The sequence below is a fragment of the Marinitenerispora sediminis genome, from assembly GCF_003336425.1.
In the GTDB taxonomy this organism is placed as follows: Bacteria; Actinomycetota; Actinomycetes; order Streptosporangiales; family Streptosporangiaceae; genus Marinitenerispora; species Marinitenerispora sediminis.
Genome location: NZ_QEIO01000005.1, coordinates 1 through 57,161 on the forward strand (window position 1 = coordinate 1; position 57,161 = coordinate 57,161).

Below are 57,161 nucleotides of genomic sequence, written 5' to 3' on the forward strand. Positions count from 1 at the left end.
TCGGTGCTCATCCTGGACGGACTGGAGGAGGTCAGCACGCTGGCCCCGGTGTCACGGACCGACCTGCTCGCCGGCCTGGCCGGCTTCCAGCGCGAGCGCCGACTTGCCGGACCCGGTCGGGCCCAGGACGACGAGCGGGACCGAGAGCGCGCGCGGCGAGGTGAAGTGCCCGAGCAGGAACTCCGAGACGTCGTCGCGGACGGGGGCGGCCGCCTCCCACCAGGCGGGGTCGTGCGGCAGTGCACCCGGCCCGATCTCGGCGGCGCGGAACCGCGGGTCGATGTAGGCCACGCCGAGCGGCGGCAGGTGCGCGCCCGTGCCCGACCCGCCCAGTCGGGCCAGCGGCGCGGCCAGCCGCTCCCGGTGCGCGCGGGCCAGCGCGGCCTGGGCGACACTGGGCACGGTGCCGGTGCTGATCGACTGCAACTGGTGGCGCAGCCGGGTGAGGCCGCTCGTCGCTTCCGGAACGCCGGTGTAGCGGCTGCGGTCGGCGTGCAGGTTGGCCCACGCCCCGAACTCGGGGAAGCTGGCCGCGAGCTTGTCGCGCAGCTCCTCGTAGCGGCGCAGGCACCGGTCGGTGAGCGCCGGCCCGAGTCGGTCGGTGATGGCGCTGCGGTGCGCCTCGCCCAGCTCGCCCCACAGCCGCATCCGGCGCAGCACCGGCGGCAGCTGCTTGCACCGCCGCGCGTAGAAGCGCCGCACCCGCGCGCGGGCGTCGGCGGCCGGGCGCTGCGGCCGGGGGAGCGGGGGAGCGGAGCCGACCAGCAGCGCGACGAACTCGCCGAGGTGCTTGGGGCTGGAGGCGTCGGTGGTCGCCGCGTCCAGGTTCGCCGAGCGGCCGTCCAGCTCGAAGGGGAGCTCGGTGTCGTCCAGCGACTCGAAGAAGGCGGTGACGACGATCATGCTGTGCGCCGCCGCGATCCGCCGGGTCCGCTCCAGCCGGCTGAGCCGGTGCGCCTCCCGGTCCAGCCGGTTCAGCACCCGGTGCGCGAACCGCACGAGGTCCGTGCGCGCCCCGAGCAGGTCGAGCGCGGAGTCGTCGCCGAGGCGGTCGACCAGCTCGACCACCCGTTCCTCGTCGGAGCCGAGGAAGCGGATCGCGTCGGAATAGCGGACAGGCTCGCGCATGGCACCACCGCAGGGGTCACCGGGAACGTGGGCGGGACGATCGCCGGGGACCATCCTGGCGGGTGGATGGCCAGTTCGTCAGGGGGTTTGCGTGTTTTGGGGGATGGTGGGGATTTCCGGGTAGGCGAGGAATTGGCCGGCGCTGATGCCGTAATCGGGGCGTTGACGCTGGTCAGCGGTGAGGAGCGGGTATTGCGTCGGCGATTCGGTGGAAATATCCGGGTGATTATCGGACGGGAGATCGTTAATGCGGTCCAGCGTTTCGGGTGACTCGATATACGGGCGAAGAGCAGCCAGAACGGGGGTGACCAGGCGTTCGGAGGAAATCGCGGTTGCCCGCACCCGGGTCAGGTAGGTGAGCAGGAGCTCCCGCAGGGCCGTTCCGTAGGAGCTGTCGGCCTCCATGGACGCCAGGTCCTCGGCGGCCTGCCGAAGGGCGAGGAGCTGCGGCCGATCGAGCGTACTGCTGTGCAGGAGCACGCGGCGGAACCGGAGCAGCCGCTCGTGCGGGTCGGCGAAGGGATTCGCCAGCCGCAGTTCAAGGACCTCGTGCGACAGCGCCCAGGCGCGCGGCGGCTGTGAGTCGGTCCGCCAACTCATCAGGTCCGCGCTCACGTGCCGGAGATAGGGGCCGAGCATCATCACGGTCCGTGCCACCGCCCCGTGTGCGCGCAGCGCCATGGAGCGCAGGAGGCCGGAGGTGACGCCCTTGGGCGGCACGGTGATGCTGTAGGGGTTGGTGATGGAGAGTTCGCCGCGGACTCCGGAGTAGCCGGAGTAGAGCTCGAATCCGACGCACTCCCCGACGTTGAGCGGGTCGTGCCTCTCCCGGGTGATGACGCTGCGCCCGGGCCCGTCCCAGAACCCCTGGTGCCGGACACGTACGGTGCTCAGGAAGCCGTGCCAGTCATCGCCGTGCATCGCCCGCCACAGGCCGGCGGTCCCGCGCCACCTCTCCCAGGAGCGCGACGAGCCCGGGTACAGCTCGGCGATGTCGATCTCCTCCGGTCCGACCAGCACCAGGAGCGTGACCAGGTTGGCGGTATGGACGGCGAGGCGCTGCGTGATCGGTATGCGGACCGGCTCGTAGCCGCTGTGCGAGCGCTCCGGGCTGGGGTACAGCGCGTTCTGGTACAGCTCGACCAGGAGGGCGCGGTACTCCGGGCGGTCCTCGGGGCGCTGGGCGAAGTGCTGGGCCAGGAGGTCCTCCGCGAACTCCACGACGGCGCTCCGGCCGGCCAGCGCCGCGAACGAGGTCAGGGCGTAGAACAGGCCGTCGTCGGGCGGTGACGAGTACTGCCGGCGTTCGGCACGCCGGCGGTCGTCCACCAGGTCGTCCAGCACCCGCGTCACCATGCGGGCCGTCAGGTACTCGCCGAAGGTCGCGTGCAGGAACTCGTACGTGCTGCGCTGGCGGGTCCCCTGCACGGCCTGGGATTCGTGGACGAAGAAGAACCGGGCGAGGAGCTGGTCCGCGTCGCTGATCGCGCCGTGCAGGTCGGCGTGCCGCGCCCGGACACCGCTGTTCGGAAGGAGCTTCTCCAGGTCCGCCCCGAGCTCCTCCGAACTGACGGTCTGCTGGTGGCGGGCGAACATCGCCATCGCCACGACCTGCAGGCGGCGCAGTTCGTCGGCGACGGCCCGGTCCAGCGCGGCGGGGGAGAGGTGGGGATCGTGCTTGCGCACCTCGCGCTCGGCGAACCCGGCGAGCAGCCGCTCGTAGAGCTCCGGGCGGCCGAGATCCGCGCCCAGGCGCTGCAGGGCGTTGTCGTCCGCGTCGAAGATCAGCAGCATGACCAGCAGCAGGGGCTGCTCGGCGAGTTCCCGGTAGCGCAGTACGTGGTCGCGGGTGAGCGGGGTGAGGCCGCGCGCCAGCAGCGTGCCGGTGTTGTGCCTGTTCCAGATGTCGAGCAGCTGCCCGATCTGCCGCTCGCTCAGCGGCTCCAGCCGGACAACGGGCGTCTCCTCCGGAAAACGCGCCCGGTCGGCGACAACGGTGCGGCTGGTGACGAGGACGGCGACGGGACGGCCGAGCTCTGCCTCCCGCTCCTGGAACTCACGGACCTGCTCCAGGTAGTTGGACCGCTCCACCCCCGTGGCCTGCAGCAGCTCGTCGAACCCGTCCAGCATGACGACCGGCAGCGCGCCGGCGGCCGAGCGGGCCAGCTCCGGCCAGGACACCGAGTCGCCGATGGCGGCGCGGATGCCGCGCTCGACCTGGTCCTGGATGGGGGCGTCCGCGGGCACGGAGCGCAGCTCGACCCGGATCGGCAGGAAGTCCTCGGCGGGCAGCCGGGCGGCCAGTACCTGGGTCAGGATGGATTTTCCGGCGCCCGGGTGGCCGAGCACCACGATGGGGAGCTGCGTCGCCTGCGGCGAGGTCAGCAGACCGACGAGCGTGGGCTGCAGGTCGTCGAGCACGGGATGCCGTTCCCACCACTCGTCGGTGGCGACCGCGGTGTTCGCCCCTGCCGCGCCCACCCGGCCGCAGGGGTTCAGGTAGGCCTCACCCAGCGACGGAAGCGTGAAACCGGGCGGTACCTCGGCCGTGGCCAGGAGCCGGCGCCCCAGAGCGGCTTGATGCCGGGCGGCGAGGTCCGCCCGCCGCTGGTCGACGGGGCTTCCGCTGGAGAGCGCCCGGAGCTGCTCGCCCAGGTCCGCGAGGCCGGTCGTCAGCTCTCCCCACTGCCGCTGGCGGGCGGCGGCTTCGTCCCGGACTTCTGCCAGGACGCTGTTCTGGGTGTGCAGCGACACCCACGACGCGAATTCGGGAACGTCGGCCATGAGCGAGTGGAAATGCGCCCCGTATTTCTTGAGGGCGGCGTTCGCCAGCCGCCACTCGATCACCCCGTTGTTGTCCGCCTGCTCCGGCCACCGCGGCGGATCGGCCAGACCTGCCAAGAACTCGCGCGTCATATTGGCGAGCAGCCGGAAAGTGATGGAGACGTTCACCGAGCCGTCCGAACTCGGCGCCGGCGCGGGGACCGGGAATTCGGCGAGCGAGGAGATGACCCCGGCGTAGCCGTTGCGCACCGGTCCCCCGCCGGCCAGCGCCACCTGCTCCTCGCGGGTGAACCCCAGGTCGCGGAACCGGAACCCGGGGTTGGCCTTCTCCAGCTCCTCCTCCAGGGCTTCGAAGAAGCTCACGATCACGATGACCGCGTGCGCGGCCTGGATCCGCTGCGTGCGGTCCAGCCGGCTGACACCGCTGATCCGCTCCCGGATCCCGCGGACCGCGTCCGTCCCCTGCGAGACCACCTGCTCGCCGAGCGCCCCGATCCCTGGCAGTCCGCTGAGGTCGCCCGCCGCGCCCGCGAGCGCCTCCGCCCACCCGGTGAACCTGCCGCCGTCCTTCCCGAGGATCCGCAGGGCGTCGGCGTAGCTCAGCGGTTTCGCCATGGGGGAGGAGGGCCTTTCCAAGCGCCGGACGGGGCGGGGCGCGGCGGCACCGGCCTCGCAGCGGTGCCGCCGCCGCGTCCCCGAAGGTACACCCCGCGCGGTCCGGAGATCACGCGCGGCCGCGGCGGTGCGATGGCCGGAATGTGCCAACCCCGAGGTGATGGGCGTGGCGCGGGCGCACAATTGCCGTACCAACGGGAGGCGGCGATGTGGCGGAGGCGCGGACGCGCCGCATACGGACGCGTACCGGATGCGGGCGCCTATCGGCGGTTGCGATCAAGGCGGCGCCGGGTGCGGAACGCGGTGGGGAGCGTGCTCGGTCTGGCGCTGGCTGCCGCGCCCGTACTCGCGTTCGGTGAGAGCAACGGCGACCCGTGGGTCGGGCGCGTCCTGGCAGCGATCACCGTCGTGGGCCTCACCGTGTGGTTCCTGGAGACGGACCCCGTCATCGACTCCGTTGTGCTGAGCCGCCTGTGCAAAGGCTTCTGCAGTGGGGTGGGGGCCCTCATGATCCTGTCTCTCATCGACGGCGCCACCGCGCCAGTGAGCGGGGTTGTGATCGACCGCGACTACTCACCGGAACACACCAGCTCCTCCACCAGCTGCACCACGACCGCCACCGGGCAGACGTCGTGCTTCCCCTCCACCACCCACCACCCCGAGAGCTGGTCGCTGCTGCTGCGGGACCCGAGCGACAACGGCTGGTGGCGGGACGAGACCGGCTGGCGCACCGTCTCCGAGGCGCAGCACGACCGGTGCCGGGTGGGTGACCGCTACCCCGCCTGCGCCGAGGGCGCCGCGGACGCTGACTGAGCCGGTCCGCCGCTCCTTCCGGGGGCGGCCGCCGGCCGGGCCGCGCGGCACTCGGGGTCCTCCTCGGCCGCGCGCTCCAGGCGCTCGGCGAGCACGTCGGCGGCCTCGGCCAGGCGGTCCAGCAGGTCGGGGCCGAGCGTGTCCAGCACGATCCGCCGGACGGACGCCTCCCGGACCCGGCGGGCGCGTTCGGCGGCGTCGCGGCCCGCGGTGGTGAGCGTGACGTCCCAGCCCCGGGCGTCGGTGGCGCAGACCTCGCGCTCCAGGAGGCCGCGGGCGCACATCCGGGCGAGGTGGTGGGACAGCCGGCTCTTCTCCCACTGCAGTTCCCACCGCAGGTCGAGCACCCGCATGCGCGTCTCGGGGGCGTCGAGCAGCGCGTCGAGGATCTGGAAGTCGGCCTCGGAGAGACCGGTCGCCCGCGACAGTTCGCGGGAGAGGTGGCCGGCGAGCCTGGCGTGGACGCCGGAGTACGTCCGCCAGACGGCGATTCCGTCGTCGGCCCTCTCCTGGCGCCGGTCGGCAGGTGGCTGCGCGGTCATGGCCCCACGCTACAAGGCGCAGGTTGACATGTCATCCAGTCGTCGTATGGTTGACCTGTCAACCTGGAACGCCGGAGGTAATGATGGCCGACTACGGGCACGACCTGAGATTCGGGTCCTTCCTCACCCCGCAGCACAGCTCGCCCGAGACCGTGGTCGACCTCGCCCTGCTCTCCGAGCGGGCTGGACTGGACCTCGTGACCTTCCAGGACCACCCGTACCAGAACGCGTTCCTCGACACCTGGACGCTGCTGAGCTGGGTGGCGGCCCGCACCGAGCGCGTCCACCTGTCCGGCAACGTGCTGAACCTGCCGCTGCGGCCCCCGGCGGTGCTGGCGCGCTCCGTGGCCAGTCTGGACCTGCTCTCCGGCGGGCGGGTCGACCTCGCGCTCGGCGCCGGCGCCTTCTGGGACGGCATCGAGGCCATGGGCGGCCGGCGCCTCACCCCCGGTCAGGCCATCGAGGCGCTGAGCGAGGGCATCGACGTCATCCGCGGCATCTGGGCCGCCGGTGAGCGCCGGGCGCTGCGCGTCGAGGGCGCCCACCACTCGGTCCGAGGCGCCAAGCGCGGCCCCGCCCCCGCGCACGACGTGCCCATCTGGCTCGGCGCCTACAAGCCGCGCATGCTGCGCCTGGTGGGGCGCAAGGCCGACGGCTGGCTGCCCAGCCTCGGCTACCTGCGGCCGGCGGACCTGGCCGAGGGCAACAAGGTCATCGACGAGGCGGCCGCGGCCGCCGGCCGCGACCCGCGGGAGATCCGGCGCCTGCTCAACATCATGGGGGAGGTCCCGGGCGGCCCCGGGGCGCTTCTGGGCGCGCCGGCGGACTGGGCCGAGTGGCTGCTGCCCCTGGTCCTGGAGGACGGCGTCAGCACCTTCATCCTCGGCTCCGACGACCCCGCGGAGATCCAGGTCTTCGCCCAGGAGGTCGCTCCCGCACTGCGCGACGCGGTCGCCGCCGAACGGGCCTCCGCCGGCACGCCCACTGGCGCCGTCCGTCCGGCCGCCGCGCTCGCCCGCCGCCGGGACGGCATCGACTACGACGCCGTCCCCGCCTCCCTCGCCGGCCGTGCCGTCGAACCCGGCGACCACGAGTACGAGGGCGTGCGCCACACCTACGTGTGGTCCGGCAGCCCCGGCCTCGTCCTGCGCCCGGCCACCGCGCCGCAGGCCGCCGACGCCCTCGCGTTCGCCCGCGCCCAGGGCGTACCCCTGGCCGTACGCAGCGGCGGCCACGGCATCAGCGGCCGCTCCACCAACGACGGCGGGATCGTGCTCGACCTCGGCGGGATGGACCGGGTGGAGCTCCTGGACCGCGGACGCCGCCTGGTGCGGCTCGGCGCCGGCGCCCGATGGGGCGAGGTCGCCCAGGCGCTCGCCCCGCACGGCCTGGCCGTCAGCTCCGGCGACTACGGCGGCGTCGGCGTCGGCGGGCTCGCCACCGCCGGCGGGCAGGGCTTCCTCGCCCGCAGCTACGGGCTGACGCTGGACCACGTGGTGGGGGCCGAGGTCGTCCTCGCCGACGGCCGGATCGTGCGGGCCGACGCCGAGCGGCACCCGGACCTGTTCTGGGCGCTGCGCGGAGCGGGCGCCAACATGGGCGTCGTCACCTCGCTGGACATCGAGGCGGCCGAGGTCTCCGACGTCGTCTTCGCGGTCCTCCTGCACGACGCCTCCGACACCGCGGGCTTCATGCGTGCCTGGGGCCGGCTGGTGGAGGACAGCCCCCGCGAGCTGACCGCCTTCCTCACGGTCGTGCGCCAACGGGGCGACGTCCTCGCGCAGACCTACGCGGTGTGGGCGGGCGACGACACCGACGCCGCCACGGCCGCGCTCGCGCCGTTCCTCGACCTCGCCCCGGTCCTCGGGCAGCAGGCCCGGCTCGCCCCCTATGCCGCGATCATGGCCCCCGCGCCCAACCGGCACCACGGCCAGGCCCGGATGCGCAGCCGCTCCGCCCTCGTCGCGCACCTCGACGAGCGCGCCGCGGACACGGCCGCCCGCCTACTCGCCGACGGCGACGCCACCCTGTTCCAGGTCCGCTCCGTCGGCGGCGCCGTCAACGACGTCCCCGCCGAGGCCACCGCCTACGCGCACCGCACGCAGAACTTCTCGCTGGCGGCCATCATCCGGGAGAGCCGCCGGGAGCACGCAGAAGAGACCTGGGCGCGCCTCGACGTTGACGCCCTCTACCTGAGCTTCGAGTCGCACGGTGACGCGGCGGCCCTCGCCCGGGCGTTCCCGCCGCCCACGCTGGAGCGGCTGCGCCGCGTCAAGGCGGCCTACGACCCCGGCAACGTCTTCCGCAGCAACTTCCCCATCCCGCCCGCCCGGGGCTGAGCCGGCGTCCCGGCCGGCCCCGAGGGCACGGTGGGTGCCGGTGATGTCCACGTACCGTGACGGTTACCCCGAGTCCGGTCCGGGCAGAGACTCCTCGGTCGTCCGTCCACCCCTCGGCCGGCTTCCCACCCGACCCGCACAGGAGGAGACCGGGGATGCCCTCGCCCATTCGCAACATCACCATCGACTGCGCCGACCCCTACGCGCTCGCGGAGTTCTGGGCCGAGGTGGTCGGCGCGGCCCTGCACCCCGGCAGCAAGCCCGGCGACGACGAGGCGCTGGTCGAGACGCCGGAGGGGCAGCCGGGGCTGCTGTTCCTGCGGGTGCCGGAGAACAAGGTGGTGAAGAACCGCATCCACTTCGACCTCGGTCCGCAGGGGGCGGCGCTGCGCGACGAGGAGTACGAGCGGCTGCTCGGGCTCGGCGCGACCTTCCTGTCCGACTTCCGCGCCCCGGACGGCCGCGGCTGGGTCGTGCTGGCCGACCCCGAGGGCAACGAGTTCTGCGTCGAGCGCGGCGACGACGAGCTCGCGAGGGCGGGCGACGACCGGGACTGACCGCGACCGGGCGGGGCGCCCCGTCCGGGGCCGCACCGCCGCCCGAGGCGCTCCGGGGCGGACGGCGGTCCGCTCCGGAGCACCCGGCGGAACTACGGAAGCTTCCAGTCGACCGGCGCGGCGCCCTGCTCCTCCAGCATGGCATTGGCGCGGCTGAACGGCCGGGAGCCGAAGAAGCCGTTGTGCGCCGACATCGGGCTCGGGTGCGTGGACTCCACGCAGGGGACACCGGGCATCAGCGGGCGCAGGTTGCGGGCGTCGCGGCCCCACAGGATCGCGACCATGGGCTTGCCGCGCTCGGCCAGCGCGCGGATGGCCTGCTCGGTGACCTCCTCCCAGCCCTTGCCGCGGTGGGCGCCCGGCTTGCGCGGCAGCACGGTCAGGACCCTGTTGAGCAGCAGCACGCCGCGCTCCGTCCAGGGGGTGAGGTCGCCGCTGCTCGGCATGGGGAGGCCGAGGTCCTCGGTGTACTCGCGGTAGATGTTGCGCAGGCTGCCCGGAAGCTTGACGTCGGGGGCCACGGAGAAGCTCAGCCCCACCGCGTGCCCCGGAGTGGGGTAGGGGTCCTGGCCGACCAGCAGCACCCGCACGTCGTCGAACGGCTGCTGGAAGGCGCGCAGCACGTTCTCTCCCGCCGGGAGGTAGGTCCGGCCCGCCGCCACCTCGGCGCGCAGGAAGTCCCCCATCTCGCTGATCCGCCCGGCCACCGGCTCCAGCGCCTTGGCCCAGCCGTCATCCATGATCTCGTTCAACGGTCGTCCTGACATGGCTCAGAACACTATCGGCGGACGGCGACATATATGACCGGATTCGCCGAGGCGGCAGGGGCTTCCGGACGGTTCTGCCACCGGCGCATCCGGCGGACGAGCCCGGCGCCACGACCGGGCGGCCGGGCGCGCGGTGGTCAGGCGCCGTCCGGCCACGGCCGCGGGTCCACGTTCCACGTCGCGGGAAGCGCGCCGCCGCAGAAGACGCAGCTGAAGTCGCCGTCGCGGACGATGCCGCGCTCCCCGCACTCCTCGCAGCGCCGGAAGACCACCTCGTGCGTGAACCCGGGGGGAGCAGTGAGCCCGGCCCGCTCCAGGGCCCCGGCGACGGCCGGCCACGAGCCGGGGTCCGGGCAGTAGCCGGTGGACTGGTTGCTGACCTCGGCGGCCACCCAGCGTCCGGGCGCACCGGTGAAGCCGATCTCGCCGGCGCTCAGCACCCGGCCGCCGCCGGCGCACGCGACGTGCTCGCTGCGGCGCGCCCCCAACCGCAGCGTGCCCTCGGCGTCGACGACGAAGGTGAACGGTTCGGCGAGCTCCTCCGCCCCCCGCTCGGCGACCCACGCGTCGAGGTCGGCGGCGCTGCGGACCGCGCGGCCCGCCGTTCCCGGCCGGACCGCGGCACGCAGCTCCTCCGGTCCCACGTAGCGGTAGCCGTGCCGCCCGTGCGTGCTCACCGCGGCCGCTCCCGCGCTAGTCGCCGGCGCAGGCACGGCTGGTCTCGCCGTCGGCGCGGATGCGGTCGAGCAGGCGCTGCAGGGCGGCGACCTCGGCGGCATCGAGGTCGGCGAAGAGGGACCCCTCGACGGCGGCGATGGCTCCGTGCACGTCGTCGGCCAGGCGGCGGCCCGCCGCGGAGATCTCGACGATGTGCCGGCGCCGGTCCGCCGGGTCGCGGCGGCGCTCGGCCAGTCCGTCCCTCTCCAGGTCGTTGAGGATCGCCACGAGCACGCTGGGGTCCACGCCGACGGCCTCGGCGAGGTGCGCCTGACCCGTGGGCCCCTGATCGGCCAGCAGCAGGAGCGCGTGGCCGTGGCCCGGGCGCAGGCCGTGGGCCGCCAGGGCCTTCCTGATCCGCGTGCTGGCGATCTGACCGGAGAAGGCGAGCGCCAGTCCGGGACGGTGAGCGATCACCGAACAATCCTAGCAGTCGGTGAACGACTGGTATCGATTGATAGTTGAAATGATTCAATCGTCTGCTAGTCTCCGCGATGCCCCTCCAGTGATCACCGGGAGCCCCCATGCCCATCGCCTCCGCCGCCACCACCGTGCTGCTCGCCCTCGTGCTGCTCGGCTCCAGCGCCGCCAAACTCACTCGCGCGAAGGCCATCGTCGAGGGCATGACCGCCGCCGGCGTACCGCTCGGGATGCTGCCGTTCCTCGCCGCCTGCGAGATCGCCGGGGCGCTCGGCCTGCTCGCCGGCCTGGTCTACGGCCCGCTCGGCGTTGCCGCCGCCGGCGGTGTCGTCCTCTACTTCGTCGGCGCGGTGGGCGCCCACCTGCGGGTGCGCGACTTCAAGGGCCTTCCGCCCGCGCTGGCGCTGCTGCTCTTCGCGGCCGCGGTGCTCACCCTGCGCGTCCTGTCCCTCTGACCAGCGGGCACGGGACGGGCACGCCCGCTCCCCGCACGGTCAGCGGGCGCACTCCCGCCAGTGGTCGCGCCGGGCGCGCAGCCGGGCGGTGCGCGGATGGTCGGTGCCCCGGGCGCGCACGTGGTCGGCCAGCAGTTCGTCGTAGAGCCGGACCGCCGCGGCGCAGTCGCCCGCGCGCCCGGCGTAGGCGGCGCGGTAGTGCCGCGCGGTGAACGTGTCGGCCGCGTCCGGACCCACGGCCCGTTCCAGGAGGGGGACGAGGTCGTCCAGCAGGCCGGCCGCCCGGGCGAAGTCCCCGGACTCCCCGACGGCCACCGCCTCGTGCAACCGGCTGATCAGCACCCGCGCTGAGTCGGCGCCGTGCACCGCGGCCAGGTCGGGGATCAGCTCGCCGTGGATACGGGCGGCGCGCTCGTAGTGGCCGGCGCGGCCGGTGTTGGTGGCCAGGTAGTGCCGTGCGGTGAGGGTCTCGGGGTGCCGGGGCCCGTAGGCGCGCTCCAGGTCGGCGACGACCCGGGTGAACGCGTCGACCGCCGCGGCGGGGCTGCCCGACTTGCCCGACAGGTAGGCGCGCCGGCTCCGCGCCCGCAGCGTCGCCAGGTGGTCGGCGCCGAACGAGTGCTCCAGGTCCGGGATGAGCGCGTCGAGCTCCCGCGCGGCCGTCCCCGGGTCGCCGGCGGTACCGTGCCGGTCGACGTCGGCCAGCCGGCGCCGCAGCTCCGCCCGGGCGGCGCGCGCGGCGGTGCGGCGCCGCACACCCGCCGCGGACCCTGCGGGCTCCGGCTCCGCGCCGGCGGCGGCGAGCAGCCGGTCCCGCACCTCCTCGGCGCTGCCGGGCCGTTGGTCGGGGGACTTGGCCAGGAGCTCCGCGACGAGCGCCGACAGCTCCGGGGGGATGCCGGCGCGCAGCCGCTCAGGCGGACGCGGCGGCTCGACCAGGTGCATGCGCATGACCGGCAGCGGCTCCGGAGCCCGGAACGGCGCCCGGCCGGTGAGCATCTCGTACAGGATCGCGCCGAACGAGTAGAGGTCGCCGGCCACCCCGGCCGGCTGGCCCTGGATCTGCTCCGGGGACATGTACAGCGGCGTCCCGATGAGGTCGGTCCGCGCGCGGGGCCGGCTGTGCACGGCGGCCTCCCGGAAACCCGCGATCCCGAAGTCGAGCATCTTCAGGGTGTCCTCCGCAGGCCCCCCGGCGCTGCGCTCCACCACCATGAGGTTGCCGGGCTTGACGTCGCGGTGCACCACCCCGGCCGCGTGCGCCGCCGCCAGGCCGGCGCAGATCTGGGCGCCCCAGGCGGCGGCGAGCGGGATCGGCAGCGGACCGCGCTCGGCCAGCACGGCGGTGAGTGTGCGGCCGGCCACCAGCTCCATGACGGCGTAGACCCAGTCCCCCTCGGTGCCGTAGTCGTAGAGGACGACGATATTGGGATGGCCCGCCAGCAGGGCGGTGACGCGCGCCTCGCGCTGGAACCGCGCGACGGTGTCGGCGCCGTCCGCGAGGTCGGGGCGGACCAGCTTCACCGCGACCGGCCGCTCCAGCCGCTCGTCGATCCCCTTCCAGACCTCGCCCATGCCGCCGGCGCCCAGCGTCTCCAGCAACCGGTAGCGCCCGCCGAACACGCGCTCCGCCACGTCGCCTCCTCCCGGCCCACGCCCGCCCTCGCCGCAGCGTAGCCGGTCGGAGCGCTCCGGATTCCGGCCGGTTTCGGACAAACGGGCGGACCTCGGGACACGGGACGGGTGCGGAGGTCGCCCGCTCCCTGGGGGCGACCGCGGACCGCCGGCCCTTGGGGCAGCGGCCCTCAGCCGTCGTCCTCGCCCACGTGGACCCGGAGCACGCCCTCGGCCTCCGCCAGTCCCATGGCGAGTTCGTTGATGTCGCCGCTGCCGCGTATGTGCAGCGAGAGTTCGACGACGGCCCGCTCCGGCGGCTCGGCCCGCCCCGGCTCCCGGCTGGTGTGCACCTCGTCCACCGCGAAGCCCTGCCGGGTGGCCAGCGCGAGCACCCTGCGCAGCACGCCCCGGCCGTCCAGGTAGGTGAGGCGCAGCTGCGCGGCGGTGGGCACCCGGCGGGTCAGCAGCCGCAGCACGCGCGGGTAACCGAAGACCACCAGGAAGTGCGCGGCGGTGACGGCCGCGCCCAGTAGCCACAGGCCGGCCCCGCAGGCGGTGCCGACGGCCGCCGAGACCCACACCACCGCGGCCGTGGTGATCCCCCGGACGGTGCTGCGGTGCACGAAGATCAGTCCGCCGCCGATGAAGCCGACGCCGGAGACGATCTGCGCCGCGACCCGTGACGGGTCGAGCACCACGCCCGCGCCGTCGACCACGTCGCCGAACCCGTACTTGCTGACGAGCATGAACAGCGCGGCGCCGAGCCCGACGAGCGTGTGGGTGCGCAGCCCCGCCGACTTCTGCCGGAGCTCGCGCTCCAGCCCGATGAGCGTGCACAGCGCCAGGGCGATGAGGAGCGAGACGATCTGCGGCCAGTTCTGGTGGCTGAGATCGGTCAGGTTCGTCTCGACGGTGAAGGACGTCATCAGCCGCGACCGCCTATCGACACGACGAGGTACCGCCCAGTCTCGCCGCGGAGTCGTCCCTGGTCAACAACCCGGATCGCCCGTGCCGCCGACGGCGGCACGGGCGATGGGAGCGGTCCGGGGAACCTCGCGGGTCCGGAAGTCCGGAAGGGGGCGGGGGGGTCCGGGGGTGAGCGGGGTCAGGCGCCCTCGCCGCGGCGGTGGCCGTCGTGGCGGGAGAGGTTGAGGGCGGTCGTCACGAGGGGGACGTGGCTGAATGCCTGGGGGAAGTTGCCCACCTGGCGGCCGGTCCGGGGGTCGTACTCCTCGGCCAGCAGCCCGAGGTCGTTGCGCAGGGCGAGCAGCCGCTCGAACAGGTCGCGCGCCTCCTTCTCCCGGCCGATCGACAGCAGAGCGTTGGCCATCCAGAAGCTGCACGCGAGGAAGGCGCCCTCGTCGCCGGGCAGCTTGTCGGCGACGTCCTCGCGGTCGGTGCGGTAGCGCAGCACGAACCCGTCGACCATGAGGTCGTCGCGGATGGCCTCGATGGTGCCGACCACCCGGGGGTCGTCGTAGGGGAGGAAGCCGACCTCGGGGATGAGCAGCAAGGCGGCGTCGAGCTCCTGGCTGCCGTAGTACTGCGTGAACGTGTTGCGGCGGGCGTCGTAGCCGTACTCGCACACCTCGGCGTGGATGGTGTCGCGCAGCGAGCGCCAGCGCTCCAGCGGCCCCTCCTTGCCGAACTCCTCGATCATGCGGACCGCGCGGTCGGCGGCCACCCAGGCCATGACCTTGGAGTGCACGAAGTGCTGCCGGGGGCCGCGCACCTCCCACAGGCCCTCATCGGGCTCGTCCCAGCACCATTCGAGGTAGTTGACCAGGGACCGCTGCAGGCCCCACACGTGCTCGCCGCTGTGCAGGCCGGAGCGGCGGGCGAGGTCGAGGGCGTCCATGACCTCGCCGTAGACGTCCAGCTGGTACTGGCCGACCGCGGCGTTGCCGATGCGCACCGGGCGGGAGCTCTCGTACCCGGGCAGCCAGTCGGCCTCCCACTCGGAGAGCCGGCGCTCGCCGCGCACCCCGTACATGATCTGCATGTGCTGCGGCTCGCCCGCCACGGCGCGCACCAGCCACTCGCGCCAGGCGTGCGCCTCGTCCGTGTAGCCGCTGCGCATCAGGGCCTCCAGCGTGATGGTGGCGTCGCGCAGCCAGCAGTACCGGTAGTCCCAGTTGCGCACCCCGCCGATGTCCTCGGGCAGCGAGGTGGTGGGCGCGGCGACGATGCCGCCGGTGGGGCGGTAGGTGAGCGCCTTGAGGGTGATGAGGGAGCGCACCACGGCGTCGCGGTAGTCGCCCTCGTAGGCGCACTTCTCGACCCACTCGCGCCAGAAGCGCTCGGTGCGCGACAGCGCCTTCTCGGCGTCGAGGTGGTCCGACTCCTCGGTGTGGGAGGGGTGCCACGTCATGACGAACGGGATCCGCTGCCCGGCGCTCACCGTGAAGGTGGAGTCGTGCATGAAGTTGTGGCCCTCCATGGGCACCGGCGAGCTCAGCCACACGGAGTCGGGGCCGGCCACGGCCACCACCTCGGTGCCGCTGCGGTGGATCCAGGGGACCACGTTTCCGTAGTCGAAGCGCAGCCGCAGCGCGGTGCTCATCCGCACCGAGCCGCTGACCCCCTCGACGATGCGCACCAGGTGCGGGACGCCGGTGCGCGGCGGCATGAAGTCGATCACCCGCACGGTGCCCTCGGGGGTGTCCCACTCGCACTCCAGGATCAGCGTCTCCGGGCGGTAGCGCCGCCGGGTCGCCCTGATGGAGCCCGCGGCCGGCCGGATCCACCAGTGGCCGTTCTGCTCGTCGCCGAGCAGCGCGGCGAAGGCGGCGGGGGAGTCGAAGTGGGGTAGGCACATCCAGTCGATCGAGCCGTCGCGCGCCACGAGAGCGGCGGTCTGCATGTCGCCGATCAGCGCGTAGTCCTCAAGCCAGGTAGACACGCGGCTCACACCCCCAATAACCAAGATCACGTTGCTCGCGGACGTACCGTACCCAATTCCCGAGCGCTGTTCGGACATGGCTGGACCGCCGCCGGATCGCGCTTTCCCCTGCAGGTCAGACTCGTCGCCGGCGTGGCTGCCGTGCCTCCGTCCACCGAGGCACGACATCCTCGGCGCGGTTTCTGCGCCCACGCTACCGGCAGCCCGGAACCTACCGTCGGGTGTCCCTCGAATTGTGAACCACGGGACAACCCGCGCAGCGGCCGCCCGCCCGGCCGCGACCGCCCTCCCGGCGGCGGGCCGGTCCCGGGCGGTCCCGGGCGGCGGCTTCCCGGGCGCCTTCCGGGAGCCGTGGGGGTTTTCGGACAGCTGCCGGCCGCCGGCCGTGGGACGGGCGGCCGGCGGACGCGCGGCTAGCCGGCGGCGGGCACGGCGGCGCGGATGCGCAGCAGCGGGAGGAACACGTGCGCGAGCTGCCCGATGGCGAGCGCGAAGAGCAGCGTGCCGACCCCGACGGTGCCGCCGAGCAGGAAGCCGGCGACCACCACCGCCACCTCGATGCCGGTACGCACCACCCGCAGGGAGTACCCGCGGGCGACCAGGCCGGTCATCAGCCCGTCGCGAGGCCCGGGACCCAGTTCGGCGCCGATGTAGCAGCCGGTGGCGAACCCGGTGACCACGATGCCCAGCAGCAGGCAGACCCAGCGTGCGGCCAGGCCGTCGACCTCGGGCAGCCACCACAGGGAGACGTCGAAGGAGACCCCCACCAGCAGCACGTTGCAGACCGTGCCGAGCCCCGCGCGCTGCCGTAGCGGGATCCACAGCAGCATGACGAACGCGCCGATCAGGATGTTCCACGTTCCGATGGAGAGCCCGGTCTGGCGGGCCAGCCCCTGGTGCAGTACGTCCCACCCCGCGGCACCGAGGTCGGACGCCACCTGCAGCGCCAGTCCCAGGCCGTAGAGGTACAGCCCCACGAGGAGCTGGGCGACGCGGCGCGGGCGCGGATCGGGGAGGACGGGCGTGAGGAACGACCGGCGCAGGGCGCCGGACGCCCGGGAGGGCAGGCGGGCGAACCCGGCGAGCACGGCGGACACAGTGGACACGGGCAACGCATTTCTGTCGGACGGAGACTCGGCCATGATGGGTAGTATTGGCCCGCTCCAGAGCAACCCAACAGAGCCAATTCGAGGAAGTGGCACCCATGGTGGTCGGCGAACGGCGGATCAACGGCCATCTCCTGGCCCGGCTGGTCGAGGTCGGCGCGGACGAGCGGCCCTACTACCACGCGCTCGGCCGCGCCATCAGCGGGCTCGTCCTGGACGGCCGCATCCCCACCCACACCCGGCTGCCGGCCGAACGCGACCTCGCCGCGGCGCTGGGGGTGAGCCGCAACACCGTGACGGCGGCCTACACCTGGCTGCGCGAGCACGGCTACCTGGACAGCCGCCAGGGGGCCGGGAGCTGGACCGCGCTCCCGCGGGTCGGGAGCGGGCGGGCGGCGTTCGTGCCCGACACCGAGCGGATCGACCTCGGCGTCGCCGCGCCGCCCGCCATCGGCGGACTGGAGGAGGCCGCCCGCGCCGCGGTGGAGCGGCTCCCCGCGCACGTCGGCGGGCAGGGGTACACCCTCTACGGCCTGCCCGAACTGCGGCACCTCATCGCCCGGCGCTTCACCGAGCGCGGGCTGCCCACCACCCCCGACCAGATCATGGTCACCAACGGCGCCCAGCAGTCGATCTCGCTGCTCATGGAGCTCCTCGTGGAGCCGGGCGACGGAGTGCTGGTGGAGTCGCCGACCTACCCGCACGCCCTGGACACCGCCCGCCACCTCGACGCGCGGCTGCGCATCACCGGTGTGGGGCCGGAGGGCTGGAACATGGAGTGCGTCGTCGACGGCTTCCGCCAGTGGCGGCCGCGCGTGGCCTACCTCGTCCCCGACTTCCACAACCCCACCGCCGCCCTCATGGCAGAGCGGGACCGGGCCACCGTCGTGGCGGAGGCCCGGCGGGCCGGGACCACGCTCATCGTGGACGAGTCGGTGACCGAGCTCGCCATCGACGGCGCCGAGCCGCCGCCTCCCATGGCCGTGCACGACACCGACGGCCGGGTGTTCACGATCGGCTCCACGGCCAAGCTCCTGTGGGGCGGCCTGCGCATCGGCTGGATCCGGGGGACCCCGCCCATGCTGGACCGGCTCATGGTGCTGCGGCAGCGCTTCGACCTCGCCAGCCCGATCGTGGAGCAGCTCACCGTCGCCGAACTGCTCTCGGACGTGCCGGGCGTGCGCGCCGAGCGCTCCCGCGACCTGCGCCGGCAGCGGGACGCCCTGGCGACCGCGCTCCGCGACCGGCTGCCCGACTGGAGGTTCGTCACTCCGGGCGGCGGGCTCGTCCTGTGGGCGAAGCTGCCGCAGCCCGTGGCGAGCAGGCTGGCGGAAGCGGCGAGCCGACACGGCGTCCGGGTGGCGCCGGGGCCGATCTTCGGCGCGGAGGGCACCCTGGAGCACTTCGTGCGGCTGGCCTACACGATGCGGCCCGAGGTGCTGGCCGACGCCGTCCGCCGGCTCGCGCACGCACACGCCGACGTCGCGGCCCGGCCGACCTCGGCGCCGGCGCCCGGGGAGCTGTACGTGTGAGGGCGGAGGCGGACCGGTGCGCCGGCCTCCGCGGCCCTCAGCTCCGGCCGATCCAGTGGTAGCGGCGCTCCGGGCGCCCGGCCGCGCCGTAGCGGAGCCGTACCTCCGCCTCCCCGGTCTCCACCAGGTGCTCCAGGTAGCGGCGGGCGCTGACCCTGGACAGGCCGACCAGATCGCCGCACTCGGTGGCCGACAGGTCACCCGCCGCGCGCAGCGCCCGGCCCACCAGCTCGCGGGTCTGCGGGGTGAGCCCCTTGGGCAGGTCCTCGGCGCGCCCGCCGCCGAACATCCGGTCCACCTCGGCCTGGCCGATCTCCGGGCCGGCTGACAGCCGCTGGTCGATGCGGCGGTAGCGGTCCAGCCGCTCCCACAGCGCCTCGCGGGTGAACGGCTTGATGAGGTAGTGCACCACGCCGCCGCGCATGGCCGCGCGGATGGTGGCCACGTCGCGCGCGGCGGTGACCGCCAGGACGTCGACCTCCGGACCAGGTGCCTCCCGCAGCCGCCGGAGCACCTCCAGGCCGGACATGTCCGGGAGGTAGATGTCGAGCAGCACCAGGTCGGGGCGCAGCCGCGCGGCCGCCGTCAGCGCCGCCGCGCCGGTGTGCGCCTCGCCGACCACCGTGAAGCCCGCGACGCGCTGCACCAGACCGCGGTTGACCCGCGCCACCATGAAGTCGTCGTCGACGACGAGGACCCGGACGTCGGTCGCGGCGGGCGCGCCGGGCTCGGTGCTTCGGGGCATGGTCATCTCGCAGTCGCTCCTGTGCCCGCGGCGCCGGAGACCGCCGGCAGCCCCTCCGCCGCGTCCCCTATCGGCAGCCGGGCGGTGAACACGGCCCCGCCCGCGTTGCGGACGCTCACCGTGCCGCCGCGGCGCCGGCAGATCAGCCGGATGATGGCCAGCCCCAGGCCGCGGGGGTCGGAGCCGGCCGACTCCTTCGTGCTGAAGCCCTGCCGGAAGATCTCCTCCGCCAGCTCCTCGGCGACGCCCGGACCGGTGTCGCGCACGGAGACGACCAGGAACCCGCCGCCGTCCGCGTCCGCGCCCGCGGGGTCGCGGCAGGCCTCCACCCGCACCGTCCCGGACCCCTCGCCCCGCAGCGCGTCCAGCGCGTTGTCGACCAGGTTGCCGACCACCGTGACCAGGTCGGCGGACAGCGCGGGGTCCAGCGGCGGCACCCGGGTGCCGCCGGCGAGTTCGAAGCGCACGCCCCGCTCGGCGGCCATGGCGGCCTTGGCGATCAGCAGCGCGGCCAGGGACGGGTCGGCCACGCGGTCGGTGACGTCGGCCGTCAGCCGCTCCTGGTTGTGGACCGTGCGCATGACGAACCGGGTGACCTCGTCGTACTCCTCCAGCGCGATGAGGCCGCTGATGGTGTGCAGCCGGTTGGAGAAGTCGTGCGCCTGGGCGCGCAGGGCGTCGGTGGTGTGCCGGGTGACGTCGAGCTCCCGGCGCAGCTCCACCAGCTCGGTGCGGTCCCGCAGCGTGGTGACCGATCCGATCCGCTCGCCCCGGGAGGTCATCGGCATCCGGTTCAACGTGATGACCCGGTCCTCCAGGAGCACCACCTGCTCGACCCCCTCACCGCCGCCGGCCAGCACCTCGTGCAGCCGCTCCGGCAGACCGAGGTCGGCCAGCGTCCGCCCCAGGCAGTCGGCGGGCAGGCCGAGCAGGTCGATCGCCTGCCGGTTGGCGAGCGTGACCCGGTCGACCAGGTCCAGCCCGAGCACGCCTTCCTTGACACCGTGCAGCATGGCCTCGCGCTGCTCCACCGTCGCGGCGATCTCGCCGGGCTCCATGCCGAGGGTCTGGCGCTTGATCCGGGCGGCCAGCAGCAGCGATCCGGCGGCGCCGAGCCCGCCGGCCACCCCGAGGTAGATGCCCAGGTACGGCGCGGCGGTGATGGCGTGCTGCCACCAGCTGGGGGAGGTCTGCCCGATCGCGACCAGGCCGGTCAGCCGCCCGCGGTCGTTGAACACCGGGACGTGCGCGACGAGGGTCGGCCGGAACTCGTGCGGCTCCCACGGCTCGGGGACGGCCGGGCCGATCCAGGAGCGTCCGGACAGCACGGTGCTCTCGCCCAGGGCGATGGTCCGCCCGATGTCGTCGGGGTCGTGGGAGGTGAGGATCGTGCCGTGCTCGTCGGCCACCACGATCGAGGTGAGGCCGGTGACGCCGCTGGTGTTCTCCGCCGTGCTGGCCAGCGGGGAGGGCAGCTCCTGGTCCAGCGCGAGACGCACGGCCGGCATGGCCGCCATGCTCTCGGCGGTGGACTGCAGCCGCCGGCCCTGCAGCGACTCGTACCGGGAGAACGACTGGCCCAGCGACAGGGCCGCGACGGCGGTCAGCACCCCGACCATGATCGCCAACTGGAAGGCGAGGAACTGGCGGGCCAGTGACCAGCGCCGATGGGTGGCTCGCACGGTGCCCCTCCCCGAAAAAGCGGCGTGGCGTGGCATTCGTCACAAAGATCACACGGGTTCGGGGTTTACGCGACCGTTTCCCATGGATCGGGCGGAAACGCCGTCGATATCGTTATAACCACCGACGTCACGGGTCCGCTGGGTCACCGCCGCGGGACGTCGCGTCACGGTTCCCCCGCCCGGGCCGCATGAGGCGCCGAAGGGACACCGGGCCGTCCGTCCGGACCGGCGGGCGGGCGAACCGGCCCCGCACGCCAAGGCGTGGGCGCTCAGGCCGGACGGCGAGCGTCCGCACCGCCGGTGCCGTCGACGGTGGTCTCCGGTGAGGTGGGCGAAGACTCCGCGTCAAGCGTCCGTGGACGCAAGATCATGGACACGTCGCGGGACGAACGATGACCATGGAGCGCCCGACGGACCGAATACGGAGGGGCCCTGACGTGCCGATGTCCTCCCGCGTTGCCGCTGTGGCCGCTGCCGCGACCCTCGCCTTCGCCACCGTTGGTCTCTCCGCCCCCACCGCAAGGGCGGCCACCACCGCCGGGACGGGCGGCGCGCTGAGCAGTGCCGCGACGATCTGCCCTTATGAGACCACCAGATCCACCCCGCGCTGCACGATGAAGGAGGACAGCACCGCCGTCGGCAGCTGGTCGTCGGGGGCCAGGGTCAACATCTATCAGGGCTCTCTCCGCAACGGCGGACTGCGCACCACGGCCACCTACCAGGACGGGCTGTCCTACTGGGTGACCGCGTCGCATGTCCGGTCGACGGGCGCGTCCTGCCGGTCCTAGCACGCCACCGCCGTCCGGACGGCCGGCCCGCCGCGCCCCCGTCCGCCGACGGGGGCGCGGCGGTCTTCTCACTGCGGGAGCCGCGGACCTTCGGCGATCGGGCGGCACCACCGGCCCGTCCGCCGGCCGCGACGAGGAGCGGGTACGCCCAGCGCCCACCGCGGTGGCGAGGCTCGCCGCTGACATGACCACAAAGAACACAACCAACTTTGCCTCCGTAAAGGTGACCCGGGACACACTCCCGGGTCAGGATCGGCGGCATCCCGATCCGCCTGGTGGACCGGACCGCCCGTCCGACTCCTCCCCAAGGCCGGCGGGCGCGCGGCTCCGCGCGCTCCCGGCCCTCCCCGAACGGGCCCGCGTGCCGTCCCCTCCCCTTCGGAGGCACGCCGCGTCCGGTCCACCAGGCCCCCTGGAGGAGAAGACCGTGTTTGCGTTTGCGTCTGGACCCCAGCGACCGCGCGCCCTCGTGGCCGCCGTTCTCACCGCCGCGCTCGCCGGCACCGCGCTCACCGGCTGCGGGGCGCAGGCCGGGCAGGCCGACGGCGCACCCGTCACCGGGCTGCGCATCATGGTGCCCAACGCGCCCGGCGGCGGGTACGACGTCACCGCGCGCAGCGCCGCCAAGGCGATGGAGGACGGCGGGCTCGCCCGCAACGTCGAGGTGTTCAACCTCCCCGGCGCCGGCGGCACCGTCGGGCTCGCCCGGGTGGTCAGCGAGGAGGGCAACGGCTCGCTGCTCATGAGCATGGGCCTGGGGGTAGTGGGCGCCTCGTTCACCAACGAGTCCGCCGCCACGCTCGCCGACACCACGCCGATCGCCCGGCTGACCGAGGAACCCGATGTCATCGTGGTGCCCGCCGACTCCGAGTACGGCGACTTCGAGCAGCTGCTGGACGCGTGGCGCGAGGACCCGGGCGGCGTCCCGGTCGGCGGAGGCTCCTCACCCGGCGGTCCCGACCACCTCGCGCCCATGCTCACCGCCGCGGCCGCCGGGATCGAGCCCCAGGACGTGAACTACATCCCCTACGACGGCGGCGGCGAGCTGCTCGCGGCGGTGCTCGGCGGCCAGGTCGAGTTCGGCGTCTCCGGAGCGGCGGAGTACGCCGACCAGATCGAGGCCGGCGAACTGCGCGTCCTCGCGGTCACCAGCGCCGAGCCGGTCCCCGGCCTCGACGCGCTCACGCTCAGGGACCACGGACTGGACGTCGACTTCACCAACTGGCGCGGCCTCGTGGCGCCGCCCGGGCTCTCGGAAGAGGACGAGCAGGCGCTGCGCGACCTCGTCGACCGGTTCCACGAGAGCGAGGAGTGGCAGCAGACCCTGGAGACCAACGGCTGGACCGACGCCTACCTGACCGGCGACGAGTTCGGCACCTTCCTCCAGGAGGAGACCGACCGCGTGGAGAGCGTGCTCGGCAGTCTGGGGCTCGTGTGAGCGCCCCGCCCTCCGCGGCGCCGCCGCGCGACGCACGCGCCCCGTGGTGGGGCCGCGCCGAGCTCGGCGTCGCCGCCTTCCTCTACCTCGTCGCCGCGCTGGTCCTCGTGGACGCCGCCGGACTGGACGCCGGCGTCACCCAGCGCGGCCCGGTGGGCCCGGCCGCCGTGCCGGTCGGGGTGGGGCTGCTCCTCATCGTGGTCGCCACCGTGCTCGCCGTCGACGTGCTGCGCGGCGGGCGCGGCGCCGCCGAGGACGGCGAGGACGTCGACCCGGAGGCCACCAGCGACTGGCGCACCGTGGCCCTGCTGGCCGGCGCGTTCCTCACCAACGCCGCGCTGATCGACATCGCCGGCTGGATCATCTCCGGGGCCCTGCTCTTCTGGGGATCGGCCTTCGCGCTCGGCAGCCGGCACTGGATCCGCGACCCGCTGATCTCGGTGGGCCTGTCGGCCGGCACCCACCTGCTGTTCGGCTCGCTGGGCATCTGGCTGCCGGCCGGCCCGTTCACCGGGGTGATCTGATGCTGGAGACGATCGACAACCTGCTCCAGGGGTTCGCCACCGCGCTCACGCCCGTCAACCTGCTGTACGCGCTGCTCGGCGTGGCGGTGGGGACCGCGATCGGCGTGCTGCCGGGCATCGGTCCAGCCATGGCGGTCGCCCTGCTGCTGCCCATCACCTACGGGCTGGACCCCGTCGGCGCGTTCATCATGTTCGCCGGCATCTACTACGGCGGCATGTACGGCGGGTCCACCACCGCGATCCTGATCAACACGCCGGGCGAGGCGGCGTCGGTCATCACGGCGGTCGAGGGCAACAAGATGGCCAAGCGCGGCCGCGCCGCCCAGGCGCTGGCCACCGCCGCCATCGGCTCCTTCGTGGCCGGGACCATCGGCACCCTGATGCTGGTGTTCCTCGCGCCGGTCATGGTCGGGCTCGCGCTGACCTTCGGCGCCGCCGAGTACTTCGCGGTGATGCTGCTGGCCTTCGTCGCCGCCTGCTCGGTGCTCGGCTCCTCCCGGGTCCGGGGCTTCGCCTCCCTCGGGATCGGCCTCGCCATCGGACTCATCGGACTGGACCCCACCACCGGCCAGTCCCGGCTGAGCTACGGCATCCCGCAGCTGGCCGACGGCATCGACGTGGTGATCGTCGCGGTCGGCATCTTCGCGGTCGGCGAGGCGCTGTGGGTGGCGTCCCGGCTGCGCCGCACCCCGGCCGAGGTGATCCCGGTCGGGCGGGTGTGGATGGGGCGCGAGGACTGGAAGCGCTCGTGGAAGCCGTGGCTGCGCGGCAGCTTCATCGGCTTTCCCTTCGGGGCGCTGCCGGCCGGGGGCTCGGAACTGCCCACCTTCCTCTCCTACATGCTGGAGCGGCGGCTCTCCAAGCACCGGGCCGAGTTCGGATCGGGCGCGATCGAGGGCGTGGCCGGCCCCGAGGCCACCAACAACTCCTCGGCGGCGGGCGTGCTGGTGCCGATGCTCACCCTCGGGCTGCCCACCACGGCGGTGTCCGCGGTCATGCTCACGGCCTTCCAGCAGTACGGCCTGCAGCCCGGTCCGCTGCTGTTCGAACGCGAGCCCGAACTGGTCTGGGGGCTTATCGCGAGCCTGTTCATCGGCAACACCATGCTGCTGGCCCTCAACCTGCCGCTGGCGCCGATGTGGGCCCGCCTGCTGCACATCCCCCGGCCCTACCTGTACGCGGGCATCCTGTTCTTCGCGAGCCTGGGCATGTACGCGGTGAACGCGTCCCCGCTGGACCTGGTGCTGCTGCTCCTCCTCGGCGGCCTCGGGTTCATGATGCGCAGGTTCGGGCTGCCGGTCATCCCGGTGATCATCGGAACGATCCTCGGGCCCATGGCTGAGCTCCAGCTGCGCCGCGCCCTGCAGATCTCGGACGGCGACCTCGCCGGCCTGGTGACCTCGCCGCTCACCATCGGGGTGTACGCGATCGTCGCGGTGCTGCTGCTGTGGCCGATGGTCCGATTCCTGCGGGGGCGGCGCCGTCCCGCCGCTCCCGTCTCCGCGGGCGAGAGAACCGGAGAAGAGGCCGCGGGGTGACGCGGCTGACCGGCTGACTCGCCACCCTCGCGCGTCCGTGCCGCCATGTGCGGGCGGGCGCGCGGGGCGTTCGCAACGGCAGGTCAACGGGGATGCGTGGCGACGGTTCCGAAGGGCGGCCCTCCTCGGCGCCGCGACCGCCCGTTCGTCCGGTGGCGCGGCGGATCAATCGAGGCGGAGGTCCCAGGGTTCCCACACGATCAGGATCCTCGCGGCGTCCCACCGATGGACACTACCGATGTAGGGGACGCGCCGACCGATGTCGTACGTCATGCGCAACGCGCCCGCGTGCGGGAACCAGCGGCCGTCCCGCACCTCCTCGTCAGGCGGGCCGCCGATGTAGGAGTCCGTGCTGCCCACGGCGCGCAACGCCAACTGCTCGGCCGCCGTCTCGATGTCGAGGATCCAGTGCTCCAGGCCGCCGCAGAACCACTGCGTCCGGTGCAGAACCACGTCCTCCAGGCGGGCGGTCCCCGGTTCCTGCCCGGGCCGCGGGGGCAGCAGCGACGGCACCGCGTGGTCGGTCACCGGATCCGGCTCCGCGTCCGGGGCGGCCGGTGCGTTGCGCGGAGCGCGCTGGAGCCACCGCAGGTAGTCGCGCCGCTTCTCCTCGAACCGCCGCCGGTCCTCGGCGCGGCGCCAGCGCCGAGCCGCCGGCTCCAGATCGAGGTGCCGCCGCCAGCACGCCCCGCAGACCCGGTGCTCGACCCGGATCCGCTCGGTGACGGTCGTGTTCACATCGACGAAGAACGGAAACCTCGTCGCCCCCCGGGTCCACCTTCGGCAGACCCCGCAGCGCCGGGGCAGGAGGCCCCGCCCCCGGGGCCGGACCTGGCCGTTCCACGTCAGCCCGTGCCGCAGGCAGGACAGCCCGTCCAGGACGTCCCGGAGCCGGTCGGCGAACCTCACCGGCGGCTCCCCTCACGGACGGATCGCGGGGGACGGGCGGGGCAACGGCAGCGGCCGCCGTCCAGCGGCCGAAGCGCCTGCGCGGTCATGGTGCCTCCCACCGGTGTGCGGGGCTCTGGCGGTCCGGTCCTGGCCGGGCGCGGTGACCCCGGGCGGCGTCGCCGGTGACGGGTCAGTGCGGCCGGGAACCGGAGGCGGCCGTCACCCGCTCGGCGAACCGGACGACCTCGGCCAGCACCTCGGCGCGGTCGGTCTCGTTGAACACCTCGTGCCGCGCGCCGGGGAAGATCCGCGCCGCGGCGTCGGAGCCGGCCAGCCGGGCGACGCCGGCCGCGGAGTCGGCGAGCGGCACCAGCCGGTCGTCGGAGCCGTGCAGCCACAGCAGCGGGAGCGTGCCCAGGCTCCCGGCCTCGGTGATCCTGGCCAGCTCGGTGGTGATCGCCCGCAGCGTCGTCCGGCGGAACGGGCCGTGCCAGACGAGCTCGTCCGCGACGTAGGACTCGCCCACCGCGGGGTCGCGCGACAGCGTGGCCGGATCGATCGGGGTGTCCGGGATCTCCGCGTGGGACAGCAGCTCCTCGGCGGAGCGCCAGCGCCCCAGCACCGGGCCGGACAGTACGAGCCCCGCGAGACCGTCCGGGTGCAGCTGGGCGTAGCGCGCGGCGATCAGGCCGCCCATCGAATGGCCCACGAGCACGAGCGGGATCGTCCGGTAGGCGGTGCGCGCCTGGGTGACGAGCCGGTGGACGTCGGTCACGACGTCCGTGAAGTCCTCGATCAGCACCCGTTCCCCGTCCGAACGGCCGTGCCCCTGGTGGTCCAGGCCGTAGACCACCGCGCCGCGCCCGCACAGGTACTCCGCGACGTGGCCGTAGCGCCCGATGTGCTCCCCGTAGCCGTGCACCAGCACGGCCAGCCAGCCCGGCTCGCCGGACTCGGCCGCCCACGCCCGTGCCGCCAGCCGCCGCGAGCCGTTCGGGCCGCCCGGCAGACTCCACTCCCGCATCCGCACCATGCGCCACCCCCTCGTCGCCGACCGCAGCGTACACCGGGCGGTGCGCGGGCGGCGAGGACGAGAACGGGGCCCGGCGGTACCTGGCCCCGGGCCGCCCCGGCGGTGTCTTCTAGGCTGGAGGAGTGGCCGGGGACGCCTCCGGCGACACCGCGACCGCGGCCGCGCCGCGACCTTGGAGGTGACGCCCGTGCTGGCCGATTCACACGGCAGAGTGGCCACGGACCTGAGGGTCTCGCTCACCGACCGCTGCAACCTGCGCTGTTCCTACTGCATGCCCCCCGAGGGGCTGGAATGGCTTCCCAAGCCCGAGCTGCTCACCGATGACGAGGTCGGCCGGCTGATCCGGATCGGCGTCGAGCTCCTGGGGATCCGCGAGGTGCGCTTCACGGGCGGCGAGCCGCTGCTGCGGCGCGGCCTCACCCGCATCGTCGCCGCGGCGAACGCCCTCACGCCCCGGCCGCGCACCGCGGTGACCACCAACGGCATCGGCCTGGGCCGCGTCGCCCCCGCCCTGGCGGAGGCCGGACTGGACCGGGTCAACGTCTCACTCGACACGCTGCGGCCCGAGGTGTTCGAGCGGCTGGCCCGCCGCCGCCGGCTCCCCGACGTCCTGGACGGGCTGGCCGGCGCCGCCGCGGCCGGGCTCACACCGGTCAAGGTGAACGCCGTACTCATGCGCGGCGTCAACGACGATGAAGCGCCCGACCTGCTGCGCTACTGCCTGGAGCGCGGCTACGAGCTGCGCTTCATCGAGCAGATGCCGCTGGACGCCCAGCACGGCTGGCGCCGAGAGAACATGGTCACGGCCGACGAGATCCTGGAGCGGCTGAGCGCGGCGTTCGACCTCGCCCCGGCCGACGCCGCCGAGCGCGGCAGCGCGCCGGCCGAGCTGTTCCTGGTCGACGGCGGCCCGGCGCGAGTGGGGGTCATCGGCTCGGTGACCCGGCCGTTCTGCGGAGCCTGCGACCGGGTACGCCTCACCGCCGACGGCCAGATCCGCAACTGCCTGTTCGCCCGGGAGGAGTCCGACCTGCGGGCGCCGCTGCGCGACGGCGCCTCCGACGAGGAGATCGCGCAGCGGTGGCGGGCCGCGGTCGCCGCCAAGCTGCCCGGGCACGGTATCGACGACCCCAGCTTCCTGCAGCCGTCCCGCCCGATGTCGGCCATCGGCGGCTGAACCGCCCACCGGAGGCCCGCCCCGGCCGCCGGGCGCGGCCCGCACCGGGAGCGGGCGCACGGGGGTAAATCAGTTGCGACCGTCCGCGGCTGTCTGGCGTCATATACGAGCGCGGTGCCCCCACCGCGCCGTCGACTCGGAGGCGGCCCGCCCGGGCCGCCGTGCCGGTGCATCCTCCCGTGCCGCGGTTCCGCCGCGTCGTGGGCGGGCTCCGGTTCCCGCGCGTTCCATGCCGTCCAGCCCGGGCAGTGGCTGTGAAAGGGAGGTGGCCCGATGCCGTACACCGAGGCCCCCGGTATCCGTGTTCCGATCCGGATGTGGGCCGACCCGAGCAGTGTGGAGCGGGCGGCCATGGACCAGCTCCGCAACGTCACCATGCTGCCCTGGGTGCACGGACTCGCCGTGATGCCGGACGTGCACTACGGGAAGGGCGCCACGGTCGGCTCGGTCATCGCCATGCGCGACGCCGTGTCCCCGGCGGCCGTCGGGGTGGACATCGGATGCGGCATGACCGCGGTGCGCAGCACGCTGACCGCCGAGGACCTGCCCGACGACCTCGGCCGGCTGCGCTCCCGGCTGGAAGGCGCCATCCCCGTGGGCTTCCACGCCCACGAGACGCCGGTCGACCCGCGGAAGGTGCACGGCCTCAAGACGGCGGGCTGGGCGGAGTTCTGGGACCGCTTCACGGGGCTGGCCCCGAAGGTCCGCCAGCTCCGCGAGCGCGCCGGACGCCAGATGGGTACGCTGGGCGGCGGCAACCACTTCCTGGAGGTCTGCCTCGACGACGCGGGCGCCGTCTGGATGGTGCTGCACTCCGGTTCGCGCAACATCGGCAAGGAGCTCGCCGAGTACCACATCGAGCGCGCCCGCCGGCTGCCGCACAACCAGGACCTCCCCGACCGCGACCTGGCGGTGTTCGTCGCCGGCACACCCGAGATGGACGCCTACCGCCGGGACCTCTTCTGGGCGCAGGAGTACGCGCGCCGCAACCGCGAGATCATGATGGGGCTCGCCTGCGACGTGCTGCGCCGCGAGTTCCCGCGGGTCGGCTTCGAGGAGTGGATCTCCTGCCACCACAACTACGTGGCGGAGGAGCGCTACGACGACGTCGACGTCCTGGTCACCCGCAAGGGGGCCATCCGGGCCGGCCGGGGGGACCTCGGGATCATCCCGGGCTCCATGGCCACCGGCACCTACATCGTGCGCGGCCTGGGCAACCCGGCCTCCTTCAACTCGGCCTCGCACGGCGCCGGCCGCCGGATGAGCCGCAACAAGGCCCGCAAGACGTTCACGCAGGCCGACCTGGTCGAGCAGACCCGCGGCGTGGAGTGCCGCAAGGACCCCGGCGTGATCGACGAGATCCCGGCCGCCTACAAGGACCTGTCCCAGGTCATCGCGGCGCAGACCGACCTCGTGGAGGTGGTGGCGCACCTGCGCCAGGTGGTGTGCGTGAAGGGCTGACGGGCCGCCGCCGCGGCCGGGGAGCCCGGCCGCAGCGGGGGCGCGGCGGGGCTCCCCGGCCGTGGTCCCGCGCCAGGCGGACGGGAGGCGGCGGGGCCGCGGAGGGAGCGGGACGGTGCTGCGGGTCACCGTGAACGGGGTCGAGGTGGAGGTGCGGGCGTGGGCTGAGGAGCCCGCGGGCGGACCGGTGGCCGCGCTCGCGGACACGGAACTGCGCGCCCGCTGCCTGCCCGCGCTCGTCCGGTGGCGCGGCCGGTCGTTCCGCTGCGTCGCCCTCTGGCCGGAGCCCCTGCCTCCGGCCGGCCCGCCGGACCCCGCACCGGCCGACCTGGCCGGCGCCGTGCTGGCCCAGCTGGTACACGGCTGGCGGTGCCGGGTCTGCGGCGGACGGGTCGCCGCCCTCGTGGCGGAGGCGGGCCTCCCCTTCGCCGACACGAACCGGCGCCGCCACCGCTGGGCGACGAACTGCCCGCACTGCGGCGCCCACGTCGGCCGTGCGCGGCTGCACGCCCTGGTCCTGCTGCCGGATCCCCTCGGGAGCTGAACCCACGGCCCCGACCGGCGCGGGCGAGCCCGCCGCGAGGGGGCGCGTGCCGTGCTCGCCCCAGGGGCCGATCCGGCGTGCGGGGCTGGACCAGCCCGGCCCCGAGACCGGCGATCGGGCGCCTCCGCTGCCTGGGCGAGAACGCGGGGCGCGGCCAACTTCACCGATGGCCGACGCAATTCCGATGGGCGTGGTGGAGGACGTCCTCCGGGACCGATGGCAGACGGCCGCACCCTCGCGCCGACCACCGGCGACATCGCGGACCAGGGCGAGGGGTGTGCGCGGGCCTTCCCGGATGCCATTCGAAGGGGCCACTCCGCGTGCGGGGCCCAGAGCCATGAGGGCGTCGGGGAGGCGTACACGTGCGGTCCTTTAGTGCTGCACATGTGGCCTTTGTGTGTTTTGTGAGAATTCCAGGAAGTGGTCGAAACAGGGGCTGCGGCTTGATAACGTCCCAGGTCAATGAGACTGCGCCCCGCGCACGCGGGGATGAGCCCAGAGATAGGTGCAACCACAGTGAGGTGGGACGCTGTGCCCCGCGCACGCGGGGGTGAGCCCGCGATGAGCTTCGCGCAGATCTAAGTGCTGGCCTGCCCCCCGCACGCAGGAATGAGTCCACGAGACATTCGGGTGTCGGGCACCTCGACCTGCCCGCGCGCATGGGGGATCCGCTACTCGGAGTCGGGCGTTACTCGCTCGTCCGCATGCGTGAATGCCCAGCCCTGGCAGGGCCGCCGTGCTGACACCTTCCCCGTGAGTACGAGTAGCCCCTGCGGGACCTGGATCCGCCGGTGCCGGGTGCGTGTGCCGATCCGGCCGTCACGACGACCCGGCGGCCCCGTGTGGGCCACTTCGGCGAGGCAGCGGCGGCCCGGTCGGCCAGGTGTAGCGGGCGGGCCGCGCGATCATCGCGCTGGGCGCGTCCAGCTCCCGGAAGTGATGACGGTAAACCGGTCCCGGACACGCCGGACCGGCTGGGGGACGGTTCCAAGCGCTGGCCCAGACCGGAGACCGGGCTTCAGCGACCGAGACCTACGCCTCCCATAACGACTCGGGAAGGGGAGTGCGGCGGGCTGCGGCTGACCGTGCTGGTCGAGTGGTTCCCCCAGTCCGGGGCCACCCGCTGCGGGGACGCGCACACCCACCGCCCGCCTTCGGTGGGCGGCCGCTGCTCGTCGGCCCCGGCGTGGTGTCTACCAGGGGAGTCCGGCGACGTCTTCGGCCAGGAGGCGCCGCCGCGCGCAGTGCTCCGCCGTGCCGGACGACTCCGGCTGGTGCGACGGGCGGGCGCGGATCCGCCGGAAACCACCGCCGCGCCATCCAGCCGGGGACGCCGACCGCGGATTTCGGATATCCCGCCGCGCGCATTATGCCGTGCTGTGTTTACCAGCAAATCCGCATTCCCGGTGGATCCCACACTAATTCATCGGCTTCTGAACTGCAATTTCGCCAGCGTGCCACGAAACCCGGGATTAACGGGTTTCGCGGCTATTCAGCCGGGCAGCCTTGTCATGGGCCCCGAACGCCGTGCGGCGTGCGGCGGTCCCGCTCCGAAGCCCCCAGGAGACGTCCATGAACCCGGCTCTGACGATCGGCGTACTCGTCGCCCTCGCCATCCTGCTCATCGCCGGCGCGGTCGCGCTCGTGCTCACCCCCGCGCGGCGTAGCCGGCACCTCCGCCGGAAATTCGGTGCGGAATACGACTGGGAGGTCGAGCACGCCCGCGATCGGCGTGCCGCCGAGCGGGAACTCGCCCGGAGGGAGAAACGGTACGCGAAACTGAACCTGCGTCCGCTTTCCGACGCGGCCCGGCAGGAATACACGGGGAAGTGGGCGGCAATTCAGGAACGGTTCGTCGACGCTCCCGCCGACGCGGTCCGCGAAGCCGACCGGCTGCTGACCCGGCTGATGTCCGACCGCGGGTACCCGACCGGCGGCCCCGAGCAGACGGCGGCCGCGCTGTCCGTCGAACGGCCGCACGCCGTGGCCGGGTACCGGGCCGCATGCGCCGTCCTGGCCCCCCGCGGCTCCGACCCGCCCGGTACCGAGGAACTGCGCGTCGCGCTCGTGCACTACCGGGATCTCCTCACCGAGATCCTGGCGAGCGCGGCCCCGCCGGACGACCGGGCCGGAACTCCGCAACCGGTGGGCTCCCGCGACCCCTCGGCGCGGCCGGACCCGCCACCGGCGCACTGAGCGAGCCGCCACGCGAGCGCGCCGACCCGATCCCCGCCCAGGAGGCACCTGTGAACCTGCCCGCCGACGCCTCGCGTGCGTCCCACGAACCCCAGCGCCCCGACGAGGCCGGCCCCGGCGCGGTCCGCGACCCGCGCGGGCGCTCGGTGCCGTCCGCGCGCACCGCCCGCCCCGCGCCCGACGACCTGCTGGCGAGTCGGCGCGAGGCGCGCTGGAACTTCCGCCACTCCGAGAAGCTGCGGGCCGAGGCCGCCCGCGGCCAGCGCCCGCCCGCGGGCGACGCCCTGGTGGACGAGGAGGAGGCGGCGCTCCCGCCGCGCCCCGCGGACCCGGTCCCACCGCCGCCGCGCGACCGCGAGGAGACCGGGACCGACCCCGGTCGGTCCCAGACCCGCGACTCGTCCCGGCCGCCGGCGGACGAGCCGGCGCCGGCCCCCTTCCCCGCCGAGGAGGTCGACCGGCTGCGGCGGCGCTGGCGGGAACTCCAGAGTGACTTCGTCGACGATCCGCCCGGCTCCGTGCAGGACGCCGACCGCCTCGTCGGCGACGTGCTCAACATCCTCACGGCCGCGCTCGCCGACCAGCGGCGCGCCCTCGCCGAACGCGGCGACGACGCCGGTCGGGACACCGAGGAGCTGCGCCTGACCCTGCGCGCCTACCGCTCCTTCCTCGACCGGCTACTGCGCGCCGGAGGCTGACCGGGGTCCGGCGGGCGCTCGCGGCGCCGCGTCGGCCGGCTCTGCTCCGCCCCCGCATCGGCCGCTTCCGAGCGGCCGCAGCCCCGGCACCGCTATCCCCCGAGAGCGGGGGAAAGCCGGCGCACCGGGGCGCCGCCGTCCACGCGGACGGCGCCACGACACCGCGACCGTCACCGTCGCGACTCCGCCCGCCGCACCGCCCCTGCGCTCCCCACGCGGCAGGGGCGGTGCCATGCTGACAGGGAGCGCCTGACCGGAGGTTCCGTATGACCCAGCCCGAACCCTTCGACGCCGTCGTCCTCGCGGGTGGAGCGGGCCGGCGTATGGGCGGGGTGGACAAACCCGCACTGCGCGTGGGAGGCAGTTCGCTCCTCGAACGCGTCGCCGCGGCCGTCCGCGACTCCCGGCGACTGGTCGTGGTCGGCCCGGCCCGGGAGCATCCGCCGGCCCGCTACGTCCGGGAGGACCCGCCCGGCGCCGGCCCCATCCCGGCCTTGCGCGCGGGCATGGCCGAGGTGGAGTCCCCGTGGTTCGCCCTCCTCGCCGGTGACCTGCCGTTCGTCACCCCGTCCGACATCACCCGGCTGCGGCTCGCGGCGCGCGGATACGCGGGGGCGGCGCTGCTCGACACCACCGGGCGCCCCCAGTGGTTACTCGGGGTGTGGCACACGGCCACGCTCCGCGCCGCGCTGGGCGGTTACACGGGCGCGTCGCTGCGCGGCCTGCTCAGCCCGCTGCGGCCCGCCCTGCTTGCCGCGCGCGATCCCGCGGACCGCTCCGCCTTCGACTGCGACACCCCGCAGGCGCTCGCCCAGGCCCGCGCCGCCTTCCGCGCCGCCGACCGCGATGGCGGCGGCCCGGCCGCCTCCCGCTAGCCGGGGTCCCGCGCGCCGGACAGCTCACCCCGCCACGGGGTGCCGGTTCTGGAACGCCAGTCGGCCGTCGGCCCCGGCGGCGATCGCGGTCAGGACGTCGTCCAGCCGGCCGAACACCTGCCACGGCTCGTGCCCCGGTTCCGCGAGGCGCTCGACCAGCAGCAGCTCCAGGTCATCGACCCGCTTCCCGCGCCAGACCTTGTCCGCCACGCTGACCAGCAGGTCCTCCACGGCGGTGTCCGGCAGCCGCCAGGCGGCGTGCGTCCGGGCGAACCGAGCGAGCCGCTCCTCCACACCGTGGGCACGCAGCAGCTCATACCCCGCCTGCTCGTGCGCGGAGCCGGGCCCGGACAGCTCGTCCACGTGGACGGCCTTGCCGATGTCGTGGACCGCCGCGCCGAACAGCACCGCCTCGCGGTCGACGGCCAGGTCCGGATACTCGCGGACCAGCGCGTCGGTGAGGTCGCGCGCCGCCGCGTGCACGGCACGCAGGTGCGCTGCCAGCCGGGGTGGCGCGGCCAGCTCCCACAGCAGCGCGGTCGCGCGCTCGGGGAGGGCCGGGAGCGGCGGGGGACCGGGGTCGGTCAGCGCGCGGCGCAGGGCGGCGGAGGGCACGTCGGCCAGCTTAGTCGTCCGAGTCCGGGGACGGTGCCGGCCGCCTGGCCGAGCTCAGCCCGTGAACTCGTCGAACGGTACGGTCTCCCGCAGAAAGCCGCGGAGCGTGAGAAAGTCGGCGAGATAGGCGCGGTGCTCGTCGCAGGCCAGCCAGGTCTTCCGGCGGTCGGGGGTGTGCACTTTCGGGTTGTTCCAGACGAGGACCCAACGCGCCGGCTGCCGGCAGCCTTTTCGTGAACAGAGCGGGAACTCGGTTTCGCCACCCTCGGCGTCGCCCATGCTGCCCTCGTGATCGTTGCCCATTGTTTACCCGCTGTCCGGCCGAGACCCGCCTACGGCAAGGAATGGTCAAGAAGGTTTCTCGCCCACAAAAAAGCGACGCCGGGTGGCTACGGGGGCAAACCACCCGACGTCGCGCACGGTGTTCCGACGGGGGCTCGAAACACCGGCTCTGCGCTTCGACGGGGGACCGAAGCGCTGATTCCCAATGTACACTGCCGATCCCCCGTATACGTCAAGAGTCTGTTACGACGTGATCTCGGGAGAGTCCCGCGCATTCGCCGCCATTGGTCCTGAACCGCCATCAATCCGGAGCTATCGCCGCGGATTCCGTGAAAATGCTGTGCCAAGAGCGGGTCGCACTGTGACCAATCGGTGGTCAAGATCGGTTTGCGCTCGTCAGAGGCCCCGAGTTCGCCGTCCGGCCTGGCCGGGAACGGCGAGGGGACGGCGGCGGGTGCCGTCGCGGGGCGCGCATCCAGGGGTGCGGCGTTCCGGTGTCCGGAACGGAGGGGCAGTCATGGCCGACCATGTCTACCGGGTGACCGAGATCGTCGGAAGTTCGCCGGACGGGGTGGAGAAAGCCATCCGCAACGGGATCGCGCGCGCCGCGGCGACCCTGCGCGAACTCGACTGGTTCGAGGTGACCGAAGTCCGCGGCAGCATCCAGGACGGCGAGATCGCGCACTTCCAGGTCGGGCTCAAGGTGGGGTTCCGTCTGGAGGAGTGACGGCCGCCGCGACCGTCGGGCGGCCGGTCTGGCAGTGGAGGAGGGGTCGCGCCGCGCACCCGCGCTGTGTTGCGCGGCGCGACCGCCACCGGCGCCGTACCCGCACAGACGGCGCCGGGACGTCCCCACCGGAGGCCAGTTTGGGGGAACGTCCACTCAGTATAACCTACTAAAGCAGTCGAAAAAACAGGTTTTCTCGGGCCAGGTTCCCTCAGCGGAGGCCGCCCGGCACAGCGGCCCGCTGCCGTCCGCCGCGCATAGCCGGGCTTGAGCCTGACCGGCATCCGGATGAGGCCCACCATTCCGCATATGTCCGCAGCGACGGCCACGTCCGGTGCTCCCCGCGCACGCGGGGATGGTCCGCACGTTGGTTCCGCTGCCGCGGCAGTCGGCAACCCCTCCGAGGACATTGCCGGCCGGCGCGCGAGGTCGCGCGTCGGCCGGTCGCGGTCGTCGTGCGTAGCCGGGGTAGCCGCCCCCGACGGCCGGCGCCGCTGCTGACGCAGTGGTGCCGGCCGTCGGCCGTCCCGGTGTGCGCCTGGGGCGGCGGGCCGGGGCGGTTCGGTTAGCTCAGGAGGCCTGGCTCACCGTGGACATGTTGAAGTCGGGCACCCGCACCGGCGGCATGGCCGTGCGTGGGAAGTACTGACCGAACTCCCGCGAGAGTGCCGGTACGCTCGCGCCGACCTCGCTCACCCGGGACAGGAGGCCGACCGGGGACTCGTTGAAGCGGAAGTTGTTGACCGCCCCGGTGACCTCGCCGTCCTCGACCAGGTAGACGCCGTCCCGGGTCAGACCGGTCTGCAGCATCGTCTGCGGGTCCACCTCGCGGATGTACCACAGGCAGGTCACCAGGAGCCCCCGCTCGGTGCCGGCCACCATGTCCGCGAGCGTGGCGGTGCCGCCGGCCCCTTCCAGGATGAGGTTGTCGATCTCGGGAGTGAGGGGCAGGCCGGTGAGGTCGGCGGAGTAGCGGGTCTGGCACAGCGCGGCCAGCCGGCCGTCGGCGATCCACTCCGAGCGGCCCAGCGGGACGCCGTTGTCGAAGGCGGTGACAGCGCGGCCGGGCGCGTCGGCCAGGACGAACGGGGCGCACTCCAGGCCGGGCTCGGCGGGGTCGCTGCGCAGCGTCAGTGGGAGCGGGGAGAGCCGCTCGCCGACCCGTGTGCCGCCGCCCGGAGCGGAGAAGGCCGTCCGCCCCTCGTGGGCGTCGCGCGCGCCGGCCCGCCAGTAGAGGCTGATCATCAGGTCGGCGACCGCCTCGGGCGGCAGGAGTGTCTCGTAGCGTCCGGCGGGGAGCTCCACCCGGCGCTGTGCCCAGCCGATGCGCCGGTCCAGCTCGGCCGCCAGCGCGTCCACGTCCACGTCGGTGAAGTCCCGGGTCGCCCGTCCCACCCACGTGGAGTGCCCGCCGGTCCCGCGCTCGGTGTCCCCCGACTTGGCGTTCAGCTCCAGGGATCCGGCGGGCTGGTCGTGGCGCAGCCGCAGTCCGGTGGAACTGCCGAGGAACGTGCTGGTGACCGTGTGCTCGGCGAAGCCGTACAGGCGGGTGCCGTTCGCGGCGCCGTGCCGGAACGCGCGACCGAGGTCGCGGGCGGTGTCGGTGAAGACCTCGATGCCGGTGGCGGGCACCGGGGCGTCCCAGTCGCCGCCGACCGGGCCGGCCGCCTCGGAGGTGAGGAGCGGCCGCCCCTCCTCCGAGGGCGCAGCCTCGGCGGAGGCCGCCTCGGCGGCGCGCACCAGGTCCGGCAGCTCGTCGTCGCGGAGCCCGCTGCGCCGCACCACGCCGACCGCGGTGCCGCGGTCGGCGTTGCGCAGCGCGATCACCGTGACCGAGCGGCCGCGGGTGACGCCGTTGGTGGTCAACGAGTTGCCGGCCCAGCGCAGGTTCGCCGTGCCGGTCTCACTCACCAGCACCATGGTGGCGTCGGCACGGGAGAGGTCGAGCGCGCGCTCGACGGTGGCCTGAGCGGACAGGGACTGGCTCACTGGGTATCCGTACCTCTCGGTGGCGCCGGCCGCGCCGGCGGCGGTGGGGTGGGCAGCCTTCGCGGCGGGTGAACGAAGGAGCGGGTCCGGGGTTGGCCCCGGACCGGCGCCGGGACCGTCCGGGCCGCTCACCGGCCGCCCTCCTGGAGGGTGTTGAGCACCCGGACGTTCTCGAACAGCGCGCTGGGGCAGCCGTGGCTGACCGCCGCGGTCTGCGAGGGCTGGCCCTTGCCGCACATGAACGACCCGCCCAGCACGTAGGTCTGCGGGCCGCCGAGCGCCGCCATGGAGTTCCAGAAGTCGGTAGTGGTGGCCTGGTAGGCGACGTCGCGCAGCTGGCCGGCCAGCCGGCCGTTCTCGATCCGGTAGAACCGCTGCCCGGTGAACTGGAAGTTGTAGCGCTGCATGTCGATCGACCAGCTGCGGTCGCCGACGACGTAGATACCGCGCTCGACCCCGCCGATCAGTCCGTCGGTCGAGGGCCCGGCCGGGTCCGCGGCCAGCGACACGTTGGCCATGCGCTGGATCGGCATGGTGGCGGGGGAGTCGGCGAACGCGCAGCCGTTGGACCGCTCGTGGCCGCGCAGTGCCGAGATGCGCCGGTCGCGCTGGTAGCCGACGAGGACCCCGTCGCGGACGAGGTCGAACGCGGAGGTCGCGACCCCCTCGTCGTCGTAGCCGATGCTGGCCAGCCCGTGCTCCACGGTGCGGTCACCGGTCACCTGCATGATCGGTGAACCGTAGCGGAGCGTGCCCAGCTGGTCGACGGTGGCGAACGTGGTGCCGGCGAAGGCCGCCTCGTAGCCGAGCGCCCGGTCGAGCTCCGTGGCGTGCCCGATGGACTCGTGGATGGTCAGCCACAGGTTGGTCGGGTCGATCACCAGGTCGTAGCGGCCGGGATCGACGCTCGGTGCGGCGAGCTTCTCCGCGAGCAGCTCGGGGAGCCCGGCCAGCTCCGCCTCGACGGTGGGCAGGTACTCGTACCCCCGGCCGGCCGGTGCCGCGAGCGTCCGCATGCTGTCCAGGAGCCCGTCCCGGGCGGCCACCACCTCGACCTCGGGCGCCACCCGGACGCGCTGCTGCGTGGTGACGGTGCCGGCGGTGTCGGCGTAGAACTTCTGCTCCTTCACCTGGGCGAGGGTCGCGTCGACGTGGTCGACCCTCGGGTCGGCCAGCAGCCGGCGGCTCCAGTCGGCCAGCAGCGCGGCCTTCTCGTGCACGGGCACGGTGAAGGGGTCGATGTCGTAGGCGGACACCCAGGAGGCGTCGCTGTGGGCGGGCTCGGCCGCGAGTTCGATGCGCTCGGTACTGAGCGCCGCAGCGACCTCGGCCACCCGTACGGCGCGCTCCGCGACCGCCGCCGCCGTGTCGGGGGTGAGTTCGGTGTCGGCCGCGAACCCCCAGGTGCCGTTGTGGACGACGCGGACGGCGAATCCCAGGGTCTCGGTGTCCACCGCGGTCTCGACCGTGCCGTCGGCCAGCCGCAGGCTCTGGCCGCGGACGCGTTCGAGGCGGAAGTCGGCGTGGTCGGCGCCGAGGTCGCGGGCGCGCTGCAGCGCCGCGTCGGCGAGCACGCGCAGGGGCAGGGCGAGGAAGTCGTGATCGATGTCAGGCACGAGTGGCAACGTAACGCGAACGGGGGCCGGCGGCCAGGGGCGGGGCACGCCGCGGCCGGCGGTGCTCAGCCGTCGCCGCCGCGCTGGACGTCGACGTGCACGTGGTCGCGGTGCTGCAGGATGTCGTTGTCGAAGTCCGCGGACCGGTAGTCGCGCCAGCCGCCCTGGGAGAACCGGGTGCTCCAGATGCGGTCGTCGAAGATGACCACGGCCAGGTCCAGCTCCTCGGCGTGGGCGACCAGCCAGTGCGCGAGCAGCCAGCCGGCCCGCCGGTTCTCCTCGTCCACCGGCCGGTAGAACACGTCGATCGCGCGTCCGTCGTAGTGCGCGGAGTCGGAACCGTGCCCGTCGGAGACGCCGCCCGGTTCGAAGCCGCCGAGGCTCTGCTCTCCGAACACCTCCGCCATGGCCGTGCGCACCCGCTCCGCCCGCGGGGTGAGCCCGGACTCCGTCAGCTCCTCGGCCGCGAGTCCGGTGGCGGGTGCCGCCCGGCAGCTCAGCACCGGGCCCGCGTCGTCCGCCGGCCCCTCCCGGAGCAGGTCGAGTACGGCCGGGTCGATCCCCGCGGTGTCGGCGCCGGCCGTCCCCGCCTCCGCCCCGCCTGCCTCCAGGGCTACCGCCGTGGTCGCCCGGCGCGCCTCGTCGAGGGTCAGGCCCACCGTGTCCGACCCGGTCCGCACGCCGCACTCCGGGCCCCACGGCAGCGCGGTCTGGTCCAGCCCGGACCGGTCCAGCAGCCACGGGCCGCCCACGTACCCGCCCGCCACGACGACCGCGGCGATCGCCGCCGTGCCCACCACTCCCCGCACCCAGGTCCGCATGGCAGTGACCCTACGAGACGCCCGGAGCACCCGGTGCCGCGCGTCCGGGCGCCGGTCCGGCGGATCCCGCTCCGACCAGGCGTGAAAGCGCAAAGCGCTGGGAAGGATACGGTGCGTCGTCAACGTGACCCCCCAGAAGGCGCCCATGAACTTCGTCGAGAACCTCCGCCGCAGCGCGCGGCAGTACACCGGCTACACCCGCCCCGCCTGCGACAAGGAGCAGGCCGTCCCGCGGTGCGAGCTCGCCGTCGTCACCTGCATGGACGCCCGGATCGACGTCTACGCGCTGCTGGGCCTGGAAGAGCGGCAGGCGCACGTCATCCGCAACGCGGGCGGCGTGGTGACGGCCGACGTGCGGCGCAGCCTCACCGTCAGCCAGCGGGAGCTGCGCACCCGGCGCATCCTGCTGATCCACCACACCTGCTGCGGTCTCAAGGGCGGGGACGACGACGAGTTCAAGGACCGCATCGAGCGCGAGGTCGGCATGCGCCCCGAGTGGGCGCTGGAGGCGTTCACCGACGAGGCCGAGGACGTCCGCCAGTCGGCGCGCCGGATCGCCGCCGATCCCTTCATCCCGCACAAGAACGAGATCTACGGATTCGTCCTCGACGTCGACGCCCGCGAGTTGCGGCCGGTCGACCTCGACGTCCGGCGGCGCGACGAGGTGCCCGTGGGCTGAGGCGCGGCGCCACCGCGCGCACACCTGAGCGCCATGCCCGTCCGGCCGCCGGGAACACCGCCCGGCGGCCGGACCGGCGCGCCCCCGGTGCGGCGGGGATATCCGAATTCGGTGGACAGTGCCATTTTTGCCATTTGCCGTAAAGCTCGGAAATGTGGAACGCGTGGCCGGAAGCGGACGATCATGTTCTTCCGGAATTCCGGTCCGCGCGGGGCCCTGTCGGGAAAATGCGTCCATGGTGAAACGCGGAAACGCTGGCAGGGCCTGGAGGTACCTCCCCTTCGCGGTGGCGCTGCTGGGGTGGGCGAACCCGCAGGTCGCTCCGGCCGTGGTCGTCGCCATGGCGGGCCTCGCCGCCTTCTCCTTCTTCTTCCAGGTCCCGCTTCCGTGCGGTGCCGCGAATCGGAGGGCGGGCGAGGCGTGCCGGAACAATGGATCGGGGCTGCTGCTCGGTGCCATTTTGAACACCACCGGTATCAGAAGCTCGCAATGCTCTTCCGTGTCACGCGGTGGCGCGAACTAGCGGAGGTGATCTGGTCCAATTGGCGCCGCGCGTCCGTCGCCGTCGCCGAGCTCGCCACCGTCGCCGCGTTGGTCGTCGCGCTGATCGGCCTCGTCCTCGCGTGACCTGCCGGGCGTGTTCCGGAGCCGGAGCCCCGCGCCCGCCACGTTCCGGCGGTGCCCCGAGAGGGGGGTACCGCACGCCCGCGCCGGGAATACCCGTGGAACGGGTGTGGCTGTCTTCGGGGGAGGACCAGGAGTCGAAGGCGGAGGACGGAGGCGCGCAGTGCGCGGATGGCCGATGGCCGGAACGAGAGGGACGGGGCGGACCGGGGCGGACGGCGCGGCGCCGCACCGGACGCCGGAGGAGGCGGCGGGACCCGCGGAGCCGGCGGGCCGCGCGCACGCCGACGTCAACGTGCCCCCCGACGTGTTCCGGCGGGTGCTCGGGGCACACGCGGCCGGGGTGGTCGTGGTGACCGCGGACCCGGCGGAGGGCCCGGTGGGGCTGACGGCCACGTCCTTCACCAGCGTGAGCCTCGACCCGCCGCTGGTCTCCTTCTACATCGACGCCCGGTCCGGTTCCTGGCCGGGCGTCCGCGATTCGCGGACGTTCGCGGTCAACCTCCTGCACGAGCACCAGCGCGACGTCGCCGCCCGGTTCGCCGCGCGCGGCGTCGACCGCTTCGCCGCTCCCACCCGGTGGTTCCGCGGGCCTGGCGGGGTGCCGCTGCTGCACGGCGCCGTCGGCCACGTGCGCTGCCTGCGCCACGACGTGCTCGCCGTGGGCGACCACTGGCTCGTGGTGGGGCGGGTCGTCGGCGCGGAGACCGGCGACGACGGCCGCCCGCTGCTGTACCACCGCAGCCGCTACGGCCGCTTCGAGGCGTGAGCCCCGGACCGCACGGGCAGCCGCCCGGTCAGGGGCAGAGGGCGTCGAGCGACGTGGCCTCGTCGCCGACCTGGCGGCCGGGCGTGGTGGGGGACGGCTCGGGCAGGCCCGTGTACTCCTGCCACTCGGTGCTCCCGTCCTCCGGTGCGGACGGCGACGGAGCGGGGGAGCCCTCCGGGGACGGCAGCGCGTCCATCTCCTCGGAGCCGTCGGCCGACTGGGCGTCCTCCTGCTCCTGGATGGCGTCCGCCACCATGTCGCGGATCTCCTCCCAGTCGGGGTAGGCGGTGTTCACCTGCGGCGGCGACAGCTGGAGGGTGCGCATGGTGCCGTCGCCGACGAGCTCGGCCAGGTCCACGAAGTGCATGACCCTCGACTGCGGGATGTCGGTCTTGAGGGTCCGCTTGGTGGCTCCGGCGAGGTCCTGGAAGCCGGCGAGGATCCGCCCGGGGTCGGCCTGCTCGGCGACGTACTTGATCAGGCAGCCCTGCCGGCCCATCCGGGTGTAGTCGTCGCTGTTGACCCGGCTCCGGCCGTACCAGAGGGCCTCGTAGCCGTTGAGGTGGCGCATGCCGGGCTCCAGCACGTCGCCTTCGATCCCGTAGGGGATGGGCTCCTCGATGTGGACGTCGATGCCGCCGATGGCGTCGATGAGGTCCTGGAAGCCGCGCATGTCCACGAGCGCGTAGTGGTCGATGTCGACGCCGATGGCGTAGCCGATGGTCCGGCGCAGCGTGTCGGCCGCGGGGTCCTCGGCCACGGGGTCGATGGCGAGCGCGGCGGGGTCGTCGGCCACCGTCTGGTAGACCTCGTTCAGCAGGTCGTCGAACCCGTGCGGCTCCGGGTAGCGCTCGGCGAGCGCGGTCCCCTCGGGGAACGGCACGTTCTCCAGGTTGCGGGGCAGGCCCACCAGCACCACGTCGCCGTACTCGACGTCGATGCTCGCGACCATCATGGAGTCCGTGCGCATGCCGTACCGGTTATCCCCGGCGTCCCCGCCGAGCAGCAGCACGTTGACCCGGTCCCGGCCCTCCCAGGGGTCGGCGGCGTCGACCGGGCGCGTCGGCTCGGGGCCGAACACCGAGGACAGCGCGTCGTAGGCGGTGTGCGCGGTGCGCATCACCGCGGCCGCGGGGGCGGCGACCACCACGCACAGGGCGGTGACCACGAGCGCGGCCGTCCAGCGCCCGGCCCAGTGCGCCCGCGGCGGCCGGGTGATGACGTAGGAGTGCACGACCACCGTCATCCACAGCACGCACAGCGCGAAGGCGGTGGCCCCGGCGCCGATCAGCCAGCTCTCCTGCACCACGTAGCGCATGCTCCGCCGCAGGTCGCCGCCCAGGTGCAGGGCCGCGGCGGTGAGCGCGGCGAGGACCAGCAGGTAGCAGCCGAGGATGAGCCCGCCGGACCAGCGGCGTCCCATACGCAGGTGGGCGATGCCCGGAACCGGCACTGAGGCGGCCGTCCAGAGCAGCGCGCGCCAGGTGCTGCGCGGACGCTCCCGCCGTCGCTGGGCCCGTTCCTCGGCCATGGGCTGCCCCTTCCGCTCCCGCTGATCCCCCAAGGCGGCCCCGGCCGCGCCGGGTCCCCCGCCGGGCGATGGGCGTCCCGGGCGGGCCGTCCGCTGCGCGGTGCGCGGACCGGGGTCCACTACCGCGCAGGTGCGCCAATGATGCGTACACCAGTGTCGCGCTTTGTCGGAGTTGTTCGAACTGTACCCTTCCGTCCGCCAGCCGGAACGCCTCCGGAGCCCCGCCAGGTATGGGGGGTTGTGACATTGGATGTCGGATTCCCCGACCATAGTGGTTCAAAGTCGGGGTTGTTTCTTTCGCGATCAGTAGTTAACAGCCGCGACAACTGCCATGATCTGGCCGGAGGAGGGGGCGGCACCCGGGGGGACATGGGTGCCGTCATGGGATGGAAAGGCATTCAACGTGCTCGATGCGGTCGATGCGGCGCTTGTCAGGGCGCTGCAGGGGGACGGTAGAGCGACGTACCAGGCACTGGCGGACGGCGTGGGCCTGTCCCGGACGGCGGTCCGGGCGAGGGTGCGGCACCTCATCGGCGCCGGAGCCATCCGGATCGTGGGAGTCCTGCACGCCGGCGTCATGGGGATGGAGGTTTTCGGTCACATATCGTTCCGGATTTCCGGACCCGTCCGGCCGGTCATGGAGGCGCTGACCCGCCGGGAGGCGGTGACGTTCGCCGCCCTCACCGCCGGCCGGTTCCCGGCGGTGGCGCACGTCCGGGTCGGCGGGGACGCAGCCCTGGCGGCGGAGCTCACCGTGCTGCGCGGACTGCCCGGCGTGGCGGGCGCGGAGGTGTTCCGGGCCGGCGCGATCGTCAAGGACGCCTACTCCAGCGTCCGCGCGCTGCGCGAGGTCTCCATCGACCCGCTGGACTGGCGGCTCATCCGCCACCTGCAGCGCGACGGCCGGGCGTCCTACGCCGAACTCGCCCGGAACGTGGGGCTCTCCCAGGCCGCGGCGCGGTCGCGGGTGGTCCGGCTGATCGACGCCGGCGTGGTGCACGTCACGGCCCTCATCGAGCCGTCGGCCGTGGGCGCGAACGAGCACCTCGGGTTCGGCCTGCGCTGCCGGGGCGACGCCGAGGCGATCGCGACGCGGCTCGCCGCGCTGCCGGGGGTGTCCTTCGTGACCACCGGTTTCGGCCGCTACGACATCGTCGGCAGTGCGACCGCCACCGACCGCCCGACCCTCGTGGAGGCGCTGGAGGCCGTCCGCGGCTGCCCCGACATCTCCTACGTGGAGAGCTGGGAGCACCTCTCGGTGGTGAAGGAGCGGCACCAGGTGGACGCGGCCGGCGCGCGGGAGACCGGGACGCCGCGCGAGGGGGACACGTGAGGGGCGGCGGCCGGCCGCCGGGCGGACCGACGGCCCGCACCGCGCGCGGAGCGGACCCCTCGAACGCGCCGGGCGGCGTGCTGCGGCTGCGCGGCCGGACGTTCGGCCCGGGCGCGCACGCCGTGATGGCGGTGGTCAACCGGACTCCCGACTCCTTCTACGACCGCGGCGCCACGTTCGCCTTCGACGCGGCCCTGGACGCCTCCGCCGCGGCGCTGCGCGACGGCGCCGACATCATCGACGTGGGCGGGGTCAAGGCCGGCTACGGCGCCCGGGTCGACACCGAAGAGGAGATCCGCCGGGTGGTGCCGTTCGTGGCCGAGCTGCGCCGCCGACACCCCGGCGCCCTCATCTCGGTCGACACCTGGCGGGCCGAGGTCGGCCGCGCCTGCGCCGAGGTCGGCGTCGACCTGATCAACGACACCTGGGCCGGGGCTGATCCGGACCTGGCCAGGGTGGCCGCGGAGTACGACATCGGGCTGGTGTGCAGCCACAGCGGCGGACTCGCTCCGCGCACCGATCCGCACCGCGTGGCCTACACCGACGTGCTCGCCGACGTGCGCAGCACCGTGGTCGGCCTCGCCGAGCGGGCGGTGGCCCTGGGCGTGCGGCCGGACCGGGTGCTGGTCGACCCCACGCACGACTTCGGCAAGAACACCTACCACTCGCTCGAACTCACCCGGCGGCTGGGCGAGCTGGCCGCCACCGGCTGGCCGGTGCTCGTCGCGGTGTCGAACAAGGACTTCATCGGCGAGACCCTCGACCTGCCGGTGGCCGACCGGGCGGCGGGCACGCTGGCCGTCCTCGCGGTCTCCGCGTGGGAGGGCGCGCGGGTGTTCCGGGTGCACGACGCGGGGGCGGCCCGGACGGCGCTGGAGGCGGTGGCGGCCCTGCGCGGCGGCACCCCCGCGCGGGAGTGATGGCACGCCCGTAACGTTTTCGGGTTTTTCGGAGCCCGACGGCTTGCGCCGCCTCGAAGTTACCCGTGAGTATTGAGGGGTCGGGCCGCGCCGGGGACCCCGCCCCTCGCCGCCCGTCCGGCCGACGCGGTGCGCCGCCAGGCCCGGGCGCCCGTCGGGGCGGACCGCGGCCCGCCCGGCGCGGAACGCACAGTGGGAGGCTTCACGTGGCGCTTGCGGACACCTTGACGGCCGTGGGGACGGCGGCGCTGGCCCGCTCCGGCGGCCGGCCGCTCGGACCGCACCTCTTCCCGGTGTGGCCGGGCGCCCGCTTCGCGGCCCAGGCGCTCCCGGTCCGCTGCGTCGCGGGCGACAACCTCGCCGTCCACGTCGCCGTGGCGCAGGCGGCACCGCGGACGGCGCTGGTCGTGGACGTCGCGGGCGAGCCGGACTACGGCTACGTCGACGGCATCATCGCGGTCGCCGCCCGCGTGCGCGGCATCACCGGCATCATCGTCGACGGCTGCGTCCGCGACGTCGCCGCCGTCGCACGCTGCGGGCTCCCCCTCGTCGCATCCGGGGTCTCGGTCCGCGAACCCGGTCGCGACGCCGGGGGAGCGGTCGGCGCGGAGGTGCTGGTGGCAGGCGACCCGCTGCCCGTCCCCGTGCGCCGCGGCGACTGGGTGGTGGCCGACGACGACGGCGCGGTCTGCCTCCCGCGCGCCCGGGTGACCCCGATCGCCGCCGCCGCGCTCGACGCGGTCTCCCGTGAGCAGGAGGTCCTCGACGCGCTGTCCGCCGGCCGGAGCACCCTGGACGTGCTCAACCTCGACCCGTCCCGGGTGGCCGGCTGGGAGGGGAGCACCCTGCCCTCCGCCGGCCGGACCGGCTGAGGGCGCCGCGTACCGGCCACCGGCTCCCGCCGCTCAGCCGGCCGAGAGCTCCCGCGCCGCGCCCTCGCGGCGGTACAGCCGCGCCACCACGTCCTCGATGTCCGGTTCGTTCAGGGTGAGGTCGGCGATCGCGTAGTGGTGGGAGACGTCGGCGATCACCGCGGCCGGGTTCCCGTCCAGCTCCAGCCACTGCCGGGTGCCCCGCACCCGCACCGTCCGAGCCCCCGGCACCTCGATGGGCTCCGACGGCGCGGCGAGGTCCACCACGAGGGTGCGGGGCGACGGCGCGCCGTCGCGCAGCGCGGCGAGGTCGCCGTCGAAGGCCAGGCTGCCGTGGTCGATGACGATCACCCGGCGGCACAGGCGTTCGACGTCGCCCAGGTCGTGGGTGGTGAGCAGGATGGTGGTGCCGCGCTCGGCGTTCAGCCGCAGCAGGAACTCCCGGATCGTGGACTTGCTGACCACGTCCAGTCCGATCGTCGGCTCGTCCAGCACGAGCAGCGCGGGATCGTGCAGCAGCGCGGCGGTGAGGTCGCCGCGCATGCGCTGCCCGAGGCTGAGCTGGCGCACCGGGGTGGCCAGGAACGGGCCGAGTTCGAGGAGCTCGGTCAGCTCGGCCAGTCGGCGCGCGTGGTCGCGCGCCGGCACCCGGTACATGTGCCGGGTGAGGGCGAGGCTGTCCCGCAGCGGGAGGTCCCACCACAGCGTCGTCCGCTGGCCGAACACCACCCCCATCCGGGCCGCCAGCCGGGTGCGCTGCCGCGACGGCTCCAGCCCGGTGACCCGCAGCCGGCCCGCGCTCGGGCTCAGGATCCCGGTCAGCATCTTCATGGTGGTGCTCTTGCCCGCGCCGTTCGGACCGAGGTACCCGACGATCTCGCCCGCCGTGACCTGGAAGGAGACGTCGCGCACGGCCGTCACGGTGCGCCGCCGGCGCCGGAACAGCGGCCCCTCGGAGCGGGTGAAGGTGCGGCCGATTCCGTCGGCGTCGATGATGGGGGCCCCGCCGCTCGCGGGGGTGCGTGCCGTCATGATCAGCTCCCGGTGGATCGGTAGTGCCGCAACCCGGTGCGCCAGACCAGCGCCGCCACCGCGACCGCGGCGGCGGCCACCGCCGGCGACGCGTACCGCAGCCAGTCGGGCATGCCGAGCGGGTCGGGTCGGTCGAGGATGTACAGGGCCGGCTGCCAGCTCACGAACGCGAGCGGGACCAGGTAGGTCACCGCGCGCACCACGTCGCGCCCGTAGATGGCGAGGGGGTACTCGGTGAGGGCCCAGCCGCCGTTGGTCACCGAGCTGACGAGTTCGCGGGCGTCGGTGAGGAGGAACTGCACGCTGGCCGCGGTCACCCACAGGGAGCCGCAGATGAGGGCCCCGCAGCCGATCAGCAGCGGGACCATGAGCACCCGTTCCGGGGTCCACGCGATGTCGAGCACGCTCAGCGCGTAGCCCAGGGCCGCCGCGCTCGGCACGGTCCGCCCCAGCCGGCGCGGTGAGAACTCCTCGGTGGCGATCTGCACCAGTGGCGAGACGGGCCGGATCAGGACCGTGTCGAGGCTGCCGCGCCGGATGTGCTCGCCGAGCCGGTCCACCGTCCCGATGAGGAGGTGCGCCGTCGAGAAGGCCGTGCCGGTGAGCCCGTAGAAGAGCATCGCCTCGTCCAGGGTGAAGCCGCCCAGCCGGCCGGCGTGGCCGAACACGATCACCACCGCCAGCAGTTCGACCGCCGTGGTGCACGCCTGGGCGAAGGTGAGCATCGCCAGGGAGACCGGGTACTGCGCGAGCGCCCGGGTCCACGCCCAGGCCAGCCGCGGATACGCCGTCACCGAGCGGGGACGCCGGTCCAGGACGGCCGGTTCCCACGCGGCACGGCCGCCGGCCGCCGGTCCGGGGGAGGTGCGCTCAGCCACCCTGGACCACCACCCGGCGGGTGGCGCGGGCGGTCAGCACCGCGCCGAGGGCCAGCAGCGCGGCAGCCCACGCGGCCTGGAAGCACAGTCCGCCCAGCGTGCTGCCGCCGGGCAGGCTGTCCTTGCCGAGCAGGATCTCGGCCGGCACCTGGACCAGCGACGCCCAGGGCAGCACGCGCAGGACGCCGGCCAGCGCCTCCGGGAACAGGGTCAGGGGCAGCAGGTGGCCCGCGCAGAAGGGGGCCAGCAGGAACACCACCGCGTGCACACCGCGGGTGTCCATCAGCCAGAAGCCGGCCAGCGCGTACAGGTAGCGCAGCGCGAAGCCCACGAGGACGGCCAGGGCGAACGCCGCCGCCACCGCCACCCAGCGCAGCGGGTCCGCCGGCAGTGCCAGTTCGAAGGCGGCCATCCCCACCGCGAAGGTCGGCACGCTGCGGAAGACCGTGCTGAACGCGGCCCGGCCCAGGTCGGTGGCGAGCCACCAGAGCACCGGGTGCACCGGCCGGAGCAGGTCGACCGCCACCTCGCCGGTGCGGATCCGCTCGCTGAGATCGAGCGGCGGGCCGAAGATGGCGATCGGCCCGATGACCGCCTGCGCCACGAAGACCTGCGTGACCGCGTCGGTGGCGTCGTAGCCGTTGATCTGCGGCCGCGCCTCGAAGAGCGCGAGCAGCACCATCGCGTTGATCAGGCCGAACACACTGTTGGTGACGACGCCGGCGAAGGTGGCCGCGCGGTAGGTGGAATACCGGCGCACGGCACAGCCGAACGCCGTGAGATAGACCCGCACCGTGCCAGGACTCCTTGGAGGACCGAACAGAGAAGAGGCACGGCCCTGCGTGCGGCAGGTCCGGGGCGCCGCGAGGGAAAACCCCCGGCAGAACATAGCACAGGCCCCCCACTGGTCGCGGGTACAGAACGGGCGGTGTGCCCGGAGCTGTCCGGGGAGGTCCGGATCCGTGGCCGGAACGGGCCGAACCGCCGCTGATTTACCAGTACCGCCGGACGTGGGAGGCGGCGTGGCGGCAGACTTTGCGCGGACATCGGGCCGAGGACGGGCATCCCGGGCCGTGCCGGGCACGGCTGTGGGGCCGGCGGAGCCGGGGGAGGCCGCACCGTCCGCCCAGGGGAGGAAGACATGCAGGAGATCGCGCCGCGCCGGGAGGCGGCGCAGGAGGCGGAGCACGTGCTCGTGCCGGCTCCGGAAGGCGGGGAGCGGACCGAACCGCCGCCCGCGGCCGAGCCCCGGTCCGCCGGGCTCTCGGCCCGCGGCCGCGCGACGCGCGACCGGCTCGTGGCGGCGGCCCGCGCCGGGATCATCGCCGGGGACGGCACCCTGGAGGTGGCCGACATCGCCGCCCGCACCGGGACCTCGGTGGGACTGCTCTACCGCTACTTCGGCAGCAAGGACGGCCTGGTGTCGGAGGTGGTCAACGAGTTCTACGACAGCTACGACGCGGTGGCGTTCCGCGCCGCCGCGCGCGCCGGGGAGAGGGGCGGCTGGCTGGCGACCGAGTACCAGCGCATCCGCCGGGAGATCGACTTCCTCTGCGACCACCAGCTCGCCCGGGTGATCGTCGGGCGCCGGCTCCGCGAGCCGGCCGCCGCGCAGGTCGACGCGGCCCGGCTCGCCGGCCAAGTGGACGTCGCGGCCGGCAGCATCGCCCGCGCCCAGCACGGGGGCGAACTGGCCGCCGACATCCGGCCGCGCTTCGCCGCCGCCGCGATCCTGGGCGCGTTCCGTGAACTGATGGCCCAGGCCCTGAGCCGGGAGTGCCCGCCGCCCCGCCAGGAGCTGCTCGACGTCATGTGGCGGACCAGCACCAGCCTGCTGCTCCCGACCCGGGGGTAGCCGCCGGCGCGGCGCGCGGCACACTGCCGGGGAGGGGGCGGGACCGCTGATCGGGCGCGCCGGACCGTCCGGCCGCGTGGTGACAGCGGCGCGGGAGCGGAGGGCGGCGGCGGTCCCCGGCGTCCTTGGCAGCGCGCCCGGCGTCCGCCCGGTCGGCGGTGTCCTGGAAGCGGCGCAGGTGGTCCGGGCCGGACCTCGCCGCGCTCGTCAGAACCGGGGGCGGGCCGGGGACGCGCCACACCGGCGGGGCCGCGGAAAGCCGGCCGCTCAGTCCTCGGCCTGGGCGATCAGCTCGTCCAGGTAGCAGGCCGCCTCGCGCAGGGCGCGCTCGGGGTCGCCCTCGCGGATGGCCTCGGCGAGGCCGCCGTGCTCGATGCCCTCGTCCTGGCCGGGCTCGTCCAGCGCGGAGTGCGCGATGCTGTCGTAGACCACCTGGGCGATGTCGTCGTAGAGCTCGATGAGCAGCGGATTGTGCGTGGCGTTGACGACCGCGCGGTGGAACGCGAAGTCCTCCTCGACGAACGCGCCGAGCTCGCGCTGCCGCCAGGCGGCCTCCCGGCGCCGGAGCGTCGCGTCGATCTCGGAGAGGTCCGCCTCGGTGTGCCGCAGCGCGGCCAGCCGGGCGGCCTCCATCTCCAGCGCGCGGCGCACCTCCAGGTTCTCGCGCAGCCGCGAGCGCTCCAGGCGGCGCCGCAGCGCCCCGCCGAGCTCGCTGGAGGCCCGCACGAAGGTTCCGGCGCCCTGGCGGATCTCCAGCAGGCCGGCGTGCGCGAGCGCCCGGACGGCCTCGCGTACCGTGTTGCGGCCCACCTCCAGCTGGTCCGACAACTCCGACTCGGTGGGGATGCGGTCGCCGACACCCCACTCACCCGAGTCGATCTGCGCCCGGAGCTGGGTGATGACCTGGTCGACAAGTCCGGTTCGTCGGGTCGAGGCGAGGGGCACGCGGTTACCTCCTGAAGGTGACGGCCACTCCGGCGGCCCGTGCGAGGTGCGGTCGGTTAAGGCGGGAGCTTAGACCAGTCCGGCCCTGTGCATGGTGCCGCATAATCAATGCGTTACCCAAGCGGCGCCCGCGACGGGAGCCGTCGGGCCCCGGGCCCCGGGGGTCCAGGCGCCACCGTCCTCCTCCGGGTGCCGGTGCGGCCGCGCGTCCGGTGCCGCTACCGTGCGGGGCCGGTCCGTCCCGCGTCGGCGGCGCCGTGGCAGATCCCCCGCGCCATGGCGCGAGTAGCCGTCCACGGTCCCGCGCGGGGTGCGGACGTGCCCGCCCGGTGAGGTCCCCCCTGGTGCACCGGGTGGGACGGCGTCCGCTCCGCGCCCGCCCGGGCCCCGGCGCTGCGGTCCGCGCCGTCCGCTGCCTCGGGGCTGCCCCGGTCTCCGCGCACGGCCGCCGGAAGGGGGTAACCCGAGGGCCACCGGATGCGGAGGCGGGCGCGCGGCCGGGCCCATGCCCGGCCGGCGTCGTCTCGCGGGGGCCGGTCCCCGCGGGCTCGCTCCGGTCGCCAGGGGGCCGAACCGAGCGAACCGGCCGCCGCGCCCGGCCAGGTACGGGATGCGTTAGGCTCGTGGAGGTATATCCGATCATCCCATGTGTGGCTGCTGGAGGCGCAGGCGTGTCCGTGACGACGACGCAGAAGGCCGGGGACGCACGGCGGTCGGCACGGGGTGACGGGGAGCGGCACCCCCGGCGCGTGGTGTGGCTGCTGGTCGCCGGGGTCGGCCTGGCCGCGATCAACCTGCGGACGGCGGTCACGAGCCTCGGCCCGCTGCTCAGCGAGGTGACCGGCTCCCTGGGCATGTCCGGCACGCTCGCCGGGCTGCTCACGACGCTGCCGGTCCTGTGCTTCGCGGCCTTCGGCGCCTGCACCCCCGCGCTCATCCGCCGGTTCGGTGAGCACCACGTACTGCTGGCGGCGCTGTGCGCGCTCACGCTCGGCCTGGGCACCCGGGTGCTCGTGGACAACGCCTGGGCGTTCCTCGCGCTGAGCGCCCTGGCGCTGTCGGGCGGCGCCGTGGGCAACGTGCTGCTGCCCACCCTCGTGAAGCAGCACTTCCCCAGCCGCGTCGGGGCGATGACCACCCTCTACACCACCGCGCTCGCTGTGGGCACCACCGCGGCGGCGGCCGGCACCGTCCCGATCCACCAGGCCACCGGCGGCGAGTGGCGGATCGCCCTCGGCTGCTACGCGGTGCTGGGCGTGCTCGCTGCCCTGCCGTGGCTGGCCGCGCTGCGGCACGAGCCGCCCCGGCCGGCCGCCGGATCGGCCCTGGGCATCGGGCGGGTGCTGCGCACGGCCATGGGCTGGCAGAGCGTGCTGTACTTCGGCACCCAGTCGACGATCGCCTACGTGCTGTTCGGCTGGTTCGCGGAGCTGCTCCGCGACAGCGGGATGAGCCCGGGCGCGGCCGGCCTCGCGCTGTCCTACCTCACGGCACTGGCGATCCCCACCTCGCTGGTCCTGCCGGGCCTGATGGCACGGGTGCGCGACCACCGGGGCTTCATGGGCGTCTTCTTCGTGTGCTACCTGGTGGGCTTCACCGGGCTGTGGCTGCGGCCGGTCGAATGCGTGTGGGTGTGGACGACGCTGATCGGCATCGGCATGGCGACGTTCCCGCTCGCCCTCACCATGTTCGCGGTCCGCACGCGCACCGCGCCGGCCACGGCGGCGATGTCGGCGGTCAGCCAGAGCCTCGGCTACCTCATGGCGGGTGCCGGCCCGTTCCTGTTCGGCCTGCTGCACGACCTCACCGGGTCCTGGCACGCGCCCCTGGCCATGCTCGTGGTGATCGCCGCGGCGAACTTCGCCGTGGGCCTGCTCCTGGGCCGCGACCGCCACCTGGAGGACCAGCCGGCCCTGCGCGGCGCCGCCGGCTGACCGCCCGGGGCTACGCGCCCGGCAGCCAGTCCACCCGGCCGACCAGGTAGACCGAGCCGACGAAGGCGACGATGTCGATGAGCGCGTGCGCCACCACCAGCGGCATCACCCGGCCGTACCGGTGGTAGAACCAGCTGAACACCAGGCCCATCACGATGTTGCCGAAGAACATCCCGACGCCCTGGTACAGGTGGTAGGTGCCGCGCAGCAGCGACCCCGCGAGCGCGGCCCGCACCGGTGACCAGCCGAGCTGGTCGAGGCGCAGCATGAGGTAGCCGACCACGATCACCTCCTCCAGCACCCCGTTCTTCACGGCCTGCAGGACGAGCACCGGGAGCTGCCACCAGTTCTCGTTCAGCGAGCTGGGCGCCACCGTGACCGTCAGACCCAGCCGCCAGGACACCAGGTAGACCACGAGCCCGCCCGCGCCGATGAGCGCGGCCAGCCCGGCGCCGCCCAGCAGGTCGAAACCGGGGCGGCGCAGGTCGAAGCCGATGTCGCGCGCCGACTCCCCGCTCCTGCGCAGCAGGTACAGCACCAGCACGACGGGGGCGAAGGCGAACACCAGCGAGTACAGCTGCCGCGACAGGTCGAGCCAGGGGCGGGCCGCGTCGGCCTGCGGGCGCACCAGGTTGGCGGTCTGCTCGGCGAGCGACGCGGAGGCGGTGATCGACCCGGTGAACGAGATCACCGCCGAGACCGCGGCCGCGCCGAGCGACAGCGCGAGGACGCAGAGGATCTCGCCGCGGAGCAGGCCCGAGGTGAGCGGCACGGCGGTCGGCGGCTCCGACGCCGCCCCCGCCGGCGGCACGGCCCGCGGGGCGTGGTCGGCGGGCGGAGAGGGCTGGGGACTGGACTCGGCCATGTCGCAGATCATCTCACCGCGCGCGGCGCGGCGGCGCGGCCGGTCCCGGCGGCGCCGGGGCGCGCGGCCGTGCACGGCCGCGCACGGGCGGCCGCCGCCCTCGCGGGTGACACGGTGACCGCGAGGCCGGCGGCCGGTCGCGGCGGCCCGCCCCGCCCCAGCCACGAAAGCGGGGCGGGCCGCCCGGGGACGAGGTCCGAGTCCGTCAGTGAGCCGCTGCGAACTGGTCCTCTTCGGTGGAGCCGGTGAGCGCCGTGGTGGAGGCGTCGGGGGTGATCGCCGTGCTGATCCGGTCGAAGTAGCCGGTACCGACCTCGCGCTGGTGGCGGGTGGCGGTGTAGCCGGCGGCCTCGTCGGCGAACTCCGCCTCCTGCAGCCGGACGTAGGCGCTCATCCCCTCCGTCGCGTAACCCTTGGCGAGGCGGAACATCGAGTGGTTGAGGGAGTGGAAGCCGGCCAGGGTGATGAACTGGAACCGGTAGCCCATGTGCCCGAGCTCGCGCTGGAACTTGGCGATCGTCGTGTCGTCCAGGTGCCGCCGCCAGTTGAACGACGGGGAGCAGTTGTAGGCGAGCAGCTGGTCGGGGTACTCGGCCTTGATCCGCTCGGCGAACCGGCGCGCCACCTCCAGGTCGGGGGTGGAGGTCTCCATCCACAGCAGGTCGGAGTAGGGGGCGTAGGCCAGCCCGCGCGCCACGCACGCGTCCAGGCCGTTGCGGACGCGGTAGAAGCCCTCGGCGGTGCGCTCTCCGGTGACGAACGGCCGGTCGCGCTCGTCGACGTCGCTGGTGATGAGCGTGGCGGCCTGGGCGTCGGTGCGCGCGATGACGAGCGTGGGGACCCCGGACACGTCGGCGGCGAGCCGGGCGGCGTTGAGCGTCCGGATGTGCTGGCCGGTCGGGATGAGCACCTTCCCGCCGAGGTGGCCGCACTTCTTCTCGGACGCGAGCTGGTCCTCCCAGTGCACCCCGGCGGCGCCCGCCGCGATCATCGCCCGCATCAGCTCGAAGGCGTTGAGCACCCCGCCGAACCCCGCCTCGGCGTCGGCGACGATCGGGGCCAGCCAGTGCGGGGCGTCCTCCTCGCCCTCCGACCAGCTGATCTGGTCGGCGCGCAGCAGCGCGTTGTTGATCCGGCGCACGACGCGCGGGACGGAGTCGGCGGGGTACAGGCTCTGGTCGGGGTAGGTCTGGCCGGCCTGGTTGGCGTCGGCGGCCACCTGCCAGCCGGACAGGTAGATCGCCTTGAGGCCGGCGCGCACCTGCTGGACCGCCTGGTTCCCGGTGAGCGCGCCCAGCGTGTTGACGTAGTCCTCGGTGTGCAGCAGCTCCCAGAGGCGCTCGGCGCCCAGGCGGGCCAGGGTGTGCTCCTCGGTGACCGAGCCGCGGAGCCGGACCACGTCGGCCGCGGTGTAGGTGCGCTCGATCCCGGCCCAGCGCGGACGCGTCTCCCACTCGTGTTGGAGCGCGGCGCTGGCCTCCTCGTACCGGCCGGTGATGCCCATGTCTCCCGCCTTCCGGTTGGTCCCGTCCAGGTCTGGCCGGCTGGAGATCCCACGGTCGGGCGGCCCGTCTCCCCGGGCCGGCCGACCGATCTGTTCCCCGCCGGTGCCCATGATTCTTCGCAAAGATCGCGGGTTTTTCGACGCGCGTGCTAGTGAAGATTCGCGATTATTTCTCTACGCTGAACGCATGTCGTACTTTGGGACCGAAGAAATACCGACTTTGCCGACTGATCTCGACCTCGTGACGTTCGGGCAGCGGCTGCGGCACCTGCGACGCGCGCGGGGTATGACCCTGTCGGATCTCGGCAGCCGGGTCGGTCGGGCGCCGTCCCAGCTGTCGCTGCTGGAGAACGGCAAGCGGGAGCCGAAGCTGTCGCTGCTCACCTCGCTGGCCCAGGCCCTCGGGGTCTCGGTGGAGGAGCTGCTCTCCCGGCAGCCGCCGAGCCGCCGAGCCCAGCTGGAGATCTCGGTCGAGGAGGCGCAGCGCGACCCGGTGTACCGGTCGCTCAACCTCCCGCACCTGAAGATCGGCAAGCGGGTGCCCAACGACGTGCTGGAGCACATCGTCGGCCTGTACGAGGAGCTGAAGCGGCGCAGCGCCAAGCCGACGGCCACCCCCGAGGAGGCCCGCCGCGCCAACGCCCAGCTGCGCCGCCAGATGCGCGAGCGCGACAACTACTTCGAGGGCATCGAGAAGGTCGCGCAGGAGACGCTCGACGCCATCGGCTACCGCGGCGGGGCCCTCTCCCAGGGGCAGATCCTCTCGATCGTCACCCACCACGGGTTCACGCTGCGCTACGTGCAGGACCTGCCGCGCTCGGTCCGCTCCGTCACCGACATCCGCGACCGGCGGCTCTACCTCAAGCGCGAGTCGCTGGGCATGCACACCCCGCGCACCATCCTGCTGCAGACGCTCGGCCACTTCCTGCTCGGGCACGCGCAGCCCCGCGACTTCGCCGACTTCCTCCGGCAGCGGGTGGAGGCCAACTACTTCGCCGCCGCCGTCCTCATCCCCGAGTCGACCGCCGTTCCCTACCTGCTGGAGGCCCAGCAGGCCCGCGACCTCTCCGTGGAGGACCTGCGCGACGTCTACTCGGTCTCCTACGAGACGGCCGCCCACCGGTTCACCAACCTGGCCACCCGGCACCTGGACCTCGTCTGCCACTTCATCCGCAACGACGAGACCGGGCTCATCTACAAGGCCTACGAGAACGACGGGCTCATCTTCCCCACGGACGACACCGGCGCGATCGAGGGGCAGCGGATGTGCCGGTACTGGTCGGGACGGCAGGTGTTCGCCTCACCGGACCGCTACTCGATCTACTACCAGTACACCGACAAGCCCAACGGCACGCACTTCTGCGTCGCGCACGTCGACCCCAGCCGGGAGCGCAACTTCGCGATCACCCTCGGCGTGCCCTACAAGGAGTCGCGCTGGTTCCGCGGCCGGGAGACCACCCACCGCACCAAGTCGGCCTGCCCCACC

Annotated in this window: 50 protein-coding genes (1 of these 50 running past the window's edge); 24 read left to right on the forward strand and 26 right to left on the reverse strand. The window is 73.9% G+C overall.

The genetic code is table 11. The annotated features are described in order from the left end of the window. Window positions 1-51 precede the first annotated feature (51 nt). Window positions 52-1,128 carry an NACHT N-terminal helical domain 7-containing protein gene (locus tag DEF28_RS27390; RefSeq protein WP_158562742.1) on the reverse strand — a complete coding sequence of 359 codons (1,077 nt, stop codon included), beginning with the start codon at window positions 1,126-1,128 and terminating at the stop codon, window positions 52-54. Between the two features lie 78 nt (window positions 1,129-1,206). Further along, entirely contained in the window at window positions 1,207-4,527 is a 3,321-nt protein-coding gene (locus tag DEF28_RS01510; protein ID WP_114398362.1) for an NACHT domain-containing protein, read from the reverse strand. 291 nt (window positions 4,528-4,818) lie between these two features. Between DEF28_RS01510 and DEF28_RS01515 the strand changes: the two genes are divergently transcribed. Then, the gene (locus tag DEF28_RS01515; protein ID WP_147280137.1) at window positions 4,819-5,340 is read left to right on the forward strand and encodes a hypothetical protein; all 522 of its coding nucleotides are present in this window, start codon (window positions 4,819-4,821) and stop codon (window positions 5,338-5,340) included. On the opposite strand, the gene DEF28_RS01520 is transcribed toward DEF28_RS01515, so the two are convergent. Further along, window positions 5,301-5,882, reverse strand: a complete 582-nt coding sequence (locus DEF28_RS01520) for a MarR family winged helix-turn-helix transcriptional regulator (RefSeq protein ID WP_114398364.1) — start codon at window positions 5,880-5,882, stop codon at window positions 5,301-5,303. The two genes, DEF28_RS01515 and DEF28_RS01520, sit on opposite strands and share 40 nt — an antisense overlap. An 83-nt stretch (window positions 5,883-5,965) precedes the next feature. Here DEF28_RS01520 and DEF28_RS01525 point away from each other — a divergent pair, with 83 nt between their 5' ends. After that, the gene (locus DEF28_RS01525; protein ID WP_114446094.1) at window positions 5,966-8,221 is read left to right on the forward strand and encodes an LLM class flavin-dependent oxidoreductase; all 2,256 of its coding nucleotides are present in this window, start codon (window positions 5,966-5,968) and stop codon (window positions 8,219-8,221) included. A 155-nt stretch (window positions 8,222-8,376) separates the two neighbouring features. Beyond that, window positions 8,377-8,778: a VOC family protein gene (locus tag DEF28_RS01530; RefSeq protein WP_114400630.1), complete on the forward strand. Its 402-nt coding sequence runs from the start codon at window positions 8,377-8,379 to the stop codon at window positions 8,776-8,778. 92 nt (window positions 8,779-8,870) lie between these two features. On the opposite strand, the gene DEF28_RS01535 is transcribed toward DEF28_RS01530, so the two are convergent. The 3 genes from DEF28_RS01535 to DEF28_RS01545 all read right to left on the reverse strand — a co-directional run bounded on the left by DEF28_RS01535 (window position 8,871) and on the right by DEF28_RS01545 (window position 10,679). Next, window positions 8,871-9,545 carry a uracil-DNA glycosylase gene (locus tag DEF28_RS01535; RefSeq protein WP_114400631.1) on the reverse strand — a complete coding sequence of 225 codons (675 nt, stop codon included), beginning with the start codon at window positions 9,543-9,545 and terminating at the stop codon, window positions 8,871-8,873. A 137-nt stretch (window positions 9,546-9,682) separates the two neighbouring features. Then, complete coding sequence (locus tag DEF28_RS01540) at window positions 9,683-10,222, reverse strand: hypothetical protein (protein ID WP_114400632.1); 540 nt, start codon at window positions 10,220-10,222, stop codon at window positions 9,683-9,685. A 16-nt stretch (window positions 10,223-10,238) separates the two neighbouring features. Continuing rightward, complete coding sequence (locus DEF28_RS01545) at window positions 10,239-10,679, reverse strand: MarR family winged helix-turn-helix transcriptional regulator (RefSeq protein ID WP_114400633.1); 441 nt, start codon at window positions 10,677-10,679, stop codon at window positions 10,239-10,241. A gap of 107 nt (window positions 10,680-10,786) precedes the next feature. Between DEF28_RS01545 and DEF28_RS01550 the strand changes: the two genes are divergently transcribed. After that, entirely contained in the window at window positions 10,787-11,137 is a 351-nt protein-coding gene (locus DEF28_RS01550; RefSeq protein WP_114400634.1) for a DoxX family protein, read from the forward strand. Between the two features lie 39 nt (window positions 11,138-11,176). Here the strand turns inward: DEF28_RS01550 and DEF28_RS01555 are convergent, their stop codons facing one another. From DEF28_RS01555 to yczE, 4 genes are all read right to left on the reverse strand, one after another. Beyond that, window positions 11,177-12,772, reverse strand: coding sequence for a serine/threonine-protein kinase (locus DEF28_RS01555; RefSeq protein ID WP_233515027.1), 1,596 nt, complete (start codon window positions 12,770-12,772; stop codon window positions 11,177-11,179). 170 nt (window positions 12,773-12,942) lie between these two features. Further along, window positions 12,943-13,680, reverse strand: coding sequence for an MgtC/SapB family protein (locus DEF28_RS01560; RefSeq protein WP_114400635.1), 738 nt, complete (start codon window positions 13,678-13,680; stop codon window positions 12,943-12,945). Window positions 13,681-13,859: 179 nt separating this feature from the next. Then, entirely contained in the window at window positions 13,860-15,656 is a 1,797-nt protein-coding gene (locus DEF28_RS01565; RefSeq protein WP_267900193.1) for a glycoside hydrolase family 15 protein, read from the reverse strand. A 413-nt stretch (window positions 15,657-16,069) separates the two neighbouring features. Beyond that, the gene (gene yczE / locus DEF28_RS01570; protein WP_374058059.1) at window positions 16,070-16,753 is read right to left on the reverse strand and encodes a membrane protein YczE; all 684 of its coding nucleotides are present in this window, start codon (window positions 16,751-16,753) and stop codon (window positions 16,070-16,072) included. 107 nt (window positions 16,754-16,860) lie between these two features. Here yczE and yczR point away from each other — a divergent pair, with 107 nt between their 5' ends. Then, complete coding sequence (yczR, locus tag DEF28_RS01575; protein WP_114396452.1) at window positions 16,861-18,294, forward strand: MocR-like transcription factor YczR; 1,434 nt, start codon at window positions 16,861-16,863, stop codon at window positions 18,292-18,294. 37 nt (window positions 18,295-18,331) lie between these two features. Here the strand turns inward: yczR and DEF28_RS01580 are convergent, their stop codons facing one another. Together DEF28_RS01580 and DEF28_RS01585 are read right to left on the reverse strand one after the other, a co-directional pair. Beyond that, window positions 18,332-19,045 (reverse strand): response regulator, encoded by a 714-nt coding sequence (locus DEF28_RS01580; RefSeq protein WP_233515028.1) that lies wholly within the window; start codon window positions 19,043-19,045, stop codon window positions 18,332-18,334. Further along, window positions 19,042-20,721: a sensor histidine kinase gene (locus tag DEF28_RS01585; RefSeq protein WP_233515029.1), complete on the reverse strand. Its 1,680-nt coding sequence runs from the start codon at window positions 20,719-20,721 to the stop codon at window positions 19,042-19,044. The genes DEF28_RS01580 and DEF28_RS01585 overlap by 4 nt, the downstream gene beginning before the upstream one ends. A gap of 437 nt (window positions 20,722-21,158) precedes the next feature. Here DEF28_RS01585 and DEF28_RS01590 point away from each other — a divergent pair, with 437 nt between their 5' ends. The 4 genes from DEF28_RS01590 (at window position 21,159) to DEF28_RS01605 (ending at window position 25,009) form a co-directional block, all read left to right on the forward strand. Continuing rightward, window positions 21,159-21,509 carry a hypothetical protein gene (locus tag DEF28_RS01590; protein WP_147280063.1) on the forward strand — a complete coding sequence of 117 codons (351 nt, stop codon included), beginning with the start codon at window positions 21,159-21,161 and terminating at the stop codon, window positions 21,507-21,509. 469 nt (window positions 21,510-21,978) lie between these two features. After that, entirely contained in the window at window positions 21,979-22,947 is a 969-nt protein-coding gene (locus DEF28_RS01595) for a Bug family tripartite tricarboxylate transporter substrate binding protein (protein WP_233515030.1), read from the forward strand. Then, a complete protein-coding gene (locus tag DEF28_RS01600) occupies window positions 22,944-23,471 on the forward strand; it encodes a tripartite tricarboxylate transporter TctB family protein (protein ID WP_199493095.1) in 528 nt (175 codons plus the stop codon). Before DEF28_RS01595 ends, DEF28_RS01600 begins: the two co-directional genes overlap by 4 nt. 2 nt (window positions 23,472-23,473) lie before the next feature. After that, a complete protein-coding gene (locus DEF28_RS01605) occupies window positions 23,474-25,009 on the forward strand; it encodes a tripartite tricarboxylate transporter permease (protein WP_114396484.1) in 1,536 nt (511 codons plus the stop codon). 165 nt (window positions 25,010-25,174) lie between these two features. Here the strand turns inward: DEF28_RS01605 and DEF28_RS01610 are convergent, their stop codons facing one another. Next, window positions 25,175-25,918 (reverse strand): hypothetical protein, encoded by a 744-nt coding sequence (locus DEF28_RS01610; RefSeq protein ID WP_114396455.1) that lies wholly within the window; start codon window positions 25,916-25,918, stop codon window positions 25,175-25,177. A gap of 172 nt (window positions 25,919-26,090) precedes the next feature. Next, entirely contained in the window at window positions 26,091-26,933 is an 843-nt protein-coding gene (locus DEF28_RS01615; RefSeq protein WP_114396456.1) for an alpha/beta hydrolase, read from the reverse strand. Window positions 26,934-27,120: 187 nt separating this feature from the next. Here DEF28_RS01615 and moaA point away from each other — a divergent pair, with 187 nt between their 5' ends. The 6 genes from moaA (at window position 27,121) to mobA (ending at window position 33,884) form a co-directional block, all read left to right on the forward strand. After that, on the forward strand, window positions 27,121-28,110 hold the full coding sequence (gene moaA / locus DEF28_RS01620; RefSeq protein WP_220270013.1) for a GTP 3',8-cyclase MoaA: 990 nt from the start codon (window positions 27,121-27,123) through the stop codon (window positions 28,108-28,110). Between the two features lie 273 nt (window positions 28,111-28,383). Then, a complete protein-coding gene (locus tag DEF28_RS01625) occupies window positions 28,384-29,571 on the forward strand; it encodes an RtcB family protein (protein ID WP_114396458.1) in 1,188 nt (395 codons plus the stop codon). A 115-nt stretch (window positions 29,572-29,686) separates the two neighbouring features. Then, the gene (locus DEF28_RS01630; RefSeq protein WP_114396459.1) at window positions 29,687-30,115 is read left to right on the forward strand and encodes a hypothetical protein; all 429 of its coding nucleotides are present in this window, start codon (window positions 29,687-29,689) and stop codon (window positions 30,113-30,115) included. 1,572 nt (window positions 30,116-31,687) lie between these two features. Continuing rightward, window positions 31,688-32,311, forward strand: a complete 624-nt coding sequence (locus tag DEF28_RS01640) for a hypothetical protein (protein ID WP_114396461.1) — start codon at window positions 31,688-31,690, stop codon at window positions 32,309-32,311. Between the two features lie 50 nt (window positions 32,312-32,361). Continuing rightward, the gene (locus DEF28_RS01645; protein ID WP_114396462.1) at window positions 32,362-33,009 is read left to right on the forward strand and encodes a hypothetical protein; all 648 of its coding nucleotides are present in this window, start codon (window positions 32,362-32,364) and stop codon (window positions 33,007-33,009) included. A gap of 266 nt (window positions 33,010-33,275) precedes the next feature. Then, window positions 33,276-33,884 (forward strand): molybdenum cofactor guanylyltransferase, encoded by a 609-nt coding sequence (mobA, locus tag DEF28_RS01650; protein ID WP_114396463.1) that lies wholly within the window; start codon window positions 33,276-33,278, stop codon window positions 33,882-33,884. Between the two features lie 24 nt (window positions 33,885-33,908). On the opposite strand, the gene DEF28_RS01655 is transcribed toward mobA, so the two are convergent. After that, complete coding sequence (locus tag DEF28_RS01655; protein WP_114396464.1) at window positions 33,909-34,499, reverse strand: HD domain-containing protein; 591 nt, start codon at window positions 34,497-34,499, stop codon at window positions 33,909-33,911. 54 nt (window positions 34,500-34,553) lie between these two features. Continuing rightward, window positions 34,554-34,778, reverse strand: coding sequence for a hypothetical protein (locus tag DEF28_RS01660; RefSeq protein WP_114396485.1), 225 nt, complete (start codon window positions 34,776-34,778; stop codon window positions 34,554-34,556). 520 nt (window positions 34,779-35,298) lie between these two features. Between DEF28_RS01660 and DEF28_RS01665 the strand changes: the two genes are divergently transcribed. Beyond that, on the forward strand, window positions 35,299-35,508 hold the full coding sequence (locus tag DEF28_RS01665; RefSeq protein ID WP_114396465.1) for a dodecin: 210 nt from the start codon (window positions 35,299-35,301) through the stop codon (window positions 35,506-35,508). Window positions 35,509-36,078: 570 nt separating this feature from the next. Here the strand turns inward: DEF28_RS01665 and DEF28_RS01670 are convergent. The 3 genes from DEF28_RS01670 to DEF28_RS01680 all read right to left on the reverse strand — a co-directional run bounded on the left by DEF28_RS01670 (window position 36,079) and on the right by DEF28_RS01680 (window position 39,934). Then, window positions 36,079-37,497 (reverse strand): metallopeptidase TldD-related protein, encoded by a 1,419-nt coding sequence (locus DEF28_RS01670; RefSeq protein WP_233515031.1) that lies wholly within the window; start codon window positions 37,495-37,497, stop codon window positions 36,079-36,081. A gap of 128 nt (window positions 37,498-37,625) precedes the next feature. Beyond that, window positions 37,626-39,113, reverse strand: coding sequence for a TldD/PmbA family protein (locus tag DEF28_RS01675; RefSeq protein WP_181874212.1), 1,488 nt, complete (start codon window positions 39,111-39,113; stop codon window positions 37,626-37,628). Between the two features lie 65 nt (window positions 39,114-39,178). After that, window positions 39,179-39,934, reverse strand: coding sequence for a hypothetical protein (locus DEF28_RS01680; protein WP_233515032.1), 756 nt, complete (start codon window positions 39,932-39,934; stop codon window positions 39,179-39,181). Between the two features lie 124 nt (window positions 39,935-40,058). Here DEF28_RS01680 and DEF28_RS01685 point away from each other — a divergent pair, with 124 nt between their 5' ends. Then, window positions 40,059-40,613, forward strand: a complete 555-nt coding sequence (locus DEF28_RS01685) for a beta-class carbonic anhydrase (RefSeq protein WP_233515033.1) — start codon at window positions 40,059-40,061, stop codon at window positions 40,611-40,613. An 802-nt stretch (window positions 40,614-41,415) separates the two neighbouring features. After that, complete coding sequence (locus tag DEF28_RS01690) at window positions 41,416-42,006, forward strand: flavin reductase family protein (protein ID WP_114396467.1); 591 nt, start codon at window positions 41,416-41,418, stop codon at window positions 42,004-42,006. Window positions 42,007-42,034: 28 nt separating this feature from the next. On the opposite strand, the gene DEF28_RS01695 is transcribed toward DEF28_RS01690, so the two are convergent. Then, complete coding sequence (locus DEF28_RS01695) at window positions 42,035-43,537, reverse strand: LCP family protein (RefSeq protein ID WP_114396468.1); 1,503 nt, start codon at window positions 43,535-43,537, stop codon at window positions 42,035-42,037. 403 nt (window positions 43,538-43,940) lie between these two features. On the opposite strand from DEF28_RS01695, the gene DEF28_RS01700 reads away from it, so the two are divergent. The 3 genes from DEF28_RS01700 to DEF28_RS01710 all read left to right on the forward strand — a co-directional run bounded on the left by DEF28_RS01700 (window position 43,941) and on the right by DEF28_RS01710 (window position 46,662). Next, a complete protein-coding gene (locus tag DEF28_RS01700) occupies window positions 43,941-44,870 on the forward strand; it encodes an Lrp/AsnC family transcriptional regulator (RefSeq protein WP_114396469.1) in 930 nt (309 codons plus the stop codon). A 77-nt stretch (window positions 44,871-44,947) separates the two neighbouring features. Beyond that, complete coding sequence (folP, locus tag DEF28_RS01705; protein ID WP_233515039.1) at window positions 44,948-45,790, forward strand: dihydropteroate synthase; 843 nt, start codon at window positions 44,948-44,950, stop codon at window positions 45,788-45,790. Window positions 45,791-45,996: 206 nt separating this feature from the next. After that, window positions 45,997-46,662: an RraA family protein gene (locus tag DEF28_RS01710; protein WP_374058057.1), complete on the forward strand. Its 666-nt coding sequence runs from the start codon at window positions 45,997-45,999 to the stop codon at window positions 46,660-46,662. Window positions 46,663-46,695: 33 nt separating this feature from the next. Here DEF28_RS01710 and DEF28_RS01715 read toward each other — a convergent pair whose 3' ends face one another. Genes DEF28_RS01715 through DEF28_RS01725 form a run of 3 tightly spaced genes read right to left on the reverse strand, consistent with a single transcriptional unit; the run spans window position 46,696 to window position 49,365 of the window. Then, entirely contained in the window at window positions 46,696-47,694 is a 999-nt protein-coding gene (locus DEF28_RS01715) for an ABC transporter ATP-binding protein (protein WP_114396471.1), read from the reverse strand. Window positions 47,695-47,696: 2 nt separating this feature from the next. Next, the gene (locus tag DEF28_RS01720) at window positions 47,697-48,509 is read right to left on the reverse strand and encodes an ABC transporter permease (protein ID WP_233515040.1); all 813 of its coding nucleotides are present in this window, start codon (window positions 48,507-48,509) and stop codon (window positions 47,697-47,699) included. Between the two features lie 55 nt (window positions 48,510-48,564). After that, window positions 48,565-49,365 (reverse strand): ABC transporter permease, encoded by an 801-nt coding sequence (locus DEF28_RS01725; RefSeq protein ID WP_233515034.1) that lies wholly within the window; start codon window positions 49,363-49,365, stop codon window positions 48,565-48,567. Between the two features lie 348 nt (window positions 49,366-49,713). Between DEF28_RS01725 and DEF28_RS01730 the strand changes: the two genes are divergently transcribed. Further along, window positions 49,714-50,427 carry a TetR/AcrR family transcriptional regulator gene (locus DEF28_RS01730; protein ID WP_114396473.1) on the forward strand — a complete coding sequence of 238 codons (714 nt, stop codon included), beginning with the start codon at window positions 49,714-49,716 and terminating at the stop codon, window positions 50,425-50,427. A gap of 267 nt (window positions 50,428-50,694) precedes the next feature. On the opposite strand, the gene DEF28_RS01735 is transcribed toward DEF28_RS01730, so the two are convergent. Continuing rightward, a complete protein-coding gene (locus tag DEF28_RS01735) occupies window positions 50,695-51,372 on the reverse strand; it encodes a FadR/GntR family transcriptional regulator (RefSeq protein ID WP_114396474.1) in 678 nt (225 codons plus the stop codon). 677 nt (window positions 51,373-52,049) lie between these two features. On the opposite strand from DEF28_RS01735, the gene DEF28_RS01740 reads away from it, so the two are divergent. Further along, window positions 52,050-53,306 (forward strand): MFS transporter, encoded by a 1,257-nt coding sequence (locus DEF28_RS01740; protein WP_374058058.1) that lies wholly within the window; start codon window positions 52,050-52,052, stop codon window positions 53,304-53,306. Window positions 53,307-53,316: 10 nt separating this feature from the next. Here DEF28_RS01740 and DEF28_RS01745 read toward each other — a convergent pair whose 3' ends face one another. Further along, on the reverse strand, window positions 53,317-54,171 hold the full coding sequence (locus DEF28_RS01745; protein WP_233515035.1) for a CPBP family intramembrane glutamic endopeptidase: 855 nt from the start codon (window positions 54,169-54,171) through the stop codon (window positions 53,317-53,319). Between the two features lie 205 nt (window positions 54,172-54,376). Beyond that, window positions 54,377-55,675: an isocitrate lyase gene (gene aceA, locus DEF28_RS01750; RefSeq protein WP_114396475.1), complete on the reverse strand. Its 1,299-nt coding sequence runs from the start codon at window positions 55,673-55,675 to the stop codon at window positions 54,377-54,379. 220 nt (window positions 55,676-55,895) lie between these two features. On the opposite strand from aceA, the gene DEF28_RS01755 reads away from it, so the two are divergent. Continuing rightward, window positions 55,896-57,161: the 5' portion of a helix-turn-helix transcriptional regulator gene (locus tag DEF28_RS01755; protein ID WP_114396476.1), read on the forward strand. Its footprint extends 171 nt past the window's final position; the window shows 1,266 of its 1,437 coding nt (coding positions 1-1,266); its start codon is at window positions 55,896-55,898; the stop codon falls past the right edge of the window.

Coding starts and splice junctions, on each gene's coding strand:
- DEF28_RS01520 (WP_114398364.1), bottom strand. CDS start 5,882: ATGACCGCGCAGCCACCTGCCGACCGGCGCCAGGAGAGGGCCGACGAC.
- DEF28_RS27390 (WP_158562742.1), bottom strand. CDS start 1,128: ATGCGCGAGCCTGTCCGCTATTCCGACGCGATCCGCTTCCTCGGCTCC.
- DEF28_RS01625 (WP_114396458.1), top strand. CDS start 28,384: ATGCCGTACACCGAGGCCCCCGGTATCCGTGTTCCGATCCGGATGTGG.
- DEF28_RS01665 (WP_114396465.1), top strand. CDS start 35,299: ATGGCCGACCATGTCTACCGGGTGACCGAGATCGTCGGAAGTTCGCCG.
- DEF28_RS01640 (WP_114396461.1), top strand. CDS start 31,688: ATGAACCCGGCTCTGACGATCGGCGTACTCGTCGCCCTCGCCATCCTG.
- DEF28_RS01530 (WP_114400630.1), top strand. CDS start 8,377: ATGCCCTCGCCCATTCGCAACATCACCATCGACTGCGCCGACCCCTAC.
- aceA (WP_114396475.1), bottom strand. CDS start 55,675: ATGGGCATCACCGGCCGGTACGAGGAGGCCAGCGCCGCGCTCCAACAC.
- DEF28_RS01550 (WP_114400634.1), top strand. CDS start 10,787: ATGCCCATCGCCTCCGCCGCCACCACCGTGCTGCTCGCCCTCGTGCTG.
- DEF28_RS01525 (WP_114446094.1), top strand. CDS start 5,966: ATGGCCGACTACGGGCACGACCTGAGATTCGGGTCCTTCCTCACCCCG.
- DEF28_RS01690 (WP_114396467.1), top strand. CDS start 41,416: ATGGCCGGAACGAGAGGGACGGGGCGGACCGGGGCGGACGGCGCGGCG.
- DEF28_RS01510 (WP_114398362.1), bottom strand. CDS start 4,527: ATGGCGAAACCGCTGAGCTACGCCGACGCCCTGCGGATCCTCGGGAAG.
- DEF28_RS01730 (WP_114396473.1), top strand. CDS start 49,714: ATGCAGGAGATCGCGCCGCGCCGGGAGGCGGCGCAGGAGGCGGAGCAC.
- DEF28_RS01535 (WP_114400631.1), bottom strand. CDS start 9,545: ATGTCAGGACGACCGTTGAACGAGATCATGGATGACGGCTGGGCCAAG.
- DEF28_RS01580 (WP_233515028.1), bottom strand. CDS start 19,045: ATGACCATGCCCCGAAGCACCGAGCCCGGCGCGCCCGCCGCGACCGAC.
- DEF28_RS01745 (WP_233515035.1), bottom strand. CDS start 54,171: ATGGCCGAGTCCAGTCCCCAGCCCTCTCCGCCCGCCGACCACGCCCCG.
- DEF28_RS01615 (WP_114396456.1), bottom strand. CDS start 26,933: ATGGTGCGGATGCGGGAGTGGAGTCTGCCGGGCGGCCCGAACGGCTCG.
- mobA (WP_114396463.1), top strand. CDS start 33,276: ATGACCCAGCCCGAACCCTTCGACGCCGTCGTCCTCGCGGGTGGAGCG.
- DEF28_RS01715 (WP_114396471.1), bottom strand. CDS start 47,694: ATGACGGCACGCACCCCCGCGAGCGGCGGGGCCCCCATCATCGACGCC.
- DEF28_RS01680 (WP_233515032.1), bottom strand. CDS start 39,934: ATGCGGACCTGGGTGCGGGGAGTGGTGGGCACGGCGGCGATCGCCGCG.
- DEF28_RS01695 (WP_114396468.1), bottom strand. CDS start 43,537: ATGGCCGAGGAACGGGCCCAGCGACGGCGGGAGCGTCCGCGCAGCACC.
- yczR (WP_114396452.1), top strand. CDS start 16,861: ATGGTGGTCGGCGAACGGCGGATCAACGGCCATCTCCTGGCCCGGCTG.
- DEF28_RS01560 (WP_114400635.1), bottom strand. CDS start 13,680: ATGACGTCCTTCACCGTCGAGACGAACCTGACCGATCTCAGCCACCAG.
- DEF28_RS01660 (WP_114396485.1), bottom strand. CDS start 34,778: ATGGGCGACGCCGAGGGTGGCGAAACCGAGTTCCCGCTCTGTTCACGA.